Genomic DNA, 57,671 nt, shown 5'->3' on the forward strand with positions numbered 1-57,671 from the left:
TACTTCTTTGTTTTTGGTCGAATAAGATTAGCAGATTATCGATTAATCCTATCTTTCAACTTACTTTCAAAAAATTGCACTTGATTTTAGAATTGGCGACTTACTTTCAAAAAATTGCACTTGATTTTAGAATTGGCGAATTAAAAACAAAAAGGAAAACACATGCCAATCAAAAATGTAAATCAGAATCAAAGAGTAAAAGTACTTTTAAGATTATTAGATAACCATGAAAACATTGAAATAGCTTCTAGTAAAGCTGGACTAAATGTAGAAGTTGCAAAAAAATACTTATCTTCAAACTAAGTAGATAATCCTCTCAAACTAAAACAAATGTAGATTAAATTAATGACACTCACGGCATTGATTTAATGTAACATATCTCCTTATCGCTTAACTGGATAAAGCAGTCCCCTCCTAAGGGATAGCTCGTGGTTCGAGTCCACGTAGGGAGACCATAAATACTACTAAAAATTATGTTACAAATTAAAGGCACAAATTGTTTAAGCTATTTAAGAAAAAAGAAAAAATCAAAGTTGAAGTACATAATCGCTTAATAGATATTAGAATAGGCAGAAGTTACGCAAGAGGGCAAGATATGGATGGTAATCCTTATGAATGCTTTGATAAAACAGCTGCAGAAATATATGATCGATCTGTTGAAAGTTCAGACTCTTTTAAAGCTGTTGATAAGTTGTATTTTATAGAAGGGTATGATTTACAAACAAAAGAGTTGTCACAGGTAATTAAAATAGCTAGAAAAACTAAAAGATAAAAGTTAATTTATATTTCTTAAATATTTTTATTCCAATTTAAATTACCATCTTTAGAAGACAAACTTTGTAGATGCTTATACCCAATACATCCATAATCATCTATACTAGTTATCTTAATTAAGTTGACTTTACTAAGTTTTAAATCTTTTATAGCTTCTCCGTATATCGCAAAATTTACACCTGGCGCGTCTTTTGTACTAATAAATAAAACCCCATTAAATCTTCTGTCTTTTGAAATTGAGTTTTCAATATTTTCAATTAAAAACTGATTTAGTTCATATCTATCTTCATCAGATGAGAGAGTTGAGAATATTTCATTGATAAGCAAGTCTTTAAACACAAGTGATATAAGAACGTCTTCTTCATTATTAAATAGTTTATGTAAAATACTTACATTTTCTAGATATCTAGTCTCTTCTTGTGATTTATAAAATATTCCAAGTTGTCCAACAAACCAAAAGTCATCTTTCATTATTTGAGTGTAATCAAAAATTGCAATATTTACTAAGTCTCCTATTTTTACTTCTATTTCTGCCAAACTAGTTTGCATAGAAGATGATCCATATAATGTTGGTTTGCTTACAGATGAAAATGCTCTTCCTGATGGGTTTGGTGGATTGTATAAGTCTTTAACATGGCTAAAAGGCTCATCATCTAAACATTTACGTGCCCTATAAAATAGATTAGTATTGTGACTAGCTAATGGCGAAATAATAGGCTGATAGATATTCATAATAGGTTGAATGTAATCTTCAAATATCTTTTTTGCTTGACCAGTAGTATCAGATAGACGTTCAATCTGTTTTTTTCGTGATATTATTTTTTCTCTTAAGTCAGCAAGCTTATTATGATGTATATGTATTCCCATAGTATTAACCTTTAGCAGTATTTTTTATTTACCTATATCTTCATTCCATAGCTCTGGAGAAGTTTGTATAAAAGATTCCATTATCTGGCAACACTCTTTGTTGTTGACAACTTCAACTTCTATACCTCTTGATCTAACATACTCTTCTGGGCCTTTAAAGGTTTTGTTTTCTCCGATTATGACTCTTTTGATTCCATATAAAAGTATTGCTCCACTACACATATCACACGGAGATAGAGTTGAGTATATAGTTGCTCTTTTATAATCACTTGCTTTAAGTCGTCCTGCATTTTCTAAACAGTCCATTTCAGCATGTAAGATGCTACTTGAGTTTTGAACACGTCTATTGTGACCTTGTCCAACTATTTTATCGTCTATTACAAGTACAGAACCTATTGGAATTCCACCCTCATCTAAACCTTTTTTTGCTTCTTTTATCGCTTCTTGTAAAAATATATCCATTGTTTATTCCTTCATCATTAATATACCGGCAAATCTTCCAGTATTTGCATCTGCTCTGTAAGAGAAATATTTCTCATTTTTGCAACAACTACACTCTTTAGAAATCTCAATATTCTCTTTTTTGATTCCAGATGCCAAGAGTTGAGTTTTTAATATTGCACTTACATCAAGATAAAAACTATCTTCTCTTTTTTGCATTGAGTATTTTAAACCTAACTCTTTTGCTTCATCATAAATCTCAGCTCCGACTTCATAACAACAAACTCCTATGCTTGCTCCAACACTTGCTGATATATCTTTGGCATCTGAGCCGTATATATTTACAAAGGAGTTAATAACATTTTGAACTATGTTTTTAAAAGCACCTTGTCTTCCAGCATGAGCAACTGCAATAACTTCTTTTTTTGAATCGTAAAATAGGATAGGACTACAATCTGCAACCATAACCATAAGAGGAACATTTGTTTTATCAGTAATAAGAGCATCACAAGTAGGTGGATTATCAAAGTTATCTATATCACTTACTATATGCACTGCATCTGAGTGTATCTGCTTCATATGAACTAGTGTTCTTCTCTCGTAGTTTAGCTTAGATGCAAGCTTATCGTGATTTTTAATAACATCATTAAGACTATCTTCTACATGAAAGGCAAGATTTAAAGAAGTAAATGGAGATTTACTAACTCCTCCATCCTTAGTAGTAAATGCATGAGTTAAGTTTGGAAAATTATTTAATATAAGATTTTTATTTAAATTCATAAAAAATTATATCCTAATTCAAGATTATTGATTTACTAAGTTCTTTCCTTTATCAGAAAGAAAAGGATAAATATGTATTTTAAATATTATATCTTTTGCCTCTTTTATAGAGTCTTTTGTAATTTCACTACTTGAAGAGGTAAACACTTGCCAATAAGCCGATATGAACCAATGCAATTTTGCCCTTATTGGTATTTCATCATTTGGTATTCCTTCTAAGATATCTTGGCTTATAAGATATCTTAGTAAACCATCGATTTGAGATATTCTTTTTTCTTGGTTTTTTGAGAACATTGTTTTTAGTTCTGAATCCATTGCCATTAATACCGCAGAATCTCTCATTAAAAATCTATAACTCCAAAATAGTTCACCATATATATCAAACATTAATGACAATTCTTTAAGAGGATTCTCACTAGTAGCTATTTTTTCAAAACTATTAAAAGATACAAATGTTGAAGACATTTCTGTATATATTTCTCTTATTATTTCTTCTTTATTTTTATAATGATAATAAAGATTTCCAGAAGAGATGCCAGCATGTTTTGCTATATGATTAGTAGTAATAGATAATGTTTCTTTAGTGTTAAAAAGTTCTATTGCAGATCTTTTGATTTTTTCTTTTGTTATAGATATTTTCTTCTCTTTCATATACTGATAATAACATAGTCTGAGTAATTACTCTATTAAATAGTTAATAATTAGAGTAATTACTCTAAATTTAAGTTATATTTTATATTTGTTAAACTATATTTACACAGGAGATACATATGAAACTTGAAAAACCTGGAGCAGGACTTCCAAACATTGAGCGTTTATTTATTAAAAATATTTTAGTACCAGCTGTTAGAATATTTTTTACTTGGGATATAGCTTTGTATCTCTTAAAAAGAGAAGTTAGACTTATTTCAAAATTAGTCTCTAGTGTAGATAAACAAAGTCTACAAGAACAAATGATAATAGATAGAGTCTTTGCTATAGAAGATGATAGTAGACGCTACTCTGTGAATATGGTTTTAGAACATTTAAATATTACTGGATTAGGAATAATGAAAGTTATAAGTACTTTGTCAAAAGAAGAAGAGATGAAACAAGATATTACAATTGAGAGTGTAAAAGCATATGAAAATGCACAAAATTCTATTATTTCATTTACAAAATTTATGAAGACATATGAATCTTTTATAAACAAACTTCCTAAAAAGCACTCCTCGATGACTAAAAAACATCCATGGTTTGTTGAGTTTAATAACTTTGAATGGAGTGCATTTATGTTTATGCATACATTTATTCACAGAAGACAGATTGAAGCAATAATCTCTAAATTAAAAGAAAAAAAAATACAACTTTAGAATGTTTTACTCTAGAAATCTATTTAAATAACTTTGATTTTTAAAAGAAGCCTTTTGATACAATAGGGTAATTAAAACTTAAAGGCTTCATTTGAGTAACCTTAGCATGTACCCTGTACCTATTGATGGAAATGATATACAAAAAAAGAGACAAGAGATAAAAGAGTATTTTAACAACACTTTTACTCTCTATGAAAAAGTATTTGAACTACTTAAAACTGATGATGTATTTTATAAAAAATCAGAACTGACTCGTCATCCTATGATATTTTATTTTGGCCATACTGCAACTTTCTTTGTAAATAAACTAATAAATATGAAAATTATAAAAGAAAGAGTAGATGCTTCTTTTGAGTCTATCTTTGCTGTAGGTGTGGATGAGATGTCTTGGGATGATATAGATGCTAAGAACTATGCATGGCCAAGTGTTGATGAAGTTAGAGAGTATAGAGCAAAGGTAAGAGAGATGGTCAATGAGTTGATAATGACTCTTCCTCTAACTCTACCAGTAGCACAAGACTCTGATATGTGGGTAATCATTATGGGAATCGAGCATGAAAGAATTCATGTAGAGACTTCGCTTGCACTTCATAGACAGATGCCAATAGAATTTGTAAAAGAGATTGAGGCATTTAATCTTTGTCCTCACAGTTCACAAGCTCCTACAAATGAGATGCTAAATATAAAAACTGCTCATATAGAACTAGGCAAGAGTAAAGAACATCATCTTTATGGCTGGGATAACGAGTATGGAACTTATGCAGAGGATGTTAAAGAGTTTAAAACATCGAAGTATCTTGTTAGTAATGGCGAATTTATGGAGTTTGTCAAAGATGGTGGATATATAAATGAAGATTTATGGGATGAAGAGGGTATTGATTTTTTAAAAAGTTCAAGAGCAATACACCCTTCTTTTTGGATTTTAGAAGATGCAGAGTATAAGTATAGAGCATTGAGTGCGATTATAGATATGCCACTAGATTGGCCAGTTGATGTTAATGCACTCGAAGCCGAAGCATTCTGTAGATACAAAAGTCAAAAAGATGGTGTTACTTATTCTCTTCCAAGTGAGGCTGAACATAGAGCAATATACAATCAATCAAGACTACAAGATCTTCCGAATTTTCATGAGAGTAGAGCAAATCTTAACTTCTATCACTATGCTAGTGCATGTCCTGTAAATGAGTTTAGTTTTAATGGCATCTATGATGTGGTAGGAAATGTTTGGCAGTGGAGTAGAACGCCCATTAGAGGATTTGAAGGTTTTGAGATACATCCAGCTTATGATGATTTTTCAGTTCCAACATTTGATGATAAACACTCTCTTATACTAGGTTCTTCTTGGGCAAGTAGTGGAAACTTGATTATGAAGCATTCTCGTTACGCTTTTAGAAAACACTTTCCTCAAAATGCAGGTTTTAGATATGTTATCTCACAAAATATAAGTGATGAAGAAATTGACATTTATGAGAGTGATGAACTTGTTTCTCAGTACTGTGAGTTTCAGTATGGAGATACGCACTTTGGAGTAGAAAACTTTGCAATAGAGTGTGCAAAGATAGCATCTAAGTTTGCAATCAAAAAAGGCAAGGCGCTTGATCTTGGTTGTGCAACAGGTAGAGCTACGTATGAGCTTGCAAAAGATTTTGATGAAGTTGAAGGAATCGACTTTTCAGTAAGATTTGTTCAAGTTGGAGCGAAGCTAAAAGAAGTGGGAGAGATAAAGTTTCGTTCATCTGAAGAAGGTAGCCTTTTTAGCAATAAGTGCGTCAGTATTGAAGAATTAGGTTATGAGAACTTAACAGACAAGGTCTCTTTTTGGCAAGGTGATGCTTGTAATCTAAAGCCAAATTTTAACTCTTATGATTTAGTTATTGCAACAAATCTGATAGACAGACTCTATAATCCTAGACTATTTTTAGACACTATAGATGAGAGACTAAATGATGATGGAGTCCTTATAATTACATCACCATACACTTGGCAAGAGAGTTCAACTGCAAAAGAGTTGTGGCTTGGAGGCTATGTAGATACAAATGGAGTTGAGGTTAAAACTCTTGATTCTTTAAAAGCTGTTTTAGATAAAAAGTTTGAACTCCTTCATGTACAAGATTTGGATTTTGTGATTAAAGAGACAGCTAGAAAGTATCAGCATACTATTTCACAAGTTAGTGTTTGGAAGAAAAAATAATTAATAATGGTAAATCAAAATTATTTAAATGAACTTTCAGTAGATTTAGAAAAAAAATTATCTCTGTATAAAGAAGATTATAATAAAAAACAAGAATATAGCTTTAATGATGAAATACTTAAAGAGTTTTCATCAATATTAGTTAAGATTGGTATCTCTGATGTCTCTGCCCAAATAAAAGCTTTTAATAAAAAACATAAAGTGGAGTTAGAGTTACATAATGATTTTTTAGAATATCCATGGCACGATATAAGTGCTTTGAGTAGTGAATTATATGCTACTTTATATTATCAATTTAAAGATGAGGCATTTGAAAAATTTCTTGATATTATAAAAAATAAGCTGCCAAGGCATAATTATCATGACTGGTTTAGTCTCTCTTTTGAAAATGATGATATAAAAAATCATTTTTTAGATAATGCAACAGAATATATTATACAAAATCAACTTTCATCTACAGAATGGTTAGAAGCTTTAAAAAGGATAGATTTAAATAAAAATACAAGAATTAGATATTCTAGTATCGAAAAAGTATCCAAAGATTTTAATTCAATATATGAATTGTTTTATTTTTTTAAAGAAGATAAATATCGTGAGTATACTTATTATGTTGGTTCAAGTCTTATTGTTAACCTTCTTCATACTTTAATCAATTTAGAAACACACAATCCATATAAAAAAAGTTATGAAAGAATTAATAAAATTCTTAAAGAGTGTGCTAATGATTATGTGATAATGGGAAATATATTGACAAGCAATAGCATAAAATTTAATTCATATCTTTTGACACAAAGAGAATATTCAATTTATGGTTTTCTTAACTTATATAATATTAATTCTTCTCCGAAGCAGATTGAAACTGATTATATAAAACAATGGCAAGAGATGCTAGCTAATCAACTGATTGATATATTTTTTGAACATTATAAATATGAACAATATAAAGATAGTTTTAGTAAGCTTATTTATAATTTATTAAACTATTTAGTTAGTGAACACATTGGTGAATTAACTAAAAAACATCAAAACAAAGCAACCTATACTCTAAAAAGAGTGTTAGAAAAAATAAGCATTATAGAGATTGCAACATCAGAATATGAAAAAAAATATCTGTTTCATTTGATAATAGAAGACATTGTTAATAAACAATTAGAAAAATTTGTAATACAAGATGAATTTGATTCTACGGATTATTTTTTATTATCTTGGTATTTAGAACAGTTAGATATAAAACAAAAAGTTACAGATAATGATTACAGTAATTTAATAGATAATATAACGGTTGTAATTTTAGATAATATAAAAAAATGCATAGATATAGCGACCAATGAAGATAAGTTTTATATAAATGATGAGATATTAGAAAGAGTGAATTTTGGGTTGATATTTACACTTTCAAAAGAAAAAGAAAACTGGTTAAATCTTTTAGATATTGTAAAGATAAAAGAGCAACTAAATAGTAACGATATTTATATGCCTCGAAAAATATCAGAATTTTATCTTAAAATATTAATGAGAATATATAAAGAAACAGAAGATCCTATAGTGGCTGAGTATATAAATAAGCTAGCTATTAAAATAGGAATAGAAGAGAGAAGCGGAGTATTTGCTGATTGGCAAGATAATAGACTTTTAGATGATTTTTTAGAGATTTTAAATAGTTTTAATGATTATTTATTTGGTGAGTTTACAACTGCATTTTATAAAAAGAAAAATATTAAGCATTTTTTACAGTTATATAATTACACTTTAGTTGAGTCAAGAAAAACAAAAATAAAAGAAGAGCTTGATAATATAACTAAAAATCTCAATAGCGAAAGTATTCCATACTTGAAAGATTTAGAAGATTCTATGATGTATGCTTCTGTTTATGAAGAGCTCAAAGAATTAAATAGTGATTTGTTTAATATTTATAAAAAAAATGTCGCAACTAAAGGTCATCCATCTAGAAAAAAAGAGTATGAAGAAGTAATATGCAAAAGAGAGCTACTAGATATATATTTTGATAGTAATTTAGATAGAGAACAAAAACATATAAAATTAAATGAGTATACAAAAAGAATAAAAGAGATAAATGATAAAAATTGGGGAGTAGAATCAACACAAACAAGATATGAAAATTATCAATCTTTTGTACATGCTATTGTATGGTTTGAAGAAGAGCCATATAAAACATATGAAATGTTAAGAAAGCTGTTGAATAAAGAGTTCAATAATTTGTATCTTATTAATATGTTAAGTGCTTATCTCACAAAATTTAAAGATGATGAGTATAAAATACAAAAATATACTCATGCCTTAGATGAATATGAAAATTATTATAAAAAAATGAATAATCCAATAAAAAGTTTGTTTGATTATCAAATTTTAATATATGGTTATACGCAAACAAAAAATACAATTAAATTGCTAGAACTAGATGCTAAAATACCCAAAGATTATATACCGTTTGTTAAAAAGGAACTACCTAAAGAAATAATTCTTTTCAATACTACTGTTATAATGAAAAGTAAACTAATTGTTTGTGTAGAAGGTGAAAACGATATATCATTTTTAAAAAATATAAACCAAAATATAGAAGATTTGAAAGAAATAATCGATTTAAAAGAGAATAATATTTCTATTATGGATTTAGGTGGAAGCAGATTAAAGAAGTGGATTGACAACCATCATTTAAATGATTCAAATATTATGGAAATACATATTTATGATAGTGATATTGGTTCAAAAAGTACCAACCAATATAAACAATATTGCGAAAAAGTTAATAATAGAGATAATAAATCAATAGGCTTTTTAACAAAGAAGAGAGAGTTAGAGAATTATATACATAAGTCATTGATAGAAAAAGAATTTAATATTGATATGTCAAGTATAAGTGATTGGAATGTAGAGGATATACCATCCTTTATACATAATAAATCAAAAAATATAGATAAAAAATCAATAAAAAATATTTTAAATGAAAAATTATCAAAGCAGATAACAAAGGATCTTCTAGAAGAGTTGGATTCTTTTGATGAAATAAAAAGTTGGTTTGAGAAAATAAGAGAGCTATCAGTATTATGAATATAAAAAATATTAAAGAGAGATAAAAAATGAGTTACGATTTTTCAACACATGATTGCAGAAAAGACACAAATGCAGAAAAGTACACTTTAAGAGAAGAGTTATTTGGAACTGAGGATGTCTTACCTGTGTGGGTTGCAGATATGGATATAGATACTCCTGATTTTGTAATAGATGCAGTCAAAAAAAGACTTGAACACTCCATCGTCGGTTATGAAGAAGTTCCTACTGAGGCATTCCAAGCTCAGATAGAGTGGATGAAGAGTGAGCACGGTGTTAAGTTTGAGCTTGAAGATATGCTTTACTCTCACTCAGTCGTTGCATCTATGAGTCTTGCAATAGATGCTTTTAGTGATGTAGGAGATAAGGTTATTGTTCAAGCTCCTGTATATCCTCCATTTTTTTATAGTGTAAAAGAAAATGACAGAGAATTATTGAGAAATCCTTTAAAACAAAATGAAGATGGTATCTATGTTTTTGATATAGAGGATTTAAAATCTAAAATAGATGAAAAAACAAAATTGCTTCTTCTTTGTTCGCCTCACAACCCAGTAGGAAGAGTTTGGAAGAGAGAAGAACTTGAAGAGATTTTAGAGATATGTTTAGAGCACAATATTGTTGTCTTTAGTGATGAAATCCACTCAGACTTAGTTTATGCTCCAAACAAACATATTCCTTTTGCATCTTTGAGTAAAGAAGCTAGGGATATAACAGTAACTGCTATCGGTGTTGGTAAGACTTTTAATATGGCTGGTTTTGCTATGAGTAGTGTTGCTATCCCAAATAAACAACTAAGAGAGAAATTTTTAAAATCTTATACCCGTGTTCATTTTGCACAAGGCTCTGTTTTGAGTCATGTCGCTTTTGAAGTAGCGTATAGAGATGGAAAAGAGTGGTTGGATGATTTAAAGCTGCATCTAATGAGTAACTTTAAAATGCTAAATACACTTTGTCAAAAGTATGATGATAAGATAAAAGTTATACCGATTGAAGCAACCTATCTAGCTTGGTTAGATTGTAAAGGTATGAATCTAAGTAGTAGTAAACTTAGAAAGTTTTTCACTCAAGATGCAAAGCTTGGACTCACTGTAGGTCTTAGTTTTGGTAAAGAGGGAAGTGGTTTTATGAGACTTAACTTTGCAGTTTCTACTACAAAGATGCTTGAAGTAATTAAGCGCTTAGACCGAGCACTTTCGCTAAAATATCCAAAGTAATTATATATAGGAAATAGTATTGGCAACATTTGATTGGAATGAATATAAAGAATTTAGAAAGTTTAGTTCTCAAGAAGATAAACTAAAAGTAGCTATAGACTTCATACGAAGTTATTATAAGATGAACAGCACAAGTGACTTGTATGAAATGCTCTCAAATGATGATATAGGACAGATGATGTTAGCTAAAAGAAATATAACAGATGCAGAAGGTTTAGAAAACTTTATGTTTTTATCTTAAGTCATGAGGGACGATTTAGAAAAAATAGTAAACTTTATAAATAAGCATCATGTTTTAAGTCTCGCAACTTCTTGCAACTCAGAGCTTAGTGTTTGTAACCTCTTTTATGCTTTTGATGAAAATGAAGTCTCTTTTGTAGTTGCAAGTAGTGAAGAGACTACACATATAGAGCATATTTTACAAAATCCAAATATCGCTGGTAGTATTGTTTTAGAAACTAAAACAATTGGTAAGATTCAGGGTTTGCAGTTTAGAGGTAGGTTTTCATTCTTAGAAGAAAAAATGTTAAAAAAACTCTATTTTAAGACATTTCCTTATGCCCTTGCTATGAATCCAAAACTCTGGCAGATAAAGATTGATTATCTAAAAATGACAGATAATAATCTTGTTTTTGGAAAAAAGATTATTTTGCACTCACCTTTTGTGCAAACATAGAACAATCAGTTCCGCTGCTTTGAAAAACTACTATAGATGGTATTTGAAGTGATTTAAATCCATACGCTTTACACCCATGTGGTTTGTCTTTTTCCCATGTTACAAAGTAATACTGGCATCTTCTACAGTTAATTCTTTTCATAAATCTCTCTTTTTAAGTAGGGAATTCTAGCATATTAGATAAAATAAGTGAATTAATTTACAAAAAAGAGAACTTACCTATGGATAAAATACTATTGATGTTACAACTCCAAGCTCAACTAAATGATGCAACAAATGGAGATAAATGGACTAAGGGTGTTACAAAAAATGGAAAAGACATTAACTGGAAGAGATGCATCTATATGGAATGTGCAGAGATGGTTGATAGCTTTTCATGGAAGCATTGGAAAAGTATAAACCAAGAACCTGACTGGGATAACTTACAGATAGAAGTTGTTGATGTATGGCACTTTATTATCAGTTTAGCTATTGAGAATTATTCACAGACTTTGAGAGGGGGAATTGAAGATTTAGCTATTAATATTTCTAATTTAGATAGTTTTCCTTCTCTTGATGTTGAAAATAAAAAATTTGCATCTCAAAATGAGGTAATAGAAAAAGTTGAAAGTATAATGCTTGCATCTTTAAGTAAAGATGATTTAAATCTTGAAGCTTTAATCGAAGACTTTTTTGACCTAACTCTAATGAGTGGTTTAGATTTAGAAAGTCTATATCGTTTATATGTTGGTAAAAATGTCCTAAATCAATTTCGCCAAGATAATGGTTATAAAGATGGTTCTTACATTAAAGTTTGGAACGGCAAAGAAGATAATGTTGTTATGAAAAATATTTGGGAAGATAACAGTGATATCAAACCAGACGTTTTATACAAAGAACTAACTAAATCATATTTAGCGCTTACTAAGAGTTAATTATTGAGTGATATTTTAGAAGTCAAAAATTTATCTTTTGGATACAGTAAAGATGCTTTACTTTTTGACAACCTCAGTGTTACTCTAAAAAAAGGTGAGATAAAAGCTATAGTTGGAGCTAGTGGAGCAGGTAAAAGTACACTTTTTGAGTTGATACTTAAAAACCTAAAACCAATTAGTGGGACTATAGAATGTGCTTCTGCATCTGAGGTCTATCAAGACCCATATAGCTCATTTCACCCAAGTTACTCACTACTAAATCAGATACAAGACGTAGCATCTACAGATGCAATAGATAGTTATTTGAAAAGTTTAAATCTTGACTCTGAGTTACTATTAAAACTTCCACATGAACTCTCAGGTGGACAGCTTCAACGTGCTTCTATTCTAAGAGCTATGCTAATGAAACCAGATATTTTATTGTTAGATGAACCAACATCAGCACTTGATAATGTAATTCAGTTAGAAGTTATGAATATGCTTATGAGTTCTTTAAATGATATGGGAATGTTACTTATCACACACGACTTAGAACTCGCACAATGGTGTGCTGATGAAATTATAATGATTTAGTAGATATTTATTTTAAAAAATACTTAGCGATATAAAATCCACCGCCAGCCATAAATACAGTTCCAAAAGCATTTAAAGAAATGTTAGCGAGGGCTAAAAATATATGACCACCTTCTATAAGTAAAAAACTCTCTATAGCAAATGTTGAGTAAGTTGTAAGTGCTCCGAGTATTCCTGTAGAGAGAAAAGATTTAGCTTGAAGAGGGAATATAGTTGTATACATAAAGTATGCGATTAAAATACCCATTATAAAGCTTCCTAGAAGGTTTACACCAAGTGTTCCATATGGAAGATCGTGTGGAAGTTTATGAGAGATAAGACCATTTAAATAAGCTCTTAAGATAGCACCGATAAAACCGCCACTACCTATGGCTAGGATTGTTTGCCAACTCATCGTCATACACCTTTTGCATCTCTACTCTTAAGTTATTTAGCCAATCTGGATTTTTTCTATCAGCAACAAATGAATCCATATAGATTACTTTAATTCGACCCGGTTTATAGTAAAAGTCTTTTACATTGTAGTATTTTGCTGTTTGCATAAGTACTATTGGCTGTACTTTGAGTTTATATTTATCTGCAAGCATTTTTGCACCAGATTTAAAAGGTAACATTTTACCCTTAGTAGAACGTGTTCCTTCTGGAAACATCGTAATAACTTTGCCTTTTTCTAATCTATCTTTTGCATCTTTTAAAAGTTTTAGTAAAGAAGTTTTACTCTCTCTAGTTACTGAGATAGCTTCTGGGAGTTTTAGTGCTAGTCCAAAAAATGGTATATCAAATAGTTCTTTTTTTGCAACCCATGCAAGATCTCTACTTGTTATAGTCTCTGTAATGCCTATATCTAAATCACTTTGATGATTTAATAAAAACATTTGAGCTTCCGGATCTTCTTCACCTTCTAAATCTATAGTAAAAAAGAGTGAGAGTCTAATTGCCCAAGCTACAATTTTTCTAGAGTATGGTTTTGGAGTAAGATAGAAAAGTACTATCATTAATGCCAAAGAAGTAAAAATACTTATAGTTGCAAAAAGCCAACTAATTCGTGCAAATGTCTTCATTTTTCACCCAACCTATTTTTTCATTTTGTAGTTTTACTTTTACAAACTCTTTCACACTTCCCTCTTTTTGTAAGTGATATACGCTGCTTGTTCTCTCAAATATCGTTCCATTATGAACTGGAAGAAGGTAAATTTCAGATCTAACCTTGATGCATACTTCCTTTGATGGTACTGCTAAATAAGCTATATAGACTAATGGAATTATAATAAAGACTAGGTAGATGTACTTCTTTCTCCATAAAATAAAAATAAATGCTAAAAGTGCCACAACACCAGCAATAGTCATTTTAAGTCTCTCACGAGATTGGTCTTTTGGTTTAAGATCACTTTGTGTTGTTACGCTATCATCAATAACTACAATTGGAATATTCAGAAGAGAGAATTTATTTTTTTCTAAGTTAAAGTAAGAAAAAGAGAAATTTTCTATATCTTTGTTTATAACTGCATAGTAAACTATTTTTGAATCAAAGTGAGATTCTGTCATAGATTCTGCACCTTGTTTATAAACATTTTGAAGTTCAAATGCACTTATATCACAGTTAGTTCCAGTAGCAACAAAGACGACAATATTATATTGATCATCGTAAGAAGAAGTTTTATACTCAAGTAGTTCAAAAGAATCTGCAACTATATTTGCAAAGTCTTTTTTAGGATTTAGAGTTACTACATTTAGTCTTTTACCTGCTAGAGTAGTCTCTTTATAAATCTTATCACTATAGTCGTGTAGGGTTGCTGTAAAATCTGGTAGTAATGCATTACTTGTCGTTGTTAAAAAGTAAAACGTGTCATAGTAGTATTTAGAGTCTTCTTCTCTGTACGGAATATCATTTAAAAGCTTAAGACCTTTTTGATTTGTAAGTTCATAAGTTATATCCATAAAACTTTGTATAGTTGATAAAGTTTTTATAGTTACAGAAAATATCTCTCCCTTTATAACTCTATCTGGTGTTTTTTCATAGTTAAGGTATAAAACTTTTTGTAAAGAAGAAGTAGAAATTATTTGATTTTTATCAAGTGTAGTGTTTGATAGATTGTTATTATCAATTATAGTAGTTTCATTTGAGCTTAGAGCTGTTAAAAATAACAACCCTAAAAAAAATAGACGAATCACGCTTCTAAAAACCCTTGAAGCATTTTAACACCATCGTGGCTTCCAAGAATTGACTCCATTGCACGTTCTGGATGAGGCATAAGACCAAATACAGTTTTTTCTTTGTTACATACACCAGCAATAGATTCAACACTACCATTAGGATTTTTTATCTCGCCATTAGCATCTGTATATTTTAAAAGAATTTGATTGTTGTCTTCTAACTCTTTAAGTCCAGCTGCATCTATGAAATAGTTTCCATCGTGGTGAGCGATAGGAATATTAACAACATCGTTGTTATTTAATTTCTCTAGGAAAATATTATCATTGTTGATAACTTTTAAGTGGTGAAGCTTAGATAAAAAATGAAGAGAATTATTTCTTTTTAGGGCACCAGGAAGAAGACCGGCTTCAGTAAGTACTTGAAAACCATTACAGATACCAAGAATTTTACCACCATTTTTTGCATAAACTTCTACTGCTTTCATAATAGGAGAAAATCTTGCAATTGCACCACTTCTTAAATAGTCACCATAAGAGAAACCACCAGCAACCACAAGTAAATTAGTGTCGCTTGGAATAGACTCAGACTTATGCCAAATAATTTCTGTAGCAGCACCTAACTCTTCAAATGCATGTTGAGTGTCATATTCACAGTTAGTTCCTGGAAATTGAAGGATAGATACTTTCATTAAACTAGCTCTATCTCGTAATCTTCAATAACTGTGTTAGCTAAAAGCTCTTCACACATTTTAGTTACATCAGTCATGGCTACTGTTTTATCTTGAGTGTCAAGTTTTAGGATGATTTGTTTGCCCACACGAACATCACTTACACCATTGAAGTGAAGTGAGTCAAGTGCATGATGTATAGCTTTACCTTGAGAATCTAAAACACCTGCTTTAAGAGATACGTTTATTATTGCTTTTATCATTATTATTTTCCTAAAATTCTATTTAATACTTGCTCGTAAGCTACAGTTAATCCACCAAGACCTTGACGAAATCTATCTTTATCCATTTTTTCACCACTCTCAACATCCCAAAAACGACAATTATCAGGAGAAATTTCATCAACTAAGATGATATTTCCATTAGAGTCTTTTCCAAACTCTAATTTGAAGTCAACAAGGTTAAGACCTTTTTCAAAAAAGTAAGGACGAAGAATGTCATTTACTTGTCTAGCCATTCTACGTAGTTTGTCAAGTTCATCTTGGTGATCAACAAGTTCTAAGATAAGAGCGTGTTGATCATTTAATTTAGGATCACCTAAATCATCATCTTTATAATCAAATTCTACAAGAGTAAAAGGAAGAATCTTTCCATCTTCTATACCAAGGTTACGGCTTAAACTACCTGTTGCAATATTACGAACGATTACTTCGATTAATATTACATCAACTTTTGTATGAAGCATGTGATTATCATCTAACATCTTTACAAAGTGAGTTTGGATGCCATTTGCTTCTAAAAGCTTAAATAGTTCAGTAGAGATTTTATTGTTAAGTGCGCCTTTACCCGCTTCACTTGACTTTTTCTCACCATTAAATGCTGTTAAATCATCTTTGAACTCTGAGATTACTAAGTTCTCATCGTCAGTTAAAAATAGTCTTTTAGCTTTTCCTTCGTACAGTAGTTCTCTTTTTTCCATTCTAATCTTTATCCTTTTACGATTATTAATGCTTTGATAATATCAACTGATTCTTTAAGTTGAATATCCTTGTATAGTTGTTCTTGCGTGATTATATCTTTTTTAGCCTTATCTTCTTCAGCTTTTTTAGATATTTTACTTTTATCTTTGTCATTGCCATTTACTTTTACTAACTCTTCTTCTAGATGTTTTTTAAGATCAGCTTCTTTAAGAGAAAAACCATTCTCTACTTTTTTAACTTCACCTGGTTGAACATCAATATCTGGTTTAACACCAACAGCTTGAATAGTTCTTCCACTTGGAAGATAATATCTAGCTATTGTAAGTTTGATTGCTTCTTTTTTTGTGATAGGAAGCACTACTTGAACACTACCTTTTCCAAAAGTATTTTCACCAAGTATTACTCCACGTTTATGATCTTGTAATGCTCCACTAACAATCTCAGATGCAGAAGCACTTCCTCCATTAACTAGAACTACTAGAGGAACAGATGTCACTGTGTTGCTCTTTTTAGCCTTATATGTCTGATTATCAGACTCTTTACGACCTTTTTGAGAAACAATGTCACCTTCATCTACAAATAAGTCTACAAGACCTACTGCTTGATCAAGTAAACCACCAGGATTATTTCTTAAATCAAGAATAATTCCATTAGTCATAGATTTTTTCTTTTTTATAGCTTTATTAACATCGTCAACAACTTTTTTATCAAAACTAGTTACACGAACATAAAGAATATTTTTATCAATAGTTTTAGTATATACTGACTCTATTGTAATAACACCTCTAACAATTTTAACAGGAAGTGGTTTAGCTTCTCCCTTACGAACAATTGTAATCTCGATAGGATCGCCAACCTTTCCTCTCATGATAGCAACGGCTTCATCAATAGTCATATTCAGAGTTGACTCTTTGTTTATCTTAAGGATTATATCTCCAGATTTAAGACCAGCCTTATCTGCAGGAGTTCCTTCAATTGGAGCGATAACTGTTAAAGCACCGTCTCTTATACCAACAGTAATTCCAAGTCCACCAAACTCACCATCTGTTTGTACTTTTAAGTTTTTATAGTCTTTTTGAGTAAGAAAGTTTGAGTGTGCATCAAGGTTGTTCATCATCCCTTTAAGTGCTTTATCCATCAACTCTTCAATTGTTACATCATCAACATTGTATTGTTCAACAATACTGATAACCTTTGTAAACTTTGCTAAAGCTTGAAGTCTAGAAGCTTCTTTTTTTGTACTGTCTGTAGTTTTTGCAAAAAGATTTGCGGAAAAAAGTAGAGATATAGCAATTGCTACAGAAGCGAAACCTAAAGTTATATATTTTTTGTTTTTCATATTTATTCCTATTATATTTAAAGATGGCTATTATAGTAAAAAGCTGTTTAAATAACAAATGAAAGATAGTATGAATGTATTTACAAGGTTGAGATTAAGAAAATAATATTAAATAAAAATTCATAAAATTATTTAATAAATTTAATTAATATAAAGGTATAATTATGACGTTACAATTTGAGATAATTTAAAGTTATTTGGAGGACAAATCATGGAATCATTACCATTATTAATCGTTATAGGTGTTGTTTTATCAATTAGTACTTTTTTGTTTTTTGAAAATATGGCGATAAAAGCTAAAAAGCAAAGTATCGAAGAAGGTGAAGTAGTCGTAAAAGATTGTGACCTTGGTGAAAGTTTTATTCGTTATGACACATCAAAAAATGTAGCTTACTTTTTTGCTTCTAGTTATGTAATCTCACTTGGGGTAGCTATTGCTGGATATAGTCCAGAATATGGACTTGTAGAAGCACTTTTATATATATTTGTTACAACATTTATAGGCTCTTCAATTATTTTTGTATTGAAGTTTAAAAGAAGTCTATTAATTACAGTATTCGCAACTTTTCTTTACGGTGTTCCTCTTATTGGGGCTTCTGTGCTCGCATTTTTAACTAAGTATCTATTCTCTTAAAGTTAAAAATATACTCTCCTAGATTGTCCTGAGCTACTTCAGGATAATCAATTATCTTCCTTTGCCATAATCAAAATAGATTGATATGTGATAATATCTATTTTATAAATTTTGAATATAATACACAAATAATTTAATCAAGGTATAAACAATGAGCACAATAAAAGAATATTTAACAGCAGATCATAGTAGATGCGATGATTTTTTCGCAGCAATGGAAGAAAAAGCAAGTGGGTCATTAGCAGATGCTAAGTCTGATTATGAAGCATTTGCTAATGCAAGTGAGAGACATTTTCAAATGGAAGAGAGAGTAATGTTTTCTGAATTTGAAGCTAAGACTGGTATGACACAAGGTCCAACAGCAATGATGAGACAAGAACATGCTCAAATGAGAGCTCTTGTAAAACAGATGGCTGAGGCTTTAGAAGATGAAAACAAAGATAAATTTTTTGGTCTTAGCGAGACTCTTATGATTTTAATGCAACAACACAATATGAAAGAAGAGCAGATGCTATATACGATGGCACAACAACACTTAAGTGCTGAATCACCAAGAGTAGTAGAAATGATGGAGTTTATGATTGTTGAGTAGTATTAGGGAGTTTAACTATGGAGCTTAATGGTTTATCAATAGATCAAGCTCCTCCTATATTTGCACCACTGCGGTTCTATCTAACTGCACCACTTTTTGCGATACTTGCTGGTTTTTTAATTTTTTTTAGTGATTCTACTGTTTTAATGAGTAGATATTCAACCGACTCTATTGTAATAACACATGCTCTAACAATTGGTTTTTTGGGTTTTGTTATGCTTGGTTCACTAACTCAAATGCTTCCTGTATTAGCTGGAGTGCAAATTCCAAAAGTAAATACGGTCTCTAAAATAGCACATTTATTTTTAGTTTTTGGAACTTTGTCTATGTTATTTGGCCTTATGAGTGAATCAACATTTTTCAATACAAGTGCCTTGATTTTGCTAGGTGTTGGTTTTACAATGATTGTAACTGTTATAGCAATGGCAATTTTAAAAGTGAAAAACTTTAATGCCACTGTAAAAGCTATGAGTGTGAGTCTTATTTTTGCTTCTCTTACTTTTTTAATGGGACTGTTTTTACTTCTAACTTATATAGATGTTGATTACGCACAGTATAGAAATGTGATTGCTAATGTTCATAGCGTATGGGGAATATTTGGTTTTGCTGGTATTTTGATTATTGGTGTAACTTTTCAAGTATTACCTATGTTTTACGTTGCTCCTAGATTTAAGCAATTTTGCAAAAAAAGAGTAGTTTTACTTATTAGTGTGGGTCTTATTATTTGGCTTTTAACAAGTTTATTTGCTCAATCTTATTCTATTGTCGGAAAATTGTGGATTGCAGTGTTTTTTTGGGCATTTGCTACTACAGTATGGAAAAAAATGAGTGCTCGTCGTCGTCCTATTAGTGATGTGACAGTTTGGTATTGGAGAGTATCGAGTATTGCTCTAACTCTCGGTTCTTTTCTTTGGATTTTTGATGAGTACTTTAAGCATGAGTATATTGTAATGGTTGCAATTTTACTAGGTGGTGGATTTATACTATCTATCATGATAGGAATGCTCTATAAAATAATTCCATTTCTTGTTTGGTTTCACTTAAATGCTATGGGATATATGACAATTCCTACAATGAATGAAATGATAAATAAAAACTTAGCAAGAGCTCAGTTTTTCCTATTTATTGCATCTTTGATTGGTTTTATATTTGCCTTTTATATTCCTATATTACTCAAAATTGCTGCTCTTAGTTTTATCCTAAGTATGGTAATCTTACAATATAATGTCATAGCACCAGTTTTGATATACAATAGAATCAAAAAAACTAAACCAGACTTTGATATGAGTGCTTTTAAAGTTTAGTACATTTGCATTTAAAATTACGTAGGATAGAGATGATAAGAATTAAAATTCAATACAGCGAGACACTAAATGTCGAGTCGTAACAATATTATATTAATAGGTTTTATGGGCGTAGGTAAGGGTAGTGTAGCTCGTGAAGTTATAAAAAACTCTGAGTATATGGCTATAGATACTGACGATTTGATTGAGAGTATGGAAAACAAAAGAGTTAAAAACATATTTGAAGAAGATGGAGAAAGCTACTTTAGAAAACTAGAACTTGATGTTGCTTTATGGCTTGAATCAAGTATTAAAAATACACTTATCTCAACAGGCGGCGGCTTTTATAAGCAAAAAAACCTTAAAAAAATAGCTACTATTATTCTTTTAGATTCTCCGTTTGAAAAGATTATTAAACGTATTAAAAATCATCCAAATGCAGCAAAAAAACTTAAAAAAAGACCACTTTTAGCTGATTTGAAAAAAGCTGAAGAACTTTATAAAGAACGTCGTCCAGAGTATTTAGCTCTTGCTGATATAGTTATAGACGTTACAAAAAAAAGTGCATTAGAGTGCTCAAATGAACTTCTTAAAAAGGTAAAAAAATATGCGTAAAATATTAATATACTTAACACTTCTACTTGCTAGTACAATCATGGCATCTGAAGTTAAGTGGGCTAAAAATTATGACTCAGCTATTAAAGAAGCAACTAGGTTTTTTAAACCTGTACTTTTTATCTCATCAAGACATACATGTAAGTTTTGTGTTATTTTAGAGAATGGCACTTTAAAAGATAAAAGAGTTGTTGAAGCTTTAAACAAAGACTTTATATCTATCACTTCATACAGTGATGATAATGATTATATGCCAAAAGAACTTTGGCAACCAGGAACACCTGCTATCTGGTTTTTACTTCCAAGTGGTGAACCTATGTATCAACCAATTATGGGTGCAATAGATGCAGAGAACTTTTTAAAAGCTATAGCTGTAGTTAAAACGGAGTTTGACAACTTCAAGAAGACAGGAAAATAATAATGATTTTTACAAATACAAACAGTCCAGACTTTAATGAGAGTTTTAATGAACTTTTACAAAGAGGAAAAATGGATATAGCAAATGTAAGTGCTATTGTTGGAAATATTATAGACGAGATTAAAACTGATAAAAATAAAGCACTTAAACAGCATATCTCAAAGTTTGATAACTGGACACCAGTTAGTGATGAAGACTTAAAAATATCAACAGAATCAATGAGTAAAGCATATAATAATATAGATGCTAAGCTAAAGAGTGCTCTACATTTAGCATACGATAGAATCAAAGTGTACCATGAAAAGCAAAAGCCTAAATCTTGGTTTGATACAGAAGACAATGGAACTATTTTAGGTCAAAAAGTAACGGCTGTAGATAGTGCAGGTCTTTATATTCCCGGTGGTAAGGCAGCTTACCCATCTTCACTTTTAATGAATGTTATTCCAGCACAGGTTGCAGGAGTTGAGAATATTGTTGTATGTACTCCAACGCCTGATAATGAGCCAAATGAACTTTTACTTGCTGCTTGCCATCTTTGTGGTGTAAGTGAAGTTTACAAGGTAGGTGGTGCTAGTGCTATAGCTGCTATGGCTTATGGAACAGAGAATATTCCTAAGGTTGATGTTATTACAGGACCAGGTAATATCTTTGTTGCAACTGCTAAAAAGATGGTTTTTGGTGAGGTAAACATTGATATGATTGCAGGACCAAGTGAGATAGGAATACTAGCAGATGATAGTGCAAATGCTAATCACTTAGCAATTGATATGCTCTCTCAAGCTGAACACGATGAGATGGCAAGTTCTATTTTGATTACTCCATCACAAAAATTAGCTGATGAAGTAAAAGTTGAGATAGAAAACTGGCTTAAAAAACTTCCTCGTGAAGAGATAGCTAGAAAGTCTATACAAGAACGTGGTGCAATTATTGTGTCATCTGATATGGATGAAGCAATTAAACTTATGAATGATATCGCTCCTGAGCATTTAGAAGTTGCTACTGATAATGCTTTTGAATATTTACCATTTATAAAACACGCAGGTGCAATTTTCTTAGGTCACAACACTCCTGAAGTTGTTGGTGATTATGTAGCTGGACCAAATCATACTTTACCAACTGGTGGAACAGCAAAATTTTACTCTCCATTAGGAGTTGAAAATTTTATGAAAAAGACTTCTATTATCTCTTTTTCAAGTAAAGCTATCAATGAAATTGGTGAAGAGTGTGCACTAATAGCAAATACAGAAGGACTGACTGCTCACGAGCAATCAGTGCGTGTAAGGCTCACTAAGTAATTCTATTTCATAAGAATTAACAATAAAATAAAGTGTAAAATACCCTTATTAATAAAATAAGGGTTTACATATGTTACATCCAGCAGCAGCTCATTTTGCAGTCTCACTTCCAATAATCTCTTTTATACTAGGTTTAGCTTATTTGTACAAGCAAACAGAATTAATGTCTAAAATCTCTACTCGTTTTATGGTTTTTTCATCTATAGTTCTTATAGTCGCTTTTTTTAGTGGAAAATATGATGGAGGAGAAGTTTATATGTTACTCTCAGCAGAGGGACAAGAACTTTTAAAGCAACACAAATAAATTGGATTTTTTTTAGCAATAGGAATGGTAATTGTAGCAGTTATTAAATTTTATGGCTGTTATAAAAAATCTTTTAAAATAGAAATTTTTGCAATAATTTTAGTGGCAATTATTTCTATTGGAGTTATGTATCAAGGTAAAATAGGTGGAGAACTTACATATACATATGGTGCACATGTAAAAGATCACTCCGATGGAATGGACTGTTTAGATGACCCAGAAGACTTTCTTGAGGAAGAAAAAGACTAAGAAAAGCAAAGCTTTTTTACTCTATTGGTAAATCTGACATATCAAAACTTGCCAACCACATTCTAAGCCACAAACCTAAAGTACTTGTAAATCCAACTTCGCTAAATACTAACTTTTTATTTTTATCATATATAAAAGTTGTTGGGTAAGCTGCTATTTTGAACTCTTGTGCAAAAAAACCATTAGTGTCGTTGTAAACTTTATAGTTTAAATTGTGCTCATGCATATATTTTTTAACTTCTCTGTCCGTGCCAGAACTTACAGCTATTGTAAGTACTTCAAAGTTCTCAGAGATAGTTTGTATATTAGAAGCTTCAAGTTTACAGGTAGGACACCATGTAGCCCAAAAATGTATAAGAATTGGTTTGTCTTTTGGATAAGTATAATTCTTTGCATCTAAGAGAGTTATATTTATATTTTGAAGTGCTTCTTTATTTAAATCACTACTTTTATATATACTAATTGCGTTTGTTAATATAGTTATGAATATAAAAAATATAACTATTTCTTTAAGGTATCTTTTGATTTTATTTTTCATTTTAAACTTTTTGTCATGAATTTGTCACTTATTAACACTTGTGTAATTGTTAAGTGCTAATATTAGCACATAAATAAACATTAAGGATATAAAATGATGAAATTATATATGGCTACTATTACAATACTGCTTTTGATTGGTTGTGGACCCGAGAATAAACCAAATGTAAAATCTGCTATGTTTCAGTCTGTAAGTTCACAAGAAGCCACTCTAGTTAAAAGTGGTAAAGATAAAGCTTCATGTAGTAGATGCGGAATGAACTTAGTAATGTTTTATAAAACTAGTCATGTTGCACAACATAAAGACAAACCCCAACAGTACTGTTCAATACATTGTTTGCAAGATCATCTTGGTGAAGGGGTCACTCTTAAAAATCCACAAGTAGTGGATGCTGATTCACTTAAATTAATCCATGTTGGAGATGCTTCTTATGTTGTTGGAAGTAAAAAAAGAGGTACTATGACTAGAGTTAGTAAGTATGCTTTTTTAGATGAGAAAATGGCTGAAAAATTTCAAGAAAAATTTGGTGGCAAAATTATGAATTTCAATGAAGCGTTAGAAGTTGCTAAAAAAGATTTTAAACGTTAGAAGTTAATAAATCCAAAGGGGTTAATTCCTTTGGATTTATATTGAAATTATTCTATTTCAGCGTCGATAACGTCTTCGTCATCTTTTTTCTTCTTTTGATCAGCTTCTGCAGCAGCTGGATCTTGTTCTTGTTTGTACATTTGTTCAGCCATCTTGTGAGAAGCTTCAGTAAGTACTTTTACTTTCTCTTCGATTTGCTCTTTAGTAGCAGACTCATCTTTTAGGATTTCTTTAAGATCAGTTATAGCAGTTTCGATTTTAGCTTTTTCTTCTGCTTCTAATTTCTCTCCCATTTCTGTAACTGATTTTTCAGTTTGAGCAATAAGTGCATCTGCTTGGTTTCTTAAATCAACCATTGCTTTTCTTTCTTCATCTGCTGATTTATTCTCTTCAGCATCTTGAACCATTTTGTTGATTTCTTCTTCACTTAGTCCAGATGAACCAGAGATTGTGATTGACTGAGACTTACCAGTACCTTTATCAGTTGAAGAAACTGTTAGGATACCATTAGCATCGATGTCAAATGTAACTTCGATTTGAGGTACACCACGTGGAGCAGCTGGAATATCACCAAGCTCAAACAGACCTAAAGACTTATTGTCTTTAGCAAATTCTCTTTCACCTTGACCTACTGAAATACTAACAGCTGGCTGGTTGTCTTCTGCAGTTGAGAATACTTGAGATTTTTTAACAGGAATTGTAGTTCCTTTTTCAATTATCTTAGTCATAACTCCACCAAGAGTCTCAATACCAAGTGATAATGGAGTAACATCTAGAAGAAGAACATCTTTAACATCTCCTCTAAGAACACCACCTTGAATAGCAGCACCTGCAGCAACAACTTCATCAGGGTTAACACCTTTATTTAAGTCTTTACCACCGAAGTATTTAGAAACAGCTTCTTGAGCAGCTGGAACACGAGTTGAACCACCAACCATGATAATCTCTTTGATTTCATTGTTATCTAAACCAGACTCTTTCATTGCTACTTTGATGTGATCAATAGTCTCTTCTACAAGCTCAGAAATCATACCTTCAAATTTAGCACGAGTAAGTTTTACAACTAAATGTTGTGGTCCAGCTTCTGTCATAGTGATAAAAGGTAAGTTGATTTCAGTTTCAGTAGCTGAACTTAACTCTTTTTTAGCATTTTCAGCAGAATCTTTTAGACGTTGAAGAGCCATTTTGTCATTTTTAAGATCAATACCATGAGAGTTTTTAAACTCAGCATTTAAGAAATCAACGATTTTATTATCAAAGTCGTCACCACCTAAAAAAGCATTACCATCAGTTGAAAGAACTTCAAAAGTACCGTCAGAAATTTCTAAAACTGTAACATCAAATGTTCCACCACCAAGGTCATAAACAAGTACATTTTCTTCAGCTTTACTCTCTAAACCATAAGCAAGTGCAGAAGCAGTAGGCTCATTGATAATACGAAGAACATTAAGACCAGCGATTGTGCCAGCATCTTTTGTCGCTTTTCTCTGTGCATCATTGAAGTAAGCAGGAACTGTTATAACAGCGTCAGTTACTTTAGAACCTAAATAAGCTTCAGCATCTTCTTTTAGTTTTGTAAGAATCTTAGCTGAGATTTCTTGAGGAGTATAAATCTTACCTGCAACATCAACAGCTGCTGAACCATCTTTATCAACGATATTGTAAGTTACTTTATCGTGTGCTTGTTTAGCATTTTCTTCATTCATCATAAGACCCATAATTCTCTTGATTGAAGAGATTGTTTTTTCAGGGTTTGTAATTGCTTGACGTTTTGCTGGATCACCAACTAAAACATCACCTTTATCTGTGAATGCTACAACTGATGGAGTTGTATTTTTACCTTCTGCATTTGGGATGATTTTAGCTTCACCACCCTCATAAACTGCTACACATGAATTTGTTGTTCCTAAATCTATTCCGATTACTTTGCTCATTTTAATTCCTTAATTTGTTTAATTTAAATTTATTTATTTTTACGAACTTAGTTCGCCACTATTACCATTGCTTCACGCAGTGGTCTGTTCTTATATTTATATCCAGTTTGAAAAGTTTGAACTATTTGTCCAGACTCAACATCTTCACTATCTATACTTTGTACAGCATTGTGAATGTTTGGATCAAAAGGCTCATCATGAGATACCATAGTAACACCATGTTTTTCTAAAGAAGTAGTGAATTGTTTAGCTGTTAGCTCAATTCCCTCTTTTAGTTTTTCTAAAAGTTCATCAGCACTTGCTTCAGTAGCTGTAGAAGTCATTGCCATTTGTAGAGCATCCATTACTGGAATCATATCTTTAGCAAATTTCTCATTTGAGTATTCAACTGCAGTATATTTTTCTCTCTCTAGTCTTTTCTTGATGTTATCAAAATCGGCATGTACTCTTGCATACTTATCTTTTAGAGCTATTAACTCTTCTTGAAGTAAGTCAAACTCATTCTCAACTGCTTCCGCTTCTGCTTCCGCTTCGTCGTCATTAAGTTCTGCATTTTCCTCTTCGTTTTCTAGAGGTTCGGTCTGTAATTCTTCATCTGTTTTGTTTGACATAGTTGTTAAATCACTCCTTAATTTTAAAAAGATAACACTATTATACATATTGAGTGTAACAATGTCAAGTATTACCTTAGTTTTATTAGTTAGATAAGTTTAGTCTCTATGTATCAAGTCTAAAAAATGCAATATTAAAGTTAAATTGAGTAGTATTGCATATATTTGAATTATGTTAATAATTCTATTTTTTGGAGTATATATGAAAATTTTTATATGGATAAGTTCGATTGTTATAAGCCTTATTGTAGCCCTCTACGTGCTGGCATTTACCTCTATAGGTAATTCTATAGTTGGACCAATCGTACAGAATAAGATAAAAGAGCAAACAGCATTAGATGCTAAATTAAAACTGTTTTCTTTAAATATGAGTGAGTTAGATCTTATCTTGGAAATTGGTAAAGGTAATGTTATTAGTATAAAAGGAGAATATTCTCTGTTCTCACAAACTTTTAACATGGACTATAAAGTAGAACTTGAGGATTTAAAGGCACTTAAACCTCTTTTGAAAATTAAACTAAACAAATCATTCTTTACAAATGGAAATATTAAAGGTGATATGGCATTTATAAATATAGACGGAGTAAGTGACGTAGCATCTAGTGATACTAGCTATCATGTAGAGCTAACAGAGTTTAATCCTACTTCTATTATTGCCAAGGTTAAAAACTTAAAACTAGAACAACTATTACAAACTGCTGCACAAGCGCCATATGCAAATGCAGATGTAAACTTGGATGTGAACTTTAGAAGTATAAAATCTCATGCTCTTGATGGAGATATAATCCTTAATACGCAAGAAGGCAGATTAAATAGTAAAGTTATGAAGAATGATTTTAATATAACTATACCATCTCGTACAGACTTTGCAATGAACTTAGATGCCAAGCTAAAAGGCGATGATGTTAACTATACATATAAGCTGATTTCAAATCTCTTTAAAATTACTTCATCAGGTAATGTTGTTCCAACACCATTAAAGACTGATATAAAGTATGCACTTGATATAAAAGAGTTAGAACTTCTAAAAGCTATAACCGGAGCAGATCTTAGAGGAGCATTTAAGCTAAATGGTACAGTTAAAGGCACAAAATCTAATCTTGCAGTTGTAGGTAAGAGTGATGTAGCATCGTCGAATACAAGCTTTGAAGCGATACTAAAAGAATTTACTCCATCAAGTGTAAAAGCAAGTATAAAACATCTAAAATTAGCAAAAGTTTTATATATGTTAAAACAGCCTCATTACTCAGATGGAATATTTTCTTTAGATGCAAATATAGCAGATGCAAGAAGTGGCAAATTAAAAGGTAAGATAATAACAAGTGTGAAAAAAGGTCTGCTTGACGTAAAGTATATGACAAAGGCATATGAGTTTAAAACACCAATGCCACAAACGGCATTTCAAATGACTACAAATACAACTCTTGATGGATATTTTTTAGACACTAAAATAGACTTAGACTCTACTCTTGCAATATTAAATATAAAAAAAGCTCGATTAAACTTGAAAAACTCAAAAATAAGTAGTGATTATAAAGTAAGTATTCCTAAGCTTGATAAACTTTATTTTGCGACTGAGCAGCGTATGAAAGGAAGTATGACAATAAATGGAGAGTTAAATAAGGGTGATGACTTGGACTTAACTATGCTCTCTAGTGTTGCTGGTGGAAAGATAGACGCTAAACTTCACAATGATGACTTCCATGCTGATATACTTTCTGTGCAAACATTAGATGCACTTCATATGCTGGTATATCCTGAGATATTCAAATCATCTCTAGATGCTAAACTCGATTATAACCTTGCATCTAAAAAGGGTAAATTTGATGGTCAACTAAAAGATGGAAAATTTACTAAAAACCAAGTTTTCTCTCTTGTAAAACAGTATGCAAATATTGATATGTATGTTGAAACTTTTAAAGGTGATGTAAATGCTGATATTAACAAAGAAAAGATTGTGGCATCTATGAATCTAAAATCAAATACATCATCAATCAAGACTAAAAACACAAAACTAAATACAAAGGCAAAAACAATAGATTCTAAAATAGATATTGTTGCAAATAAAAGTCCTATATCAGTTACTTTAAAAGGTAAGACAGCTTCACCGAAAGTAAGCATAAGTGCGCAAGATCTTCTAAATAAAGAAGTAAATAAAGCAATAGAAAAAGAAGTAGGAAAAGCTATAGAAAAAGAGGTCGGAAATATTCTAAAAGGCCTCTTCTAATTTATCTATTTAACACTGGCATCGGCTAAAGTTAGACAAAACAAAGTATTTGATTTACTTTTATTTACAGCATCTATAGCCTGAGAGAGTGTTGAGCCAGTTGTAATTATGTCATCAACAAGTATTATATCTTTTACTTTAGAATCTTTAAATGTAAAATCTCTTGGATTTTTGAGTCTAAACTCTCTACTCTTACCAGAATAAGAAACACTATTTTTTGCTCTTAGTTTATTAAACTCAGGTTTTATAGATTTACTCTTGAGGGATTTATTTAAAATAGCTGTATGAGAATACCCACTTTTTATATTATCATCAATCGCAATTGAGCTAACAGTCTCTGTGTACTCAAAGTTTTTGGCGAACTCTTTTAAAGAGTTACTTGCAAGGATGGAGTATATGTAGTAGCCAATATCAGTATGTTTTGTATGAAGTAAGTCTTTTATATCTTTGTATTTGTAAAAAGAGATAACTTCGATGTTGTTAAGGATTTTTCTTTTGTAGATGCTAGGGCGAAGAAATGTTTCTTGACAAGAGGAGCAGATGTGTGTGAGTGATAAACTCTCACACAACATACATTTCATAATGAAATTACTTAGTCCATCTTTAAAACAGACATAATATCTATTTGTCGGTCTCCTTGCAATTGGAACAAGTCCCAATTACAATTCCTCTCACTAAAGCTTTTGCTATCGCAAAGAGAAGCCTTTTTTCTCACTTTTAATCCATCTTTAAAACAGACATAAACGCTTCACTAGGAAGTTGTACTTTTCCTATGGACTTCATACGTTTTTTACCAGCTTTTTGTTTTTCTAAAAGCTTACGTTTACGAGTAATATCACCACCATAACACTTGGCAGTAACATTTTTACCCATAGATTTTACAGTTTCTCTAGCGATAATTTGAGAACCTAATGAAGCTTGAACAGCTACTTCAAAAAGTTGACGAGGTATTATCTCTTTCATATTTTTAACTAATACACGACCACGAGATAGAGCCTGATTACGAGGAACAACTATGCTTAGTGCATCTACCGCTTCTCCAGATACTTTTATATCAAGTTTAACAAGGTCACCCACTCTAAAATCTATTGGCTCATAATCAAATGAAGCATAACCTTTAGAGATAGATTTTAGAGTATCGTAAAAGTCAACAACTATCTCATTCATTGGAACTTCATACTCGAGCATAACTCTATCTTCATTAAGATAAGTCATCTTGCTTTGAGTACCACGTTTGTTTATTAAAAGAGTTATGATGTTACCAAGGTATTCACTTGGAGTAATTACTGTTGCTCTAACGTATGGTTCTTCAATTCTATCTATGCGATTTACTTCAGGAAGTTGAGAAGGATTATGAACAGTAACTTTATCACCATTGCTAAGATAAACTTGGTAAATAACCGATGGAGCAGAAGCGATTAAATCAAGGTTGAACTCACGCTCAAGTCTCTCTTTTACAACTTCCATATGAAGCATACCTAAAAATCCAACACGAAAACCAAAACCAAGAGCTAAAGAAGTCTCTGGTTCGTAAGATAGAGAACTATCATTTAGTCTTAATTTATCTAGTGCATCACGGAGATTCTCAAAATCATCTGTATCTATTGGATATATACCAGCAAACACAAATGGTTTAGCAGGTTCATATCTTCCAACAGGCTCTAGTGTAGGGTTTTTAGCATCTGTTATTGTATCACCAACATTAATTACACTAACTTCTTTAAGCCCTAAAACGACAATCCCAATCTCACCACAATCTATGGCATTAGTCTTGATTTTTTTCATTGGATGAGGATACATTAGGTCTAGTATTTGGTGTTCTTCCCCATTACTCATAAGCTTAATAGTTTGACCCTTTTTAACTTGACCGTCAAAAACACGCACAAGAGCAAGTGCTCCTAAGTACTGGTCAAACCATGAATCATAAATAATAGCTTTAGTAGTAGCCTCTGTATCACCAACAGGGGCAGGTACTCGGTCAACTATTGCATCTATAAGTTCACGAATACCAACACCTGTTTTAGCACTTACTAAACAAGCGTCTGTAGCATCTATCCCGATACTAGTCTCAATCTCTTCAGCAACTTTTATAGGATCAGCAGCAGGAAGATCTATCTTGTTAATTACTGGAATAAGTTCAAGATCATTATCAAGTGCTAGGTATACATTTGCGATAGTTTGAGCTTCAACACCCTGAGCTGCATCTACGATAAGTAGAGCACCATCACTAGAAGCAAGCGACTTACTAACTTCATAAGAGAAGTCAACATGGCCCGGAGTATCGATAAGGTTTAGGATATAGTGTTGGCCATCTTTTACATAGTCAAGTCTAACACTTTGAGCTTTAATGGTAATACCACGTTCTTGCTCAATATCCATAGTATCCATCATCTGAGTACCCATTTCACGTTCAGTAACTGAGCCACACTCTTGGATAATACGGTCTGCTAAAGTACTTTTACCGTGATCTATATGAGCGATGATAGAAAAGTTTCTAATGTTTTTCAATAAATTATTCCTACTTATTCAAAAAGGCCATTAACACTTTCGTTGTGGTAAACACGACGAATTACTTCTGCAAAAAGAGGAGCAACTGTTAATACCTTTATTTTTTTATGTGGTTGTGATTCTAAAGTATTTGTAACAATTAGTTCATCAAGCTCACCGTGATCTAGATTTTCATATGCTTTTCCACTAAGAACAGCGTGTGTAGCACAAGCCATAACTGAAGTTGCTCCACTATTTTTAAGTGCAGTAGCAGCTTTAACCATAGTTCCAGCAGTATCTACCATGTCATCAATCATAATAACATCGTAACCTTCCACATTACCTATGATATTCATAACTTCACTCTCATTTGCTTTTTCGCGACGTTTATCAACGATAACCATCTCTAGACCCATACGTTTTGCAAAGTATCTAGCACGAGCAACACCACCGATATCCGGAGAAGCGATGATAGGGTTTTTAAGGTTTTTACTTTTGATATAGTGCTCAAATGTAACTGAACCGTAAAGATTGTCAACAGGAATATTAAAAAATCCTTGGATTTGACCAGCATGAAGATCGATAGTTACAACTCTATCAATTCCTGCAGTTTCGTACATATCTGCAACTAATCTTGCTGTAATAGGAACACGAGGAGCAGCTTTTCTATCTTGTCTTGCATAACCGTAGTAAGGAACTACAGCCGTTATACTTGAAGCAGATGAACGACGAAGAGCATCTGTCATGATAAGTAGTTCCATAAGGTTATTGTTAGATGGAGCACCTGTACTTTGTGCAATAAAGACATCACGGCCACGAACACTTTCAGCTATTTGAACTGATATTTCGCCATCACTAAATGTTTTTGTTTCAGCTTTAGCTAATGGGACATCTAGAACTTGACAGATTTCTTTTGCAAAATCTATGCTTGCAGTACCTGCAAAAATTTTATAACCACGCATGGGGTTCCTTCTTGGTAAAATTAATACGCGATTATATAATAGTAGTGCTGAGGAGTTGTTAAAAGTAATATAATTTAGAGAATTTTTTTATTGACATTTCTTACATAAGCCAGATAATACAAGATCTGTCTTTGATATTTCAAAGGTAGTACTAGTAGTTACTTCACTTAAAAGAGGAATCATATTTAATTTTATATCTTCGACTACTCCACATTCTGTACACACTAGATGCGAGTGATAGCTCTTTGTAAGTTCATAAACAGATTTATTTTGCGGAATTTTAACCTCTTGTACATAAGAGTTTTCCAGCATAAGGTTTATGTTCTTGTAAATAGTAGCGAGAGAGATAGAGCTAAACTTTTTAAGCATCATTTCGTATAGAGTATCTATATTAATATGTCCATAAGAGTGCAGTGCATTACTGATTGCTAATCTTTGCGGTGTTGCTTTTAAATTATGTCTTCTTAGTTCATCTGTATAATTAATCATAATAACATTATACACCAAAGTACTTTAAAGGATAAAAATTATATTTTAAAGTTAATGCTTAGCTAAACTTATAAAGGATAAAAATTATCCTTTATGTAAATAATATTTTAAGTAATATAAGAGTACAATTCTTTTAAGAGATAATTATTATCCTTTAGATTAGCCAGGAGATTAGAAAATGAGACAGTATGAATCGTATAAATGTAATAAATGTGGTAATGAAGTAGAAGTACAAAATGTTGGTGGTGGTGAACTTCACTGCTGTAATCAGGCCATGGAGATGGTCACTGAGAATCTTACAATTGTAAATCTTATGAAATCATTTGCAGGAGAGTCACAAGCTAGAAATAAGTATGAGTACTTTGCAAAAGTCGCACAAAAAGAAGGTTATAGAGATATAGCAGAACACTTTCAAAGAGCTGCTAACAATGAAAAACAACACGCTAAAATGGAACTTGCATTAGCAAATAGAATGACTAGTGGAACTGAAGATAACTTTGGAAATACAAAAGAAAATCTTCAAGCTGCTATTGATGGTGAGTCTTATGAAAATGTAACTATGTATCCAGACTTTGCAGCTATTGCAAAAGAAGAAGGGCATAAAGAAGCAGCAAGACTATTTACTGGAATAGGTAAAATAGAAGTAGAACATGAAAATATGTTCAAAATGCTTTTAGAGAGACTTGAATCAGATTCTGAGTTTATTAGTGAAAATGAAGAAGAAGCTTGGATCTGTGAAGTTTGTGGACACATTCATTATGGCAAAAAAGCTTTAAAAGTTTGTCCTGTTTGTAAACATCCAGAAGAGTATCAATCAAGACTAAACTCTAAGAAGTAACAAAGATAATGGAGCTTTTGCTCCATTACTTAAATTACAAAGAGTATATAGATATTAAGTCCAAATACATCAAAACCATATACATCTAAATCAATAGAAGTTACTTTACTTAGATTTAATCTTGGATAGATGCAAAAATACTTCAAATTTTAATTTAATAATATTATTATTGCAAATCTTTAAAACTGTGAATATTTGTCTTTTGAAGGTTTATATATCTACTGCTACAAGAAAGAGAGTTAGCCTCAAAAAGAGCTAAGGAGTTTATTTTATTTACATCAAGTTCGAAATCTTCTTCACTTAATAGAACAAAGTCATCTCCAAAAATACGAAAGAGCTGATAACTATGGTATTTTTTTCTTAGGTAGTCACTAAAGTCACGTAAAATAATGTCACCTTCGCTCCAACCATGTTTTTTGTTGTATCTGCTAAAGCCTCTTATATACACTACATTTAAATAGAGTTCTTTTTTTGAGTCTCTTTGTGATTGTAAAATAAAATCAAGGTAGTAGTGATTATAAAGATGTGTTAATGGGTCTTTATAAAAGTATGCAAAACGCTCATCATCTATAAAAGTACTCGGAAGTTGCTTAGCATTGTTCTTAAGATCAACAAATTTAAAAACTTCTGTAGCACTCTGAATTACCTTTGGGTCATACCAAGAATCACTATACTTTTCTAACTCTTGTATAGCTTGAGAAATAGTCTTTCTAGGTTTATATACCCTTTGTGTTGTCATAGCATCAAATGCATCTGCTACTGCCAAAATACGTGAAAGTATTGGAATACTGTCTCCATCAAGTCCTTTTGGATAACCGCTTCCATCATAGTGCTCATGATGAGCGTGTACTATGTCTGCAAGTTCCTTATACATTGGTATTTCATTAAGTATATTGTAGCCTACTGTAACATGATCTTTAATCAGTGAATATTCGTCTTGAGTTAAAGAATTTGGTTTTAGTAAAATAGCATCTGGTGTAACTATTTTTCCAATATCGTGAAGTATTCCTGACTCATAAATCATATTACATTCTGCAAGCGTAAGACCCATAACTTGAGCAATGTCTTTTGAATACTCTGCAACTCTTTGGCTATGTCCACCCGTGTAAGTATCTCTAGCCTCCATCATCTTTACAAGAGATTGAATTGCGTGTTGATAGTTTTGTATTTTTTCATTTTGCAGAGTTAGAATTGTTTGAGTTCTCTCTTTTACCATTGTTTCTAAATTTACTTTATACATCTCATTTTCACGAAATGCAGATAATTTATAAATCGACTGATCAAGCATTTTTAAGATTTGAGGAAAATCAATAGGTTTAATTATGTAACCAGTTACTCCAAGACTAATTGATTCTGTAAAATAAATTGAATCAGTATATGCAGAAACTACGATTATTTCTTGTTGTTTTTTTATCTCTTTAATTTTTTTTATCATCTCCAGACCATTCATCTTTGGCATCTGAATATCTGTGATAACTATGTCATATTCTTTATTAGTATACTTCTCTAAGCCTTCTAGACCATTTGAAGCAGTATCGATGTTTGTAAAAATTTTGTTTAAAAAAGAGCTGATTCCTTGACGAAGTTCTAACTCATCTTCAACATATAAAACAGAGAGGTTTCCTGCTTTTTCTTTAAGCAAATTGATCTTTGTCTTTATCTTATCTAACATGACTTGTTTCCTTCTTCGCTAATTTATAATAATAATATTATCATATTGTATATTCATAGACTGTAATATAGTAAGTATAATAATATTATTTAAGTAGTCTTACCCTAAAACAAACTCCATCCTCTATATTATAAGCTTCTATAATTCCATTTAGGTGATTTTGCACAATCATTTTACTCATATATAATCCAAGCCCTGTTCCTGTTTTTTCATCTTTAGTTGTAAAGTATGGCTCAAATATCTTTGGTAAAACATCGGCATCTATAGATTGAGCATTATTACTTATCTCAATATTAACATATTTATCATCATCATAAATTCTGATTTCTATCATTGGGTTTTTTGTATTGTCTGAAAGAAGAGCATCTTTTGCATTCTTGATGATATTTACAAATACCTGCATCAATTCTCTTGGAAAAGCATCTACTTCTGAGTTTGATTCATAAAAAGTTCTTAGCTCCACAGAGTTATTTAAAAGACTATTATTAACAATAGATATGGTCCCTTCAATGATCTCTTGAAGTTTTACTTTTGAGACTTCTTTATCTGGTTTGAAAAAGTTTCTAAAGTCATCTATAGTCTTAGATAAATATGAAGTTTGTTTTAGAATATTTTGAGAAATTTTTTCAGCCTGTGTTTCATCAAAATTATCAAGAGCAATATCCAATAATATATTATTTGCAACCATTGATATTATACTTATTGGCTGGCGCCATTGATGAGCAATCATGCTAATCATCTCGCCCATAGCAGCATGACGAGACTGCATCATTATAAGGTCATCTTTATGTTTTAATTCTGTTACATCTTTAGCTGAAGAGATTAGAACAACTTTTCCTTCACTGGTTGTTTTTAAGGGACCAGAACTAAATGACCATATAAGCTTTTCCCCACTTTTTGTAGTTATCTCAAACTCCCCTTCATCTGTTTTTTGTGTAATAGAGTATAAATTTTCAATATGCTCTTTTCTCACACCAGAATAAGAGGGGGAAACTTTTTGAGTCCACTTGTCAATAGTGTCTATTTCTTTATGTTTATACCCTGTTTTTTCTTCCCAAGCATTGTTTATCATTAAGATATTTCCATTTTCATCATGGATTGCCATAGGGTCAGGGGCATCATTAAATATTGTCTTTAACTCTTTAGATTGTTGTTCAAGCCTATGATTAGAAACGATCAACTCTTGTTCTGCACGCTTACGAGCTTCATTGTCAATGATTACACCCTCTAGAGCAATTACATTATTATCTTCATCATAAATGCCAATACCATGTTCCCATACCCATTTAGTTTCTCCTAAAGATGTGATTATTCTATATTCTAATTCAAAAGATTTTCTGTCTTTAAGAGTACCTTTAATCTCTTGCCAAACTCTTTGATAATCGTCAGGATTCATGATTTTGGAGAAATTGATTTTATTGTTGTTGATTATATCAAGAGGTTTATATCCAGTTAGATTTAGACAACCTTCACTGACGAACTCCATACTCCATCTATTGTCTTTTTTGCATCTATAAGCCATTCCTGGTAAATTGTCCATAAATGAAGATAGCTGACGATTACTCTCTGCTAGAATTTTTTCTGCTTCTTTTATCTCTGTAATATCTTGAGTCGTTCCCTTTGTTTTAACTGCAATGTCATTTTTATACTCAGTATTCCAACGATGCTCTAAGTCTCTTATCTCTCCATCAGTTTTTTTGATAATCCTATTGTGTGAAATATTTGTATCTTTTGAGTGAAGAGAGTATTGAAAATCTGCTTCTGCTGGTTCTATATCTTCTGGATGATATTGTTTATATAAGATATCTTTTTTTAATTGCATATTTAAATCAGTAATACCGTAGATATTATAAAGTTCTTGGGTAGCTATAAGTTCATCTTCTTGTATATTATATTCCCAGCTTCCAAGTTTTGCCAAAGACTGGGCTTCTTTTAATCGTTCGAGTGTATATTCTTGTTCTGTCATATCAATGGAATTAGCAACTAAACCATATACCTTTGCATTTGAGTCTAGTAAAGGAGATTTTGTAGTTAAAAGATATACCTGACTTCCATCTGGATAAGTAATCCATTCATAGTTTGATTTTGTTTTGTTATCCGTGAACATATTTGTATCATGCATACGAAAAAAATCTGCAATATCTTTTTCAAACAAGTCATAATCATTTTTTCCTATTATTTCATCTTTTGGTCTGCCCATAAGTTTTTCAAAAGCACTATTACAAGTTATATAAACAAAATTGGTGTCTTTTACAAAGATTAGATTGTCCACACTACTTATAATATCCTGATATAGCTCTTTAATCTCAATTATGGTGTTTTTATTTTCTTTTTCTCTTTCCATACTATCTTTTAAAACCCCTTCTAATCTTAGGTTATTAAGTGCATAAGAGATATCTCCAGCTAGTTCATCAAGAAGAGCAAGCTCATTTTTGTCATTTATATATTTTTTATCTATGGATATATTAAGATAACCATATATTATATTTTTATATCTCAACTCTATGTTAAATGCACTTTTACAATTGTTAAAGTTAGCTAATGGACAATCATTACACTCCTTTAAAGTATCATTCATAAAACTATAAAAATTGTCAGTATTTGATGTTTTATTGACGCAATGCGGAGTCCAATTCTCTAGAACTTTTTGTTTAAATGCTTGGGATTCTTTAGAATTGTCTGCATCAATTAAATTATTAATATTATGCTTTTCATCTAAGGTCATAATCCATACACCTTTATAAATATGGCTAGATGTTAATATATCACAACTTTTTTTTAGAAGTTCAGCCACATTTTTTTCTCTGACAATAAGTTGATTTACATCGCTTAGTACAGATAAAACACCATTTAAGTGCTCATTTTTGTAAAAGTAATTTGAGGTTCTTTTAATAGTGAAGTAGACCACCAAAATAAAAAATATGAAAAGGAAGATGCCAACTTCAAGGTATATAAACTTTAGTTTTTCAAAATTTCTATTTGATTCATTTTTAAAGTCTTTTGCTTTGTCATGTGCATAATTATATAATTTTAGTGAAGCCTCTTCTAACTTAAGGGTATGGTTGTGTCCTTTGCCCTTAGTGATGGCAATTGCTTTTTCTCTATTTCCATTTTTTATAAGAGTGATAACTTCATCACGTATTGGTTTCCAAGCGCTAAATAGTTTTTTGGCTTCTTTTTGAAGTCTTGAACCTTTTTCTCCTAATATTCTGTTTTGGATTATACTAAAGTGTCTATATACTTCATTTTCATTTTCATCCACTTTTTTTATAAACTTTGAGAGTTCATAATCAGATGATGATAAAACTACATCTTTCATATCTCTATGAATTTTATATACGCCTAGTTTTACATTTAGTGCAGAGTTGGAGACTTTGAGAGGATGCTCATATATATTTGAAATAGTTTTGTGCATAGCTTGTATTTGATAAAAACCTATACTCTTTGATACTATTGCCAATGTTGCTATAACTACAAAAGCTAATATAAGAACATTTATCTCTTTTTTACTTTGATGACTTTTTTTCATAAACTACTTCCTATTAAAAAGAAATTTAGACATATAAATATTATAGCAGATAGATTACTCTTATCTTATTTCAAGCAGAGTTAATTTTTATTTATTTAAGTTTATTGTATTAAACTTCGAGAACTTAAGGAATTATTTGAAAAAAACACAAAATCACATGACACTTATACTATTGTTAGCAACTCTATCTTCAGTTACACCACTTGCAATAGATATGTATCTTCCCTCTATCCCAAATATGGCACAAGTTTTTGGTGTACAAATAAATAAAATAGAATTAACAGTTAGTATATTTTTAATATTTTTTGCAATAGGTCAGTTAGTTGGCGGCATCTTATCAGATAGAATAGGGCGAAAAAAGATTGTGCTTTTAGGAATGTTTGGTTTTTCATTTTCTAGTTTTACTCTATATTTTTGTACATCTTTAGAAGTACTCTATATATTTAGAGCTACACAAGCCTTCTTTGGGGCAATGTCAGCAGTTAATGCTTCAGCAATTGTTAGAGACCTCTTTCATGGAAAAGAAGCAGCAAAAATATTTTCTAGTATTTCTGCAATAATGATGATTGCACCAATGATTGCTCCAGCATTGGGCTCTTTAGTGATAAGCTTTTTTTCTTGGAATTATATATTTTTATTTTTAGGTATTTACTCTTTAATTATATTTATTTTGATGTATGTAAAATTACCAATAACAGGCTTTAAAAGTAATATAAAGATAAGAGAAGCTTATAAAAAAGTTTTAACACACAAAAAAGCCATGGGTTATATATTGTCTCTTTCTTTTGCTTTTACAGGGATGTTTATTTTTATAGAAAAAAGTAGTTTTATTTATATGGAGTATTTTGCTCTCTTTTTTGGAGCAAATGTCTTAATGATGATTGTTTTAACAAGAGTAAGTATAAAACTAATTCAAACAATTCAAACAAAAACAGTTTTAAAACTTGGAATATATCTACAAGTTTTTTCAGGGATTGCTTTAGTTGGATTTTCTTTTGAAGCTTCAATCTATACAATCTTTGCATCTCTGGTTTTATATATAGGCTCTCTAGGATTTATCTTTGGAAATGCCATATCTTTAGCATTAGACTCATTTAAAAATGATTTAGGTGTTGCAAACTCAGTTATTGGTGTTGTTCAGTTTAGTATTGCTGGTAGTATTGGATTTTTAGCTTCATTAATTCATACAAATGAATTAACTCCTATATTTCTTATGATGTTAGCAACATCAACTTTAGCTCTAATATCTCTTCGTCTGTCAAAATAATCATATATAAACTTGAAAATGTGGTTGAAAAATACCAAAATATGACTTCTGTTTAATAATGGTTAGTATAAAACCACTAAAATTTTTTAATTAAAAGGACTATCTATGATGAAAATTACAAAAATCGTTGCAACACTTCTACTGACAAGCACATTAGTAAGTGCAACAACATTAATTACGGTTAATGGAACACAAATTACTCAACAAGATGTTGATACTGCACTTATGAACGCTACACAAGGTAGATTCAACCAAGTTCCTGCTGAAAAACAAGCACAGTTTAGAAAACAAGTATTGGAACAACTAATAGCTAAAGAGTTAGTTTTTGCAGATGCTAAAAAAACTGGTGTTTTAAACAGAAAAGACTTTAAAGATGAGTTTGTAAAAGTACAAAATAGAGTTAAAAAAGAGTTAGCAATCCAAGTTTGGCAAAAACAAGAGCTTGATAAAGTTAAAGTTTCAAATAAAGACCTAAAAAAATATTACGATACTAATAAAGAAGAGTTTAATGAAAAAGAGACAGTTCATGCTCGTCATATTTTAGTTAAAGAAGAAGCTGAGGCAAATGCTATTGCAAAGCAACTTAAATCTTTAAAAGGTGCTGCACTTAAGGCTAAGTTTATTGAGTTAGCAAAAACTAAATCGACAGGACCTAGTGGACCAAAAGGTGGAGACTTAGGTTATTTTGCACAAGGTCAAATGGTTCCAGAGTTTAATGATAAAGTATTTACAATGAAAGTTGGAACTTTATCTGAGCCTGTTAAAACACAATTTGGTTATCATATTATTTTTCTAGAAGATAAAAAAGCTAAAAAAACATTGGCATTTACAGAAGTTAAATCTTTTATCGAGCAAAGACTTAAAATGGAAAAATTTAAAGTTGTAATGCAAGAAAAAATGGCAGAACTTAAAAACAAAGCTACTATAAAATAAATATATGAATCCTTCTCCTATCTCTAAACTATCATTAGAGGGGAGAGTTTTTTATGTTAAGAGAGATGATTTAATAGATCCTTTTTTAGCAGGAAATAAGTACAGAAAACTCTACACTCTTTTAAAAACTCCCTCAAATAAACTTAATAAAATCATCTCTTACGGTGGAACACAATCCAATGCTATGCTTGCAATTGCTGCTATGTGTAAAAGTAAAAGTTGGGAATTTGAGTACTATACAAAACCATTGAGTCAAACTCAAAAAATTCATCCTTATGGAAACTATTATCATTCTATAAATCTAGGTATGAGGCATATAGAGATAGATGAAGTACTATATAAAGACTATATAGCTTCACTCTCTTTTATGATAGATGCTAGTACTTTTATAGTAGATCAGGGTGGAGCAGTTGAAGAAGCAAAAAAAGGTTTGGAAGTTTTGGCAGAGGAGATAAAAGCAGAAAATCTAGAACTTCGCTCTTTAGCCACTCCTTCGGGAACTGGTACCACGGCACTATTTTTAGCTCTGTCTCTTCCAGAATTTAAAGTCTATACAACACCTTGTGTTGGAGATGTTAAGTATTTAAAAGAGCAGATGCAAGCTTTAAGTGAAATACCAAAAAATTTAATAATACTAGAACCAAGTAAAAAGCATCACTTTGCAAAACCATATCCAGAATTCTTACAAATATATAAGAAGGTCTTAGCATCTGGAATTGAGTTTGATTTGCTTTATTCACCTGGGATGTGGGAAGCTCTCCTCGCTCAAACTGATGAAGAGATTTTATATATTCATAGTGGCGGGGTGAGTGGTAACGAGAGTATGCTCAAAAAATATGAGCAAAAAGGTTTTAGATAAAAGTTACGTAGTCTTCTAATGCTGCTCTTGATGGTTGATAAGAGTTTATCTTAGCACCTTCATCTGCATAACCGATTACTACACTATATAAAAGTGCTAAGTTCTCAGGTGTTTTTAAAACATCTGCAACAACCTTTCCAAACTCAGTAGTTGAACCTTGAGGACAAGTATCAAGGCCAAACTCTTTAGCACCTAACATTAGACTCTGCATATATGCACCACAGTCGATTAGAGCACCTTGAGCATTATCTATTAAATCTTTATCAGTAAATACAAAGAAAACTGTAGAAGCACCAAACCATCTGAAGTTATCATGCCACATCTGAGTTCTTTTTTCTACATCTTTTCTATCTACTTCCATAAGATTATATAATCCAACACCAGTTTCAATACGGCGTTTTTTATAAGGATTTCTCCATTTAACAGGGTAGTATTGAATAAACTGGTCATTTTCTACACCAGCACTCATTTTTTCGATGATTGCATCACCAATATTTTTTAGTACGTCTTTATCACTTATAGCGTAAACAACCCAAGGTTGCATGTTCGCACCACTAGGAGTCATACTAGCAGCTTTTAAAATTTTTTCTTGTATCTCTTTTGAGACAGGTTTTGCAAGATAAGATCTTTTTGATGAACGATTTGTTATCGCTTCTATTATTGTTGACAATGTAAGTCCTTAATTAAAAAATGGTTTTAATTTTTAAAAATTATATTATAAATATACTAATGTAGAAATAAATTTACATCTTATGAGTTGCGACTAAGCTAACTTGACATGAATACACTCAACTAGATATAATGTCTATATAAATAAAAAGGAATTAATATGAACAATAATATTTTTGAAAAATTAACACATAATATGACAGAAGCTATAGAGTCTTCTATTTCATTAGCCTTGCACAATCAAAACCAAGAAGTAAATAGTATACATTTTTTATGGGCACTACTTACTAACTCTAATTCTGTACTTAATCAAATGTTTAATAAGATGAATATAGATAAAGTTGCCATGGAGTTAGATCTTAAAAGTTTAAGTCAAAAATTGCCTAAATCTTCAACCATATCAAAAGAGAATGTAAAATTATCAAGGGACTTTGTTCACACACTAGAAAATGGTGCAGGACTTATGACAAACAATGGGGATACTTTTTTAGCAGTAGATACTTATATATTGGCAAATTTAAAAAATGAACCATACTTTAGCATCTTAAAAAAATATATAGACGTTTCAGAGTTAACAAAAAATCTAGAAAGCTCTAGAGGTGGGGCTAGAATAGATTCTCAAAGTTCAGATGAAACTTTAGAATCATTGGCAAAATATGGAATAGATTTAACTACTGAAGCTAGTGAAGGTAAGCTTTCCCCTGTAATTGGACGTGATGAAGAGATAACACGTATGATGCAGATACTTATCCGTAAAACAAAAAACAATCCTATGTTACTCGGTGAACCTGGAGTTGGAAAAACAGCATTAGTAGAAGGTTTAGCACAACGTATTAGCGATAATAAAGTTCCTACTTCACTACAAAATAAAAGACTAATTGCTCTAGATATGAGTGCCCTTATTGCAGGTGCTAAATATCGAGGAGAGTTTGAAGATAGATTAAAAGCTGTAATAGATGAAGTAAAACAAAGTGGAAACATTATTTTATTTATAGACGAGATTCATACTATTGTTGGAGCAGGAGCAAGTGAAGGTAGTATGGACGCTGCAAATATATTAAAGCCAGCGTTAGCACGTGGAGAACTTCATACAATCGGAGCAACAACTCTTAAAGAGTATAGAAAATTCTTTGAAAAAGATATGGCATTACAAAGAAGATTTTTGCCGATTAATCTTGATGAGCCTACAGTAAATCAATCACTTCAGATATTACGTGGAATAAAAGAGAGATTAGAAACACACCACAATGTAACTATTACAGATAGTGCTTTGGTTGCAGCGGCAAAACTTTCAGACAGATATATTGCAGATAGATTTTTACCTGATAAGGCGATAGACCTTATTGATGAAGCATCAGCAGAACTTAAGATGCAAATAGAGTCAGAACCAAATGTACTTGGATCTGCAAAAAGAAAAAGTTCGGAACTTCATGTTGAAAAAGAAGCTTTGAAAATGGAAAAAACCCCTGCTAATGAGAAGAGACTTGGTGAAATTGATAAAGAGTTAGCAGATGTTGATGAAGAATTCAGAGCCTTAGAAGCACAGTTTGCCACTGAAAAAGAAGTGTTTGAAAAAATATCAGGAATCAAAAATGATATTGAGAAAAAAAGAAAAGAAGCTCATACTGCTAAGTCAAACTCTGAGTTTAACCGTGCTGCAGAGATAGAGTATGGAGAGATACCAGCTCTTTTAGAAGAAGAAAAGAGTGTAAATGCTAATTGGGACAAACTTCAACTTGCAGGTACACTTCTCAAAAATAGTGTTGATGAAGAAGCCATAGCATCTATTGTATCTAGATGGACTAATATCCCTATAAATAAAATGCTTCAAGGTGATAAAGAAAAAATTCTAAATGTAGAAGCAGAACTTAATCGTGATGTTATTGGTCAAGCTAAAGCAACTCACTCAGTATCCCGTGCTATAAAAAGAAATAAAGCCGGACTATCAGATGCTAATACTCCAATAGGAAGCTTTTTGTTTTTAGGTCCTACTGGTGTTGGTAAAACACAAACAGCTAAAACATTAGCTAAGTTTTTGTTTGATAGTGAAGCTTCTATGATTCGTATTGATATGAGTGAGTATATGGAAAAACATGCAGTTTCACGCTTAGTAGGGGCGGCTCCGGGATATGTAGGTTATGCAGAGGGTGGACAACTTACAGAGGCAGTGAGAAGAAAACCATATAGTGTAATACTTTTTGATGAAGTTGAAAAAGCACATCCAGATGTTTTTAACATCTTGCTTCAAGTTTTAGATGATGGAAGACTAACAGATAATAAAGGTGTTACAGTTGACTTTAGTAATACTATTATTATCCTAACTTCAAATATTGCTAGTGATAAAATTATAAATAACCCTGCATCTGAGGAACTAGAAAATATGGTTTTAAGTGAGTTGAAACAATCATTCAAACCAGAATTTTTAAATCGCTTAGATGATATAGTTATATTTAATGCTCTTGGTCGTGAACAAATTGTAGATATTGTAGATATCTTCTTTAAAGATATAAGTAAAAAAGTTGAGCAAAGAGATATAGAACTTACTTTAAGCGACAGTGCTAAAGCTTACATAGCGGAGGCTGGGTTTGACCCAGTTTATGGTGCTAGACCTCTTAAACGTGCTTTGTATGAGATAGTTGAAGATAGATTAGCAGAGTTAATTCTAGAAGGTAAGGTTGTTGAAGGCTCTAAAGTTTTATTTGATATGAAAGATGATGAAATAAAAGTTAGTGTGAAGTAAATAAAACAGAGGTTATAATTTTATTATGAAATATATAACTTTACTACTTATACTAACTTACTCGCTTATCGCTTGTACGGGTGATTGTCTAACATGTCATCCCAAATTAGTTCCTACAATCAATGAAGATTTAAGACATAAACCGATGTTAAATTGTATTCAATGTCACTCAGCAGAGCCAAATAGTATGGCAGAGTGTGGAGATGATTGTTTTTCATGTCATCCAATGTCAAAGATAAATAAAGCAAATGTTAGAGAACATGATGTTATACAAACCTGTGTAGATTGTCATGTTGGGGCAGATAAGAAAATTTTTGATCACTCGATTCCATTTAATCAGTCAAAAAAAGAGTCTTTAAAAGATTTTTTAACCAAATAGATAGGGAATATGTACTTCTATCTTCTCTGGTTTACCAATATAGTATCCTTGAGCATAATCAACATTTAGTCTTTTAACAACATCTATAATTTCCTTAGTTGACACAAACTCTGCAATAGTGTGTATGTTTAGTTTATGGGCTAAACCTACAATAGTCTCCACCATTATTTGTGATTGAACATTTCTGTCAATATTTGAGATGAGAGAAGCATCTATTTTTATATAGTCAATTGGCAAGTTAAGAGCATGTGAAAAGTTAGAATAACCAGAGCCGAAGTCATCTAAAGCTACTTTTATTCCATAAGAGCGAATCTTTACACAAAAATCATATACGCGTTTATAATCTTTAAACTCTTCTGTTTCAAGAAGTTCTATGGTTAATAGATTGTTGTATTCAAACTCATCAAACATATTATATAGCATCTCAATTGTTTTATCATTTTCAATATCTTCCATAGAAATATTAAAAGAGCAGGGTACTTTGTATTTCGCGACATTGTATAGTGTATTTTTTGCAACAGCTTGAGTAAGTTTATGGTAAATACGATTTTGTTTTGCAACCTCTATAAACTTGATTGGAGGCATAATAGTTCCATCTTCTTCTATGATTCTTGCTAAAGACTCATACTTTAGACTGAGTGAAGAATCTTGAATAGGAGCTATTGGCTGAAAATATGAGGTAACTTTTTTATTTTCTAAAGCAGTTAGTAATTTATTATGACACTCTATATCTTCTTTATGAATCTTTTCAAGTTCTTTATCATCATTAAATATAGATATTTGAACATTTCTCTTTTTAGCATCTTTGAGTGCCATATCTGCATAAGCTAACATTTTTTTAAAACCACCAAATGCTAAACCGGCACTCATCATAAAAGTAAATGTTTTATCTTCATAGATGAAATTTTCTTTACTATACATTTTTAAAATATCTTCTATTCTCTGTATAAAATAGCTGTTACTTAACTCAGTTGAATTTTTTACAGCAATTACAAATTCGTCTCCACCTATATGATAAAGAAGAGTATCATTATCATTCATCTCTGAGTTTAAAAAATTTGCAGTTAGTTTAAGAGTAATATTACCTACTTCTTCTCCATAAACATCATTGAATTTTTGAAACTTATCTATATTTAAAAGTGCCATCTGCTTAAACTTATATATATGAGAATCGTCAAGTAGTTTATTTCTATTTGGAAGACCACTTAAAAAGTGAGTATTTGTCTTTATATTTAATTCTTCTGTTTTTTTAGATATTTCACTCTCTAAGTCATCATTATATTTTAGCAGTTGAGATTGTAGTTTTTTCTGCTGCATATCTGTAATTTCACCAAGGAGTAACTCTTTTTCTGACTTAGAATGTCGTTTTGATAATTTATATAAAACAAAAAATATTAATATGAAAGCAAAACCAAATGAATATAGTGTACTTTCTTGAGTCTTTTCATTTGTTTCTTTTAGTATTTCTATTGTTTTATCTAAATTATCATCAGCTGGGTTAAGAAGTTGTTTTTCCATACAGTCTATTATTTTGTTTGCGGTATTTATACTTTTATTGTTAAGATATAGGGTGTAAGATAAAAAAATAAAACTGATAAATATAGTTGCATACAATTTTGTATTAAAGTTCAATTACTCCCCTTGTAATTAAGATATGTTAAATATAGTTGCTTCTTAATTACTCGTAATTAGTGGCTCTTCATTGCGTCTATACTCTTTGGGGAGATTATAATATTATAAGTGTTAATTTAGAATTAAATCAATTCAAAGACAAACCTTAACCGAGCTTTAAGTAATAACTATGTAATATTGCGGACTTAATTTTAAATAAGGATATGTAATGAAAAGAACATACCAGCCTCATAATACACCGAGAAAAAGAACTCACGGTTTTAGAGCAAGAATGGCTACAAAGAATGGTCGTAACGTTATTAATCGTCGTCGTGCTAAAGGTCGTAAAAGATTGACAGTTTAGTCGGTTTCTCCACACTGAAACAACACAAAGAGTTTCAGTACATATATAAAAAAGGAAAAAACACTCACACTCAAAGTGTGGTGCTTTTCTATCTTCCCACAAAAACAGTTCACAAAGTAGGTTTTACAGCAACTAAGAAAATTGGTAATGCAGTTAAAAGAAATAGAGCTAAAAGAAGACTTAGAGCTTTGTTCTGTGAAAACTCCTCTCAACTTCAAGATGGTACATATATTTTTGTAGCAAAACTATCAATTAATGAAATCTCGCATGAAGAACTTAAAAACGATTTTAAAAAAGTTTTACATAAGTCTAAAAGTATTAAAGCAGATTCTCAATGATAAGAAAGTTTTTACTTAAGCTTTTATGGTTATACCAGAAATTTTTTACCCTTATTGGCTTTGGAAGTTGTAGATACTACCCAACTTGTAGTGAATATGCACGAATTCACTTTGAAAATAACTCCATTTCAAGTGCTTTTTACCACACTTTGATTAGAATACTCCGTTGTAATCAATTATTTGATGGTGGTATAGAGTATCCAATACTAAATAAACTGTCTGTAAAGCCCACAAAATTAGGGGTTGATTCTATAAAATATTGGTTGGTTCCAAATAAAAAAAACCGTTTTCATATAATAAAAAATTTTTCATATAAAGGGTAATTTTGTTAAATAAAATGACACCAAATCAGAGACTTATGTTAGCAGTAGCAATATCTGTAATCTTTTTCGTAGCTTATACAGCTATTTTTCCACCAGAGGAGCCAGAGAATTTATTGGCTAATAATAAGACTGAACAAAGTCTTGCAACGAATCAAAATTCAGCAGAACAGACAAATACGTCTTCAACAGCAGATCATGCTGTATCTGATGCACAAAACTATGCAAGAAATGATGCAAATACAATTTTAACTGTAACAAATAAAGATTTTATTTTAAAAGTTGACACACTAGGACGTATCAGTTCTAAAGTTCTTCTGCAAGATAAATTTAATACTAAAGAGGGTGAGCAACATGCTCAACTGATTCCTGCTAATGGAATGAAACCATTATTTGTTAGATTTTTAGAAGAGACACTTAACAATGAAGCTAAGTCTGTAGCATATATCTCAGATGTAAGTGAAGTAACTTTAGATGGAATGTCAAAGAAAGTAACTCTTACACAAAAATTATCTTCATTAACAGTTACAAAAGAGTTGACTTTTTATGATGATGGTCATTATGACGCAGTAGTTTCACTTTCTCAAGATAAAAGATACTTTGTATATCTAGGTCAAAGACCAAGAGTAAATGAAACAGAACAGATGATGACTGTAACAGGGGCTATGGTTTATACTGATGATGAAATAGTAACTATAGTAACAGATGGAGATGCAGAAGGAAGAAAAACTTTTAGCGGAGTTGAACTTATCTCAGCATTTGATCAATATTCAGCTTCTATCATGTACGGATTTAATAAAGATACAAACATTATTATTGAAAGAGATAGAGATGATAATCCAGTTGTATATTTTGAAGCACTAAAAAATATGACATTTAACGGTTATGTAGGTCAAAAAGAGTATAAAGTACTAGAAAATATAAATCCTGTACTTACAAATGCTATAGAGTATGGTTGGTTCACATTTGCTTCGAAGCCACTATTTCAACTACTTTCTTGGTTACATGGAATATTCGGTAACTGGGGTTGGTCAATTATTGCACTTACTCTTATGATTAGAATAGTTCTATATCCTTTAACTTATAAGGGAATGGTTTCTATGCAAAAAATAAAAACTATTTCTCCAAAGATTAAAGAACTTCAAGCAAAATACAAGGGTGACCCACAACGTATGAATGCTGCAGTTATGGATATGTACAAAAAGAACAATGCCAACCCTCTTGGCGGATGTCTTCCAATGATACTACAGATTCCAGTATTTTTTGCAATCTACCGTGTACTTTTAAATGCAGTTGAACTTCAAGGTGCTCCATGGATGTTATGGGTAACCGATCTTTCTCGTATGGATGAATTTTATGTTTTACCTATTCTTATGGGTGCTTCAATGTTCTTTCAACAAAGACTTACACCAAATAACTTTACTGATCCTATGCAAGAAAAAGTGTTTAAATATTTACCAGTTATTTTTACATTCTTCTTCTTGACATTCCCATCAGGTCTAGTTCTTTACTGGTTTGTAAATAATCTTTTCTCAATTGCTCAACAAACTATTGTTAATCAGCAATTTAAAAATGCTAAAGATGCAGAAATAGCAGTAAGTGATCATGCTCAAAAGATGGAGCATAAAGAGATAGAAAAAGAAAAATTAGAGAAGAAAAAGTCAAAAAATTCTACTGGAAAAAATGATGATTAAGATAGAGTCCACAACGTTAGAAAAAGCATATCAAGATGCTGCTTCTTCGTTGGAGTGTTCTGTAACACAGCTTAAAATAGAAGTTGTTCAATATCCAAGCAGTGGCTTTTTAGGACTATTTAAAAAAAGTGCAATTATTGTTGCTGTTATAGACGCTGATTTAGAGGTAAAACCTAAAATTAAAAAAGAGTCTGTTAAAATAAAAGTTCAAGAAAAACCAGAAATCAAAACACCTCCAAAACCTCAAAAACAAAAAAAACAAGATAAACCTGCTGTTAAAAAAGAGGTAAAGAAAGAAGAAGTTAAAAGAGAAGTTCAAAAACCTCACACTATCTTAAATGATACTATTATGCCTCAGTCATTTGTGAGTAATCAAGATGATGAAGATGAAGATATCACATCTTATCTTGCTGATTATGATGATGAGTTCGATAATGTAGATGGTGAAGACCTCAAATCAACTGCAGATATCGCTAAAACAGTTAAAAAAGATATCAATAAATTATTTGGTTCAATCTGTTTTGAGATAGATGAAATTGATGTAAGTGTTTATAATGAAACTACTCTTCTTATCGAGTTTAAGGGTGAGGATGTTGCACTTCTTATTGGTAAAGAAGGTTATAGATATAAATCACTCTCTTATATGATATTTAATTGGATAAACACAAAATACCAATTAGAACTTCGTTTAGAAATTGCAGAATTTTTGAAAAATCAAGAAGAGTCAGTTTCTAGATATTTAACTGGTGTTAAAGAAAGTGTAAATAGAGATGGAAGAGCTCAAACTAAAGTTTTAGATGGCGTACTTGTTCAAATTGCTCTTAGAGAACTTCGTGAAATGTATCCAGGTAAGTATGTCGCAATTCGTTCAACTCGTGATGGACTAAAATATATCATTATTAATGATTACCATACGAACTAATAAATGGATAATGACACAATAAGCGCCATTGCAACAGCAAATGGTATAGGCTCTATCGCTATCATCCGCATAAGCGGAGATAGAGCTTTGCAAATCGCAAAAAAATTAACTCACAAACAAGAATTTTCTCCAAGACATGCAACTCTAACTACAATAAATAATAAAGAAAATGAACTAATCGATGAGTCTATAGTTATATATTTTAAAGCTCCATATTCGTTTACTGCTGAAGATGTTGTTGAGATTCAATGCCATGGTGGTTTCATAGTTGCACAGAGCATATTAAAAGCAACACTAGATGCAGGAGCTAGACTAGCAAATGCTGGTGAGTTTTCAAAACGGGCTTTTTTCAATGGTAGAATAGATTTAAGCGAAGCAGAAGCTATAGCTCAACTTATTGAAGCTAAAAGTGAAGATGCAGCGAAGATTCTAGCTAAACAGATGAAAGGTTCTTTAAAAGAGTATATTGAGCAAATAAGAGATGAAATAATTCATATACTTGCTTACTCTGAAGTGAGTATTGATTATGCAGAAGAGGACTTACCAGAAGATTTAGTTAGACAAATTGAAGCTAAACTAAGTGATTTAAATAAATCTTTAGAATCAACATTAGCCGCTTCAAAAGCTAGAGAAGGCCTAATGCAAGGATTTAAAGTTGCCATTATTGGAAAACCAAATGTTGGTAAAAGTTCCCTTCTAAACTCTCTTCTTAACTATAATCGTGCCATTGTGAGTGATATTGCAGGAACTACAAGAGATACTATAGAAGAGCAAGTCAAAATTGGAACGCATCTTATTCGCATCGTTGATACTGCCGGTATTAGAGAAGCAAATGATGAGATAGAGCGTATAGGTATTGAGCGTTCCTTAGAAGCTATACAAGAGTCTGATATTGTTGTTGCTCTTTTTGATGCCTCTAGAGTCTTAGATGCAGAGGATGAGCAGATATTATCTCTAATAGAGGAACATGCTAAAAATAAACATGTGGTATATGTAAAGAATAAAATAGATTTAGAAGAAAAGTTTTTCTCAAAAGATATAAATTTTGATTTGAAACTAAATTCTAAAGACAATGTTTCATCTCTTATAGAATCTTTACAAAATATAATGGATAGAAGCAATAGTTCTGATGAGATTATGCTTATATCTCAAAGACAGATAATGGCAGTACAAAATACTTTAACTAATATTGAAGAAGCTTTTATGCCATTACAAGATCAAGAGCTTGAAATATTCTCTTTTCATCTAAATGAAGCTGTAAAAGAGATGGCATCTATAACGAGACCATTTGAAAATGATGAGATGCTAGACAAGATGTTTGGCTCTTTTTGTTTGGGGAAATAATTTGAAATATATAGCAATAGATTTAGGCTTAAAAAGAATTGGAATAGCTTATTCAGCACATAAAGATTTAGTTACTCCATTATCTGCAGTTATTAGAAAAAATAGAGACCAGGCATCTGCTGAAGTGAAAAAAGTTTTAAAAGACTGGGAAGTAGATGCAGTGGTAGTTGGTATTCCTCTTGGTGGAAGTTCTGAAGATGAGATGCGAAGACGTATAGCTCACTTTATGAATCTTGTAGATTTTGAAGGTGATATTTTTTACCAAGATGAAGCAGGTTCATCTCTAGAAGCAGAAAATATGATGAAGGGTGAAATAAAGTATGTTCGTGATGGACGAATTGACTCAATTTCAGCAATGATTATTTTACAAAGATATCTACTTTCTATCAAATATAAAAAGACTACACAATCTTAAAAAATTGTGCAGCTTCTTCTTCATCATCAGTTAACTCTTCTCTTTTAAAGTCAGGATTATTTTCAATCATATCCTTTACTTTAGTCTGGCAATAATTAAATAAAACTTCTTGTGCATGTCTGTCATCACTTAAAAAGCCGAGACCACTAAACTGATAAGGTTCTTCTTGTTCTATACAAAGAATTGTTCCTTCACATTTTTCTTCTAGTACTTCAACTAAGCTTCTGTAATCAATATTGAACTCTGTTACATTCCATCCAATATCCTCAAGATTTGAATTTGAAAAATCTGCAACACCATCAGCTGTCGTATCATCGTAAGAAGCTCTTGGTGTGTTTAATCCAATCAATTCTTGCCAGTTAGAAAAAGCTTTGATTAAAACTCTATCTTCATCTTCAACTATTTGATAGTTTTTGCCTAAAACTTTTTCAAAGTTTTGTACAATTTCTGGTTTACCTTTATAGATAAGAATCTCTTTATCCGCAAATGGTTCATATTTAATATCTCCATTTGTATTAATTGCGAATACTTTTGAAGTGTTTATAGCTTGGAGTAAATTTGTTTTGTCAATAATGATGATTTCGTTAAAAAGGTTGAATTTTTTCATATTTTCCTCTATTTTAAATAAATATTTGACACATTATAAAAGTTTTTGCTTTATTTTAGTATAATGCGAAAAATTTCTTAAGCACTTAAGCTTAATATTATCTAAGGAAAAAATAATGGCATTAAACGTTTACTATGACAAAGACACAAATTTAGACTTAATCAAAAGCAAAAAAGTAGCAATGATTGGTTTTGGTTCTCAAGGACACGCGCACGCAGAAAACTTAAGAGACAGTGGTGTTGAAGTTTGTATTGGTCTTCGTAAAAATGGTTCTTCATGGGCTAAAGCTGAAGCTAAAAACTTTGAAGTTCTTACAATTGCTGAGGCTTCTGCAGCTGCAGATCTTGTAATGATTCTTTTACCAGATGAAAATCAAGCTGAAATTTATGCAAGCGAAATAGAGCCTAACTTAAAAAATGGTGCAACTATTGCATTTGGTCATGGTTTTAACATTCACTATGGTCGTATTCACCCAAGAGCTGATATCAATGTTACTATGATTGCTCCAAAAGCTCCTGGTCATACTGTACGTTCTGAGTTTGTTCGTGGTGGTGGTATTCCTGACCTTATTGCTGTTGGTCAAAACCCTGCTGGAAATACTAAAGAGTTAGCTCTTTCTTATGCATCTGCTATTGGTGGTGGACGTACTGCAATCATTGAAACAACTTTCAAAGATGAAACAGAAACTGACCTTTTCGGAGAGCAAGCTGTTTTATGTGGTGGTGCTACTGCATTAGTACAAGCTGGATTTGATACATTAACTGAAGCTGGTTATGCTCCAGAACTTGCATACTTTGAGTGTCTTCACGAACTTAAATTAATTGTTGACTTAATGTTTGAGGGTGGTATTGCTGATATGAGATATTCTATCTCTAACACTGCTGAGTATGGTGACTATGTTTCTGGTAAACGTGTTATCAATCAAGAATCAAAAGATGCTATGAGAGAAATTCTTACAGAGATTCAAGATGGTAGATTTGCAAAAGACTTTATTTTAGAAGGTCAAGCAGGTTATCCTCGTATGAATGCTGAGCGTAACAACGATAAAGTAAAACTAATTACTCAAACTGGTAACAAGCTTCGTGAAATGATGCCTTGGATATCTGCAGGTAAAATTGTAGACACTACTAAAAACTAGTATTTTTAATTTCTAGCACTCATCTTCGGATGATGTGCTCGGTCACTTACAAATGTAAGCTCTCTCTCACAAACATCCAAATCTGAACACTATAAATCAAAAATCTTTAGTTTTACAATTTTTTATTTTAAAGAAGTTTCTGAACTCTTATTAGTGTAGATAGTAATATCGCACCTTTATCAACACCAGAACTTTTCATCTTTAGCTCTGCATCTAATAATAGCTCATGTAGTTTATAATAAGTATTTGGTTTAAATTTTAATGATAGTGCAGCTTTTTCATCAACTACAAATTTTGGAGCAGGGTAACCTAGTATTTCAAGAGCATTAGGTGCTCCATTTACTCTTATATAGATATTGAACATATAAAGCTGTGTTAGGTATGCTGTGAGTGCTGTAGCTACTCGTATCTCATCCTCACCATGGTCTAGGATATTATTTAAGTCTTGAGTGAAATCTTTTTTAGAAAGAATCTTTTTAATAAAGTCATCCATGCTAATTTCGGCAAGTCCAGAAACAAGATGCTCTATGTCTTTTGTCGTAATGACTTTATCGTAAACTCTAAACTTTTCTATTTCATTATAAGCTAGAGCAACATCACCATTATGGATATTTAAAAGATGAGCAATTGAATACTTATCCATATTTACATTTTTCTCTTGAACAACTTCTGAGATGATATTTATAGCTTCATGATGGCTAGGATTGAAAAATCTAACACTCATAGTGCTCTTTTTAGAAAATGCTTTTGCATAAGTTTTATGATCGCTTCCATAATAAGCATATATAAAAAGATTCTCTTGATTCTTTTCACATAGATCTATTAAATCATCTAACTCTTTCTTAGGAACTTTCTTTTCACTTTTTACTACTAATACATTTACTCCACCAAAAAGAGAAGCTTGAGAAAGATGTGCTTTTGCACTTTTAAAGTCATACTCGTCATAGTAAAAAGTTATTGAGGAAGAGTCTTCTATAGTACTTAGTTTTTTGGTGTAGCTGTCTATTAGAAAACTGCTCTCACCAAAAAATACAAAACTATTAGAGATGCTAGAGTTTTGTATATGCTTGTCTAATTCACCCTTGTACATCACTTGTTCCTACGACATGAGCAAAAATCTTTGCCTTAGCTATATCTACTTTATCTATGCAAATTATTACATCTTGAAAAAGTACAGCATTTTCAGCAGATGTGATTAATACTCTTGCACCCATTATCTCATCATGTATTTCAGCTCTGTATTCTGGTTCAGTTGTTGTAATTCTTGCTTTAAACTCTTTGTCAAGGTTTTCATTTGCCCAACGAGAGAATTTTCTCTGTTGAAACTCAACTTCGATTGTACTTGCTTCTCTCTCTTTTTCACTTATAGTCATACTTAGGGCTTCTATGTTTCTAAGAACATAAGATCCTTCTTGAGTGTCATTGTTGTTTATAGCTTTTAAAAGTCTATGAACAATAAGATCTGAATATCTTCTAATAGGCGAAGTAAAGTGAGTATACTCTTCAAAACCAAGTCCAAAGTGTCCAGAATTAAGAGGAGCATATTTAGCTTGCATCTGTGAGCGAATAATTAGAGTATCTACTTCTGATTCTAAATCCATATCTCTTGCTTGATTTTGTATATCTGTTATAGTCTCTTTAATAGAGTTCTTGATATCAATAGACATACCGATTCCAGCTAACTCTTGATAAAGTAGTTGTAGTTTTGCTTGACTTGGCTCTTCATGAATCCTAAAAATTCCTCTGCTGTATTGACGTGCAGCTTCTTTATTTGCTAAAAGCATACAATCTTCTATGAGAGAATGAGAAGGGGTTTCCTCTGCAAAAGTAGTAGAAGATATATTTGACTTATCATCAATATTCATCTCTAACTCGTTTGAGCGAAAATCATAACCTATTTTAAGTCTTTTTTCTTTTAATGAATCTGTAATTGGACGAAGTTTTTTTATCCAAGTAAATATCTCTTTTTCTGAATCATCTTTAGCATCTAAAGTTCCTTGGAAAAAATCATCTATCTCTTCATAGTTAAATCTTCTTTGAGAGTGAATTATTGCTTCATATACTTTGGATTTTGTTACTTCTAGAGAATTTAAGTCAAGCTTCATCTCAAAGACAAAGGCAAGTCTGTCAACATGAGGCTGAAGTGAACATAGAGTTTCACTAAGCTGTCTTGGAAGCATAGGAATAGAACGATGAGGAAGATATATAGAAAAACTTCTATATATTGCTTCATTATCAATAGTTCCAAAAGGAGTTACGTACTCACTTACATCAGCTATAGCTACAAAAAGTGTACTATTCTTATCATCCCAGTAAATAGCATCATCATAATCTTTTGCAGTAACAGGATCAATAGTACAAAAAGATAAGTCTCTTAAGTCTACTCTTTTAGGATACTTTGAGGCATTTACTGCTTCAAATGAGGTAGCTATTTTTAGTACTTCTTCATCAAACTCATCATGTTTATTAAACTGAGCGAGAACTATTTTTTCATCAACTAGTGGGTCTTTTAAATTTCCAAGTTTTTCCATTATAGAGTTTTCTTGGTTATTAACTTTGAAAACATCGCCAAACTCATAAGCGTCTAACTCATCTTGTATGAGTTCAACTCCTGTAGGAAAATCTGTTTTTAAATCAACTAAGGCTTTTCTTCCCTCTTTGGAAATTATGTATGCTACGCTGTAGCTCTGTGCTCGACCAACTATCTCGGTTATTTTTGCACTAGGTGTTCCACGTTTACCTAATAGTCTTTGCGCAATTATTAGGTCTCCCTCTTTTGCATCGCCTAAGTCACCTTCAGCAATAAAAAGATCA

60 protein-coding genes and 1 tRNA gene (1 of these 61 running past the window's edge) are annotated in these 57,671 nt (G+C 31.3%); 35 read left to right on the forward strand and 26 right to left on the reverse strand.

The window, feature by feature from the left end:
- The first annotated feature begins 162 nt into the window (after positions 1-162).
- The 3 genes from QZZ48_RS01080 to QZZ48_RS01090 all read left to right on the forward strand — a co-directional run bounded on the left by QZZ48_RS01080 (position 163) and on the right by QZZ48_RS01090 (position 772).
- Positions 163-303, forward strand: coding sequence for a hypothetical protein (locus QZZ48_RS01080; RefSeq protein WP_294960866.1), 141 nt, complete (start codon positions 163-165; stop codon positions 301-303).
- Between the two features lie 76 nt (positions 304-379).
- Positions 380-455, forward strand: a tRNA-Arg gene (locus tag QZZ48_RS01085).
- Between the two features lie 41 nt (positions 456-496).
- Positions 497-772, forward strand: a complete 276-nt coding sequence (locus QZZ48_RS01090; RefSeq protein WP_294960869.1) for a hypothetical protein — start codon at positions 497-499, stop codon at positions 770-772.
- 17 nt (positions 773-789) lie between these two features.
- Here the strand turns inward: QZZ48_RS01090 and QZZ48_RS01095 are convergent, their stop codons facing one another.
- Genes QZZ48_RS01095 through QZZ48_RS01110 form a run of 4 tightly spaced genes read right to left on the reverse strand, consistent with a single transcriptional unit; the run spans position 790 to position 3,513 of the window.
- A complete protein-coding gene (locus tag QZZ48_RS01095; protein WP_294960871.1) occupies positions 790-1,641 on the reverse strand; it encodes an RES domain-containing protein in 852 nt (283 codons plus the stop codon).
- 24 nt (positions 1,642-1,665) lie between these two features.
- Positions 1,666-2,103 (reverse strand): nucleoside deaminase, encoded by a 438-nt coding sequence (locus QZZ48_RS01100; RefSeq protein WP_294960873.1) that lies wholly within the window; start codon positions 2,101-2,103, stop codon positions 1,666-1,668.
- Positions 2,104-2,106: 3 nt separating this feature from the next.
- Complete coding sequence (gene pgeF / locus QZZ48_RS01105) at positions 2,107-2,862, reverse strand: peptidoglycan editing factor PgeF (protein WP_294960875.1); 756 nt, start codon at positions 2,860-2,862, stop codon at positions 2,107-2,109.
- 24 nt (positions 2,863-2,886) lie between these two features.
- Positions 2,887-3,513, reverse strand: a complete 627-nt coding sequence (locus tag QZZ48_RS01110; protein WP_294960878.1) for a TetR/AcrR family transcriptional regulator — start codon at positions 3,511-3,513, stop codon at positions 2,887-2,889.
- A 119-nt stretch (positions 3,514-3,632) separates the two neighbouring features.
- Between QZZ48_RS01110 and QZZ48_RS01115 the strand changes: the two genes are divergently transcribed.
- The 6 genes from QZZ48_RS01115 to QZZ48_RS01140 all read left to right on the forward strand — a co-directional run bounded on the left by QZZ48_RS01115 (position 3,633) and on the right by QZZ48_RS01140 (position 11,364).
- Positions 3,633-4,214 (forward strand): hypothetical protein, encoded by a 582-nt coding sequence (locus tag QZZ48_RS01115; protein ID WP_294960879.1) that lies wholly within the window; start codon positions 3,633-3,635, stop codon positions 4,212-4,214.
- Positions 4,215-4,305: 91 nt separating this feature from the next.
- Positions 4,306-6,405 (forward strand): 5-histidylcysteine sulfoxide synthase, encoded by a 2,100-nt coding sequence (gene ovoA / locus QZZ48_RS01120; RefSeq protein ID WP_294960882.1) that lies wholly within the window; start codon positions 4,306-4,308, stop codon positions 6,403-6,405.
- Positions 6,406-6,411: 6 nt separating this feature from the next.
- Positions 6,412-9,474 (forward strand): hypothetical protein, encoded by a 3,063-nt coding sequence (locus tag QZZ48_RS01125; protein WP_294960884.1) that lies wholly within the window; start codon positions 6,412-6,414, stop codon positions 9,472-9,474.
- 29 nt (positions 9,475-9,503) lie between these two features.
- Complete coding sequence (locus tag QZZ48_RS01130) at positions 9,504-10,688, forward strand: PatB family C-S lyase (protein WP_294960887.1); 1,185 nt, start codon at positions 9,504-9,506, stop codon at positions 10,686-10,688.
- 19 nt (positions 10,689-10,707) lie between these two features.
- A complete protein-coding gene (locus QZZ48_RS01135; RefSeq protein WP_294960890.1) occupies positions 10,708-10,929 on the forward strand; it encodes a hypothetical protein in 222 nt (73 codons plus the stop codon).
- 3 nt (positions 10,930-10,932) lie between these two features.
- A complete protein-coding gene (locus tag QZZ48_RS01140) occupies positions 10,933-11,364 on the forward strand; it encodes a pyridoxamine 5'-phosphate oxidase family protein (protein WP_294960893.1) in 432 nt (143 codons plus the stop codon).
- Here the strand turns inward: QZZ48_RS01140 and QZZ48_RS01145 are convergent.
- Positions 11,333-11,506, reverse strand: coding sequence for a uracil-DNA glycosylase (locus tag QZZ48_RS01145; RefSeq protein ID WP_294960896.1), 174 nt, complete (start codon positions 11,504-11,506; stop codon positions 11,333-11,335). The two genes, QZZ48_RS01140 and QZZ48_RS01145, sit on opposite strands and share 32 nt — an antisense overlap.
- A gap of 79 nt (positions 11,507-11,585) precedes the next feature.
- Here QZZ48_RS01145 and QZZ48_RS01150 point away from each other — a divergent pair, with 79 nt between their 5' ends.
- A complete protein-coding gene (locus tag QZZ48_RS01150; protein ID WP_294960899.1) occupies positions 11,586-12,278 on the forward strand; it encodes a dUTP diphosphatase in 693 nt (230 codons plus the stop codon).
- Between the two features lie 3 nt (positions 12,279-12,281).
- Positions 12,282-12,851: an ATP-binding cassette domain-containing protein gene (locus tag QZZ48_RS01155; RefSeq protein WP_294960901.1), complete on the forward strand. Its 570-nt coding sequence runs from the start codon at positions 12,282-12,284 to the stop codon at positions 12,849-12,851.
- Between the two features lie 7 nt (positions 12,852-12,858).
- Here the strand turns inward: QZZ48_RS01155 and crcB are convergent, their stop codons facing one another.
- From crcB to QZZ48_RS01190, 7 genes are read right to left on the reverse strand one after another with little or no spacing between them, the layout of a single operon-like run.
- Entirely contained in the window at positions 12,859-13,245 is a 387-nt protein-coding gene (crcB, locus tag QZZ48_RS01160; protein ID WP_294960904.1) for a fluoride efflux transporter CrcB, read from the reverse strand.
- Positions 13,214-13,912 (reverse strand): lysophospholipid acyltransferase family protein, encoded by a 699-nt coding sequence (locus tag QZZ48_RS01165; RefSeq protein ID WP_294960907.1) that lies wholly within the window; start codon positions 13,910-13,912, stop codon positions 13,214-13,216. Before QZZ48_RS01165 ends, crcB begins: the two co-directional genes overlap by 32 nt.
- On the reverse strand, positions 13,890-15,023 hold the full coding sequence (locus QZZ48_RS01170) for a hypothetical protein (RefSeq protein WP_294960909.1): 1,134 nt from the start codon (positions 15,021-15,023) through the stop codon (positions 13,890-13,892). The genes QZZ48_RS01165 and QZZ48_RS01170 overlap by 23 nt, the downstream gene beginning before the upstream one ends.
- The gene (purQ, locus tag QZZ48_RS01175; protein WP_294960912.1) at positions 15,020-15,694 is read right to left on the reverse strand and encodes a phosphoribosylformylglycinamidine synthase subunit PurQ; all 675 of its coding nucleotides are present in this window, start codon (positions 15,692-15,694) and stop codon (positions 15,020-15,022) included. Before purQ ends, QZZ48_RS01170 begins: the two co-directional genes overlap by 4 nt.
- Complete coding sequence (gene purS / locus QZZ48_RS01180; protein WP_294961021.1) at positions 15,694-15,933, reverse strand: phosphoribosylformylglycinamidine synthase subunit PurS; 240 nt, start codon at positions 15,931-15,933, stop codon at positions 15,694-15,696. The genes purQ and purS overlap by 1 nt, the downstream gene beginning before the upstream one ends.
- 5 nt (positions 15,934-15,938) lie before the next feature.
- Positions 15,939-16,652: a phosphoribosylaminoimidazolesuccinocarboxamide synthase gene (purC, locus tag QZZ48_RS01185; protein WP_294960914.1), complete on the reverse strand. Its 714-nt coding sequence runs from the start codon at positions 16,650-16,652 to the stop codon at positions 15,939-15,941.
- Positions 16,653-16,660: 8 nt separating this feature from the next.
- Positions 16,661-17,992, reverse strand: a complete 1,332-nt coding sequence (locus QZZ48_RS01190) for a S41 family peptidase (RefSeq protein ID WP_294960917.1) — start codon at positions 17,990-17,992, stop codon at positions 16,661-16,663.
- A 211-nt stretch (positions 17,993-18,203) separates the two neighbouring features.
- Here QZZ48_RS01190 and QZZ48_RS01195 point away from each other — a divergent pair, with 211 nt between their 5' ends.
- The 8 genes from QZZ48_RS01195 to QZZ48_RS01230 all read left to right on the forward strand — a co-directional run bounded on the left by QZZ48_RS01195 (position 18,204) and on the right by QZZ48_RS01230 (position 23,382).
- Positions 18,204-18,626: a hypothetical protein gene (locus tag QZZ48_RS01195; protein ID WP_294960920.1), complete on the forward strand. Its 423-nt coding sequence runs from the start codon at positions 18,204-18,206 to the stop codon at positions 18,624-18,626.
- A gap of 151 nt (positions 18,627-18,777) precedes the next feature.
- On the forward strand, positions 18,778-19,218 hold the full coding sequence (locus QZZ48_RS01200) for a hemerythrin domain-containing protein (RefSeq protein ID WP_294960923.1): 441 nt from the start codon (positions 18,778-18,780) through the stop codon (positions 19,216-19,218).
- Positions 19,219-19,235: 17 nt separating this feature from the next.
- Positions 19,236-20,522 (forward strand): hypothetical protein, encoded by a 1,287-nt coding sequence (locus QZZ48_RS01205; protein ID WP_294960925.1) that lies wholly within the window; start codon positions 19,236-19,238, stop codon positions 20,520-20,522.
- A 69-nt stretch (positions 20,523-20,591) separates the two neighbouring features.
- Complete coding sequence (locus QZZ48_RS01210) at positions 20,592-21,116, forward strand: shikimate kinase (RefSeq protein ID WP_294960928.1); 525 nt, start codon at positions 20,592-20,594, stop codon at positions 21,114-21,116.
- Positions 21,109-21,534 carry a DUF255 domain-containing protein gene (locus QZZ48_RS01215; protein WP_294960929.1) on the forward strand — a complete coding sequence of 142 codons (426 nt, stop codon included), beginning with the start codon at positions 21,109-21,111 and terminating at the stop codon, positions 21,532-21,534. Before QZZ48_RS01210 ends, QZZ48_RS01215 begins: the two co-directional genes overlap by 8 nt.
- 2 nt (positions 21,535-21,536) lie before the next feature.
- A complete protein-coding gene (hisD, locus tag QZZ48_RS01220) occupies positions 21,537-22,829 on the forward strand; it encodes a histidinol dehydrogenase (protein ID WP_294960932.1) in 1,293 nt (430 codons plus the stop codon).
- A gap of 70 nt (positions 22,830-22,899) precedes the next feature.
- Positions 22,900-23,133, forward strand: coding sequence for a hypothetical protein (locus tag QZZ48_RS01225; RefSeq protein WP_294960934.1), 234 nt, complete (start codon positions 22,900-22,902; stop codon positions 23,131-23,133).
- Between the two features lie 24 nt (positions 23,134-23,157).
- Complete coding sequence (locus QZZ48_RS01230; RefSeq protein ID WP_294960935.1) at positions 23,158-23,382, forward strand: hypothetical protein; 225 nt, start codon at positions 23,158-23,160, stop codon at positions 23,380-23,382.
- 16 nt (positions 23,383-23,398) lie between these two features.
- Here QZZ48_RS01230 and QZZ48_RS01235 read toward each other — a convergent pair whose 3' ends face one another.
- Positions 23,399-23,920: a redoxin domain-containing protein gene (locus QZZ48_RS01235; RefSeq protein WP_294960938.1), complete on the reverse strand. Its 522-nt coding sequence runs from the start codon at positions 23,918-23,920 to the stop codon at positions 23,399-23,401.
- A 93-nt stretch (positions 23,921-24,013) separates the two neighbouring features.
- Here QZZ48_RS01235 and QZZ48_RS01240 point away from each other — a divergent pair, with 93 nt between their 5' ends.
- Positions 24,014-24,508, forward strand: a complete 495-nt coding sequence (locus QZZ48_RS01240; protein ID WP_294960940.1) for a nitrous oxide reductase accessory protein NosL — start codon at positions 24,014-24,016, stop codon at positions 24,506-24,508.
- 47 nt (positions 24,509-24,555) lie between these two features.
- On the opposite strand, the gene dnaK is transcribed toward QZZ48_RS01240, so the two are convergent.
- Together dnaK and grpE are read right to left on the reverse strand one after the other, a co-directional pair.
- Entirely contained in the window at positions 24,556-26,442 is a 1,887-nt protein-coding gene (dnaK, locus tag QZZ48_RS01245) for a molecular chaperone DnaK (RefSeq protein ID WP_294960942.1), read from the reverse strand.
- A gap of 47 nt (positions 26,443-26,489) precedes the next feature.
- Entirely contained in the window at positions 26,490-27,053 is a 564-nt protein-coding gene (gene grpE / locus QZZ48_RS01250; RefSeq protein ID WP_294960944.1) for a nucleotide exchange factor GrpE, read from the reverse strand.
- Positions 27,054-27,255: 202 nt separating this feature from the next.
- Here grpE and QZZ48_RS01255 point away from each other — a divergent pair, with 202 nt between their 5' ends.
- Positions 27,256-29,280, forward strand: coding sequence for a hypothetical protein (locus QZZ48_RS01255; protein WP_294960947.1), 2,025 nt, complete (start codon positions 27,256-27,258; stop codon positions 29,278-29,280).
- Between the two features lie 5 nt (positions 29,281-29,285).
- On the opposite strand, the gene QZZ48_RS01260 is transcribed toward QZZ48_RS01255, so the two are convergent.
- The 4 genes from QZZ48_RS01260 to QZZ48_RS01275 all read right to left on the reverse strand — a co-directional run bounded on the left by QZZ48_RS01260 (position 29,286) and on the right by QZZ48_RS01275 (position 33,218).
- Positions 29,286-29,939, reverse strand: coding sequence for a phosphoribosyltransferase family protein (locus tag QZZ48_RS01260; protein WP_366755889.1), 654 nt, complete (start codon positions 29,937-29,939; stop codon positions 29,286-29,288).
- A 58-nt stretch (positions 29,940-29,997) separates the two neighbouring features.
- Positions 29,998-31,788, reverse strand: a complete 1,791-nt coding sequence (gene lepA, locus QZZ48_RS01265; RefSeq protein WP_294960950.1) for a translation elongation factor 4 — start codon at positions 31,786-31,788, stop codon at positions 29,998-30,000.
- A gap of 14 nt (positions 31,789-31,802) precedes the next feature.
- Entirely contained in the window at positions 31,803-32,729 is a 927-nt protein-coding gene (locus QZZ48_RS01270) for a ribose-phosphate pyrophosphokinase (RefSeq protein WP_294960954.1), read from the reverse strand.
- Between the two features lie 87 nt (positions 32,730-32,816).
- Positions 32,817-33,218: a Fur family transcriptional regulator gene (locus tag QZZ48_RS01275; RefSeq protein ID WP_294960957.1), complete on the reverse strand. Its 402-nt coding sequence runs from the start codon at positions 33,216-33,218 to the stop codon at positions 32,817-32,819.
- A gap of 178 nt (positions 33,219-33,396) precedes the next feature.
- Between QZZ48_RS01275 and QZZ48_RS01280 the strand changes: the two genes are divergently transcribed.
- The gene (locus tag QZZ48_RS01280) at positions 33,397-34,056 is read left to right on the forward strand and encodes a ferritin family protein (RefSeq protein WP_294960960.1); all 660 of its coding nucleotides are present in this window, start codon (positions 33,397-33,399) and stop codon (positions 34,054-34,056) included.
- Between the two features lie 166 nt (positions 34,057-34,222).
- On the opposite strand, the gene QZZ48_RS01285 is transcribed toward QZZ48_RS01280, so the two are convergent.
- On the reverse strand, positions 34,223-35,728 hold the full coding sequence (locus QZZ48_RS01285; protein ID WP_294960963.1) for an HD domain-containing phosphohydrolase: 1,506 nt from the start codon (positions 35,726-35,728) through the stop codon (positions 34,223-34,225).
- Positions 35,729-35,813: 85 nt separating this feature from the next.
- Positions 35,814-39,257, reverse strand: coding sequence for a PAS domain S-box protein (locus QZZ48_RS01290; RefSeq protein ID WP_294960964.1), 3,444 nt, complete (start codon positions 39,255-39,257; stop codon positions 35,814-35,816).
- 136 nt (positions 39,258-39,393) lie between these two features.
- Here QZZ48_RS01290 and QZZ48_RS01295 point away from each other — a divergent pair, with 136 nt between their 5' ends.
- The 3 genes from QZZ48_RS01295 (at position 39,394) to QZZ48_RS01305 (ending at position 42,316) form a co-directional block, all read left to right on the forward strand.
- Entirely contained in the window at positions 39,394-40,524 is a 1,131-nt protein-coding gene (locus QZZ48_RS01295; protein WP_294960967.1) for a multidrug effflux MFS transporter, read from the forward strand.
- Positions 40,525-40,629: 105 nt separating this feature from the next.
- Positions 40,630-41,457, forward strand: a complete 828-nt coding sequence (locus QZZ48_RS01300; RefSeq protein WP_294960970.1) for a peptidylprolyl isomerase — start codon at positions 40,630-40,632, stop codon at positions 41,455-41,457.
- 4 nt (positions 41,458-41,461) lie between these two features.
- Positions 41,462-42,316: a 1-aminocyclopropane-1-carboxylate deaminase gene (locus tag QZZ48_RS01305; RefSeq protein WP_294960973.1), complete on the forward strand. Its 855-nt coding sequence runs from the start codon at positions 41,462-41,464 to the stop codon at positions 42,314-42,316.
- Here the strand turns inward: QZZ48_RS01305 and QZZ48_RS01310 are convergent.
- Positions 42,309-42,986 carry a nitroreductase gene (locus QZZ48_RS01310; protein ID WP_294960976.1) on the reverse strand — a complete coding sequence of 226 codons (678 nt, stop codon included), beginning with the start codon at positions 42,984-42,986 and terminating at the stop codon, positions 42,309-42,311. The genes QZZ48_RS01305 and QZZ48_RS01310 overlap by 8 nt on opposite strands.
- A gap of 159 nt (positions 42,987-43,145) precedes the next feature.
- Between QZZ48_RS01310 and QZZ48_RS01315 the strand changes: the two genes are divergently transcribed.
- Positions 43,146-45,725 carry an AAA family ATPase gene (locus QZZ48_RS01315; protein WP_294960979.1) on the forward strand — a complete coding sequence of 860 codons (2,580 nt, stop codon included), beginning with the start codon at positions 43,146-43,148 and terminating at the stop codon, positions 45,723-45,725.
- A 25-nt stretch (positions 45,726-45,750) separates the two neighbouring features.
- Positions 45,751-46,104: a hypothetical protein gene (locus QZZ48_RS01320; protein WP_294960982.1), complete on the forward strand. Its 354-nt coding sequence runs from the start codon at positions 45,751-45,753 to the stop codon at positions 46,102-46,104.
- Here the strand turns inward: QZZ48_RS01320 and QZZ48_RS01325 are convergent.
- Positions 46,093-47,736 (reverse strand): bifunctional diguanylate cyclase/phosphodiesterase, encoded by a 1,644-nt coding sequence (locus QZZ48_RS01325; RefSeq protein WP_294960984.1) that lies wholly within the window; start codon positions 47,734-47,736, stop codon positions 46,093-46,095. The two genes, QZZ48_RS01320 and QZZ48_RS01325, sit on opposite strands and share 12 nt — an antisense overlap.
- A gap of 208 nt (positions 47,737-47,944) precedes the next feature.
- Between QZZ48_RS01325 and rpmH the strand changes: the two genes are divergently transcribed.
- Genes rpmH through ruvX form a run of 7 tightly spaced genes read left to right on the forward strand, consistent with a single transcriptional unit; the run spans position 47,945 to position 53,112 of the window.
- Complete coding sequence (gene rpmH / locus QZZ48_RS01330) at positions 47,945-48,079, forward strand: 50S ribosomal protein L34 (protein WP_294960986.1); 135 nt, start codon at positions 47,945-47,947, stop codon at positions 48,077-48,079.
- Between the two features lie 14 nt (positions 48,080-48,093).
- The gene (rnpA, locus tag QZZ48_RS01335) at positions 48,094-48,417 is read left to right on the forward strand and encodes a ribonuclease P protein component (protein WP_294961027.1); all 324 of its coding nucleotides are present in this window, start codon (positions 48,094-48,096) and stop codon (positions 48,415-48,417) included.
- Positions 48,414-48,740 (forward strand): membrane protein insertion efficiency factor YidD, encoded by a 327-nt coding sequence (gene yidD / locus QZZ48_RS01340; protein WP_294960989.1) that lies wholly within the window; start codon positions 48,414-48,416, stop codon positions 48,738-48,740. The genes rnpA and yidD overlap by 4 nt, the downstream gene beginning before the upstream one ends.
- A gap of 2 nt (positions 48,741-48,742) precedes the next feature.
- The gene (gene yidC, locus QZZ48_RS01345) at positions 48,743-50,431 is read left to right on the forward strand and encodes a membrane protein insertase YidC (protein ID WP_366755890.1); all 1,689 of its coding nucleotides are present in this window, start codon (positions 48,743-48,745) and stop codon (positions 50,429-50,431) included.
- Entirely contained in the window at positions 50,424-51,353 is a 930-nt protein-coding gene (locus tag QZZ48_RS01350; protein ID WP_294960990.1) for a Jag N-terminal domain-containing protein, read from the forward strand. The genes yidC and QZZ48_RS01350 overlap by 8 nt, the downstream gene beginning before the upstream one ends.
- Positions 51,354-51,356: 3 nt before the next feature.
- Positions 51,357-52,697, forward strand: coding sequence for a tRNA uridine-5-carboxymethylaminomethyl(34) synthesis GTPase MnmE (mnmE, locus tag QZZ48_RS01355; RefSeq protein ID WP_294960992.1), 1,341 nt, complete (start codon positions 51,357-51,359; stop codon positions 52,695-52,697).
- Between the two features lies 1 nt (position 52,698).
- A complete protein-coding gene (gene ruvX, locus QZZ48_RS01360) occupies positions 52,699-53,112 on the forward strand; it encodes a Holliday junction resolvase RuvX (protein ID WP_294960994.1) in 414 nt (137 codons plus the stop codon).
- Here the strand turns inward: ruvX and QZZ48_RS01365 are convergent.
- Positions 53,099-53,719, reverse strand: coding sequence for a hypothetical protein (locus QZZ48_RS01365; RefSeq protein WP_294960996.1), 621 nt, complete (start codon positions 53,717-53,719; stop codon positions 53,099-53,101). The genes ruvX and QZZ48_RS01365 overlap by 14 nt on opposite strands.
- Before the next feature lie 115 nt (positions 53,720-53,834).
- Between QZZ48_RS01365 and ilvC the strand changes: the two genes are divergently transcribed.
- Positions 53,835-54,857 (forward strand): ketol-acid reductoisomerase, encoded by a 1,023-nt coding sequence (gene ilvC / locus QZZ48_RS01370; RefSeq protein WP_294960998.1) that lies wholly within the window; start codon positions 53,835-53,837, stop codon positions 54,855-54,857.
- Between the two features lie 127 nt (positions 54,858-54,984).
- Here the strand turns inward: ilvC and holA are convergent, their stop codons facing one another.
- Together holA and QZZ48_RS01380 are read right to left on the reverse strand one after the other, a co-directional pair.
- Positions 54,985-55,947, reverse strand: a complete 963-nt coding sequence (gene holA, locus QZZ48_RS01375) for a DNA polymerase III subunit delta (protein WP_294961001.1) — start codon at positions 55,945-55,947, stop codon at positions 54,985-54,987.
- Positions 55,934-57,671, reverse strand: partial view of a ribonuclease R family protein gene (locus QZZ48_RS01380; RefSeq protein WP_294961003.1) — the 3' portion only. The gene runs 209 nt beyond the window's last position; 1,738 of the gene's 1,947 nt are visible here — the last part of the coding sequence; its start codon lies beyond the right edge, outside the window — the gene reads right to left on this strand; it ends in the stop codon at positions 55,934-55,936. The genes holA and QZZ48_RS01380 overlap by 14 nt, the downstream gene beginning before the upstream one ends.

Origin of the sequence: Sulfurimonas sp. (genome assembly GCF_016744025.1) — a bacterium.
Taxonomy (GTDB): domain Bacteria; phylum Campylobacterota; class Campylobacteria; order Campylobacterales; family Sulfurimonadaceae; genus Sulfurimonas.

What these genes read in the sequence shown, in the direction of transcription:
- QZZ48_RS01080 (WP_294960866.1), top strand. Translation starts at nt 163, where the DNA reads ATGCCAATCAAAAATGTAAATCAGAATCAAAGAGTAAAAGTACTTTTA.
- QZZ48_RS01095 (WP_294960871.1), bottom strand. Translation starts at nt 1,641, where the DNA reads ATGGGAATACATATACATCATAATAAGCTTGCTGACTTAAGAGAAAAA.
- QZZ48_RS01100 (WP_294960873.1), bottom strand. Translation starts at nt 2,103, where the DNA reads ATGGATATATTTTTACAAGAAGCGATAAAAGAAGCAAAAAAAGGTTTA.
- pgeF (WP_294960875.1), bottom strand. Translation starts at nt 2,862, where the DNA reads ATGAATTTAAATAAAAATCTTATATTAAATAATTTTCCAAACTTAACT.
- QZZ48_RS01110 (WP_294960878.1), bottom strand. Translation starts at nt 3,513, where the DNA reads ATGAAAGAGAAGAAAATATCTATAACAAAAGAAAAAATCAAAAGATCT.
- QZZ48_RS01115 (WP_294960879.1), top strand. Translation starts at nt 3,633, where the DNA reads ATGAAACTTGAAAAACCTGGAGCAGGACTTCCAAACATTGAGCGTTTA.
- QZZ48_RS01125 (WP_294960884.1), top strand. Translation starts at nt 6,412, where the DNA reads ATGGTAAATCAAAATTATTTAAATGAACTTTCAGTAGATTTAGAAAAA.
- QZZ48_RS01130 (WP_294960887.1), top strand. Translation starts at nt 9,504, where the DNA reads ATGAGTTACGATTTTTCAACACATGATTGCAGAAAAGACACAAATGCA.
- QZZ48_RS01140 (WP_294960893.1), top strand. Translation starts at nt 10,933, where the DNA reads ATGAGGGACGATTTAGAAAAAATAGTAAACTTTATAAATAAGCATCAT.
- QZZ48_RS01145 (WP_294960896.1), bottom strand. Translation starts at nt 11,506, where the DNA reads ATGAAAAGAATTAACTGTAGAAGATGCCAGTATTACTTTGTAACATGG.
- QZZ48_RS01150 (WP_294960899.1), top strand. Translation starts at nt 11,586, where the DNA reads ATGGATAAAATACTATTGATGTTACAACTCCAAGCTCAACTAAATGAT.
- crcB (WP_294960904.1), bottom strand. Translation starts at nt 13,245, where the DNA reads ATGAGTTGGCAAACAATCCTAGCCATAGGTAGTGGCGGTTTTATCGGT.
- QZZ48_RS01165 (WP_294960907.1), bottom strand. Translation starts at nt 13,912, where the DNA reads ATGAAGACATTTGCACGAATTAGTTGGCTTTTTGCAACTATAAGTATT.
- purQ (WP_294960912.1), bottom strand. Translation starts at nt 15,694, where the DNA reads ATGAAAGTATCTATCCTTCAATTTCCAGGAACTAACTGTGAATATGAC.
- purC (WP_294960914.1), bottom strand. Translation starts at nt 16,652, where the DNA reads ATGGAAAAAAGAGAACTACTGTACGAAGGAAAAGCTAAAAGACTATTT.
- QZZ48_RS01190 (WP_294960917.1), bottom strand. Translation starts at nt 17,992, where the DNA reads ATGAAAAACAAAAAATATATAACTTTAGGTTTCGCTTCTGTAGCAATT.
- QZZ48_RS01195 (WP_294960920.1), top strand. Translation starts at nt 18,204, where the DNA reads ATGGAATCATTACCATTATTAATCGTTATAGGTGTTGTTTTATCAATT.
- QZZ48_RS01200 (WP_294960923.1), top strand. Translation starts at nt 18,778, where the DNA reads ATGAGCACAATAAAAGAATATTTAACAGCAGATCATAGTAGATGCGAT.
- QZZ48_RS01205 (WP_294960925.1), top strand. Translation starts at nt 19,236, where the DNA reads ATGGAGCTTAATGGTTTATCAATAGATCAAGCTCCTCCTATATTTGCA.
- QZZ48_RS01210 (WP_294960928.1), top strand. Translation starts at nt 20,592, where the DNA reads ATGTCGAGTCGTAACAATATTATATTAATAGGTTTTATGGGCGTAGGT.
- QZZ48_RS01215 (WP_294960929.1), top strand. Translation starts at nt 21,109, where the DNA reads ATGCGTAAAATATTAATATACTTAACACTTCTACTTGCTAGTACAATC.
- hisD (WP_294960932.1), top strand. Translation starts at nt 21,537, where the DNA reads ATGATTTTTACAAATACAAACAGTCCAGACTTTAATGAGAGTTTTAAT.
- QZZ48_RS01225 (WP_294960934.1), top strand. Translation starts at nt 22,900, where the DNA reads ATGTTACATCCAGCAGCAGCTCATTTTGCAGTCTCACTTCCAATAATC.
- QZZ48_RS01230 (WP_294960935.1), top strand. Translation starts at nt 23,158, where the DNA reads ATGGTAATTGTAGCAGTTATTAAATTTTATGGCTGTTATAAAAAATCT.
- QZZ48_RS01235 (WP_294960938.1), bottom strand. Translation starts at nt 23,920, where the DNA reads ATGAAAAATAAAATCAAAAGATACCTTAAAGAAATAGTTATATTTTTT.
- QZZ48_RS01240 (WP_294960940.1), top strand. Translation starts at nt 24,014, where the DNA reads ATGATGAAATTATATATGGCTACTATTACAATACTGCTTTTGATTGGT.
- dnaK (WP_294960942.1), bottom strand. Translation starts at nt 26,442, where the DNA reads ATGAGCAAAGTAATCGGAATAGATTTAGGAACAACAAATTCATGTGTA.
- grpE (WP_294960944.1), bottom strand. Translation starts at nt 27,053, where the DNA reads ATGTCAAACAAAACAGATGAAGAATTACAGACCGAACCTCTAGAAAAC.
- QZZ48_RS01255 (WP_294960947.1), top strand. Translation starts at nt 27,256, where the DNA reads ATGAAAATTTTTATATGGATAAGTTCGATTGTTATAAGCCTTATTGTA.
- QZZ48_RS01270 (WP_294960954.1), bottom strand. Translation starts at nt 32,729, where the DNA reads ATGCGTGGTTATAAAATTTTTGCAGGTACTGCAAGCATAGATTTTGCA.
- QZZ48_RS01275 (WP_294960957.1), bottom strand. Translation starts at nt 33,218, where the DNA reads ATGATTAATTATACAGATGAACTAAGAAGACATAATTTAAAAGCAACA.
- QZZ48_RS01280 (WP_294960960.1), top strand. Translation starts at nt 33,397, where the DNA reads ATGAGACAGTATGAATCGTATAAATGTAATAAATGTGGTAATGAAGTA.
- QZZ48_RS01285 (WP_294960963.1), bottom strand. Translation starts at nt 35,728, where the DNA reads ATGTTAGATAAGATAAAGACAAAGATCAATTTGCTTAAAGAAAAAGCA.
- QZZ48_RS01290 (WP_294960964.1), bottom strand. Translation starts at nt 39,257, where the DNA reads ATGAAAAAAAGTCATCAAAGTAAAAAAGAGATAAATGTTCTTATATTA.
- QZZ48_RS01300 (WP_294960970.1), top strand. Translation starts at nt 40,630, where the DNA reads ATGATGAAAATTACAAAAATCGTTGCAACACTTCTACTGACAAGCACA.
- QZZ48_RS01305 (WP_294960973.1), top strand. Translation starts at nt 41,462, where the DNA reads ATGAATCCTTCTCCTATCTCTAAACTATCATTAGAGGGGAGAGTTTTT.
- QZZ48_RS01315 (WP_294960979.1), top strand. Translation starts at nt 43,146, where the DNA reads ATGAACAATAATATTTTTGAAAAATTAACACATAATATGACAGAAGCT.
- QZZ48_RS01320 (WP_294960982.1), top strand. Translation starts at nt 45,751, where the DNA reads ATGAAATATATAACTTTACTACTTATACTAACTTACTCGCTTATCGCT.
- rpmH (WP_294960986.1), top strand. Translation starts at nt 47,945, where the DNA reads ATGAAAAGAACATACCAGCCTCATAATACACCGAGAAAAAGAACTCAC.
- yidD (WP_294960989.1), top strand. Translation starts at nt 48,414, where the DNA reads ATGATAAGAAAGTTTTTACTTAAGCTTTTATGGTTATACCAGAAATTT.
- QZZ48_RS01350 (WP_294960990.1), top strand. Translation starts at nt 50,424, where the DNA reads ATGATTAAGATAGAGTCCACAACGTTAGAAAAAGCATATCAAGATGCT.
- mnmE (WP_294960992.1), top strand. Translation starts at nt 51,357, where the DNA reads ATGGATAATGACACAATAAGCGCCATTGCAACAGCAAATGGTATAGGC.
- QZZ48_RS01365 (WP_294960996.1), bottom strand. Translation starts at nt 53,719, where the DNA reads ATGAAAAAATTCAACCTTTTTAACGAAATCATCATTATTGACAAAACA.
- ilvC (WP_294960998.1), top strand. Translation starts at nt 53,835, where the DNA reads ATGGCATTAAACGTTTACTATGACAAAGACACAAATTTAGACTTAATC.
- holA (WP_294961001.1), bottom strand. Translation starts at nt 55,947, where the DNA reads ATGTACAAGGGTGAATTAGACAAGCATATACAAAACTCTAGCATCTCT.